Annotated in this window: 63 protein-coding genes (2 of these 63 cut by a window edge); 27 read left to right on the top strand and 36 right to left on the bottom strand. The window is 59.7% G+C overall.

Annotated features, from left to right (window positions below; translation table 11 throughout):
* A protein-coding gene (locus DHV10_RS11425) for an NAD(P)H-binding protein (protein WP_109486440.1) crosses the window boundary here: on the top strand, positions 1-7 show its 3' end. Its footprint begins 545 nt before the window's first position; only the last 7 of its 552 coding nucleotides appear in the window; its start codon lies beyond the left edge, outside the window; it ends in the stop codon at positions 5-7.
* 54 nt (positions 8-61) lie between these two features.
* Positions 62-319, top strand: a complete 258-nt coding sequence (locus DHV10_RS11420) for a Rossmann-fold NAD(P)-binding domain-containing protein (protein WP_162601442.1) — start codon at positions 62-64, stop codon at positions 317-319.
* On the opposite strand, the gene DHV10_RS11415 is transcribed toward DHV10_RS11420, so the two are convergent.
* Both DHV10_RS11415 and cysK read right to left on the bottom strand, forming a co-directional pair.
* The gene (locus DHV10_RS11415; protein WP_109486438.1) at positions 320-1,048 is read right to left on the bottom strand and encodes a YfbM family protein; all 729 of its coding nucleotides are present in this window, start codon (positions 1,046-1,048) and stop codon (positions 320-322) included.
* Positions 1,049-1,081: 33 nt separating this feature from the next.
* Complete coding sequence (gene cysK, locus DHV10_RS11410) at positions 1,082-2,134, bottom strand: cysteine synthase A (RefSeq protein ID WP_109486437.1); 1,053 nt, start codon at positions 2,132-2,134, stop codon at positions 1,082-1,084.
* A 149-nt stretch (positions 2,135-2,283) separates the two neighbouring features.
* Between cysK and DHV10_RS11405 the strand changes: the two genes are divergently transcribed.
* Positions 2,284-3,738 (top strand): pyridoxal phosphate-dependent decarboxylase family protein, encoded by a 1,455-nt coding sequence (locus DHV10_RS11405; RefSeq protein ID WP_204101389.1) that lies wholly within the window; start codon positions 2,284-2,286, stop codon positions 3,736-3,738.
* 58 nt (positions 3,739-3,796) lie between these two features.
* Here the strand turns inward: DHV10_RS11405 and DHV10_RS11400 are convergent, their stop codons facing one another.
* The gene (locus tag DHV10_RS11400; RefSeq protein ID WP_109486435.1) at positions 3,797-4,333 is read right to left on the bottom strand and encodes a DinB family protein; all 537 of its coding nucleotides are present in this window, start codon (positions 4,331-4,333) and stop codon (positions 3,797-3,799) included.
* 238 nt (positions 4,334-4,571) lie between these two features.
* On the opposite strand from DHV10_RS11400, the gene DHV10_RS11395 reads away from it, so the two are divergent.
* Positions 4,572-5,351: a DoxX family membrane protein gene (locus DHV10_RS11395; RefSeq protein WP_239461511.1), complete on the top strand. Its 780-nt coding sequence runs from the start codon at positions 4,572-4,574 to the stop codon at positions 5,349-5,351.
* Positions 5,352-5,396: 45 nt separating this feature from the next.
* On the opposite strand, the gene DHV10_RS11390 is transcribed toward DHV10_RS11395, so the two are convergent.
* Both DHV10_RS11390 and DHV10_RS11385 read right to left on the bottom strand, forming a co-directional pair.
* The gene (locus DHV10_RS11390; protein WP_109486433.1) at positions 5,397-6,035 is read right to left on the bottom strand and encodes an RNA polymerase sigma factor; all 639 of its coding nucleotides are present in this window, start codon (positions 6,033-6,035) and stop codon (positions 5,397-5,399) included.
* 111 nt (positions 6,036-6,146) lie between these two features.
* A complete protein-coding gene (locus DHV10_RS11385) occupies positions 6,147-6,581 on the bottom strand; it encodes a hypothetical protein (RefSeq protein ID WP_109486432.1) in 435 nt (144 codons plus the stop codon).
* 65 nt (positions 6,582-6,646) lie between these two features.
* On the opposite strand from DHV10_RS11385, the gene DHV10_RS11380 reads away from it, so the two are divergent.
* The gene (locus DHV10_RS11380) at positions 6,647-7,351 is read left to right on the top strand and encodes a DUF4126 domain-containing protein (protein ID WP_239461508.1); all 705 of its coding nucleotides are present in this window, start codon (positions 6,647-6,649) and stop codon (positions 7,349-7,351) included.
* 71 nt (positions 7,352-7,422) lie between these two features.
* Here DHV10_RS11380 and DHV10_RS11375 read toward each other — a convergent pair whose 3' ends face one another.
* Both DHV10_RS11375 and DHV10_RS11370 read right to left on the bottom strand, forming a co-directional pair.
* On the bottom strand, positions 7,423-7,836 hold the full coding sequence (locus DHV10_RS11375) for a DUF302 domain-containing protein (RefSeq protein ID WP_109486563.1): 414 nt from the start codon (positions 7,834-7,836) through the stop codon (positions 7,423-7,425).
* Between the two features lie 153 nt (positions 7,837-7,989).
* Positions 7,990-8,442 carry a DUF1569 domain-containing protein gene (locus DHV10_RS11370; RefSeq protein WP_109486431.1) on the bottom strand — a complete coding sequence of 151 codons (453 nt, stop codon included), beginning with the start codon at positions 8,440-8,442 and terminating at the stop codon, positions 7,990-7,992.
* A 520-nt stretch (positions 8,443-8,962) separates the two neighbouring features.
* Here DHV10_RS11370 and DHV10_RS27750 point away from each other — a divergent pair.
* Positions 8,963-9,151, top strand: a complete 189-nt coding sequence (locus DHV10_RS27750) for a hypothetical protein (RefSeq protein WP_239461559.1) — start codon at positions 8,963-8,965, stop codon at positions 9,149-9,151.
* Here DHV10_RS27750 and DHV10_RS27745 read toward each other — a convergent pair.
* On the bottom strand, positions 9,092-9,238 hold the full coding sequence (locus DHV10_RS27745) for a type II toxin-antitoxin system RelE/ParE family toxin (protein WP_239461505.1): 147 nt from the start codon (positions 9,236-9,238) through the stop codon (positions 9,092-9,094). The genes DHV10_RS27750 and DHV10_RS27745 overlap by 60 nt on opposite strands.
* Positions 9,229-9,525, bottom strand: coding sequence for a ribbon-helix-helix domain-containing protein (locus DHV10_RS11355; RefSeq protein WP_109486562.1), 297 nt, complete (start codon positions 9,523-9,525; stop codon positions 9,229-9,231). Before DHV10_RS11355 ends, DHV10_RS27745 begins: the two co-directional genes overlap by 10 nt.
* Before the next feature lie 234 nt (positions 9,526-9,759).
* Between DHV10_RS11355 and DHV10_RS11350 the strand changes: the two genes are divergently transcribed.
* Entirely contained in the window at positions 9,760-10,419 is a 660-nt protein-coding gene (locus DHV10_RS11350; protein WP_109486429.1) for a hypothetical protein, read from the top strand.
* A gap of 83 nt (positions 10,420-10,502) precedes the next feature.
* On the opposite strand, the gene DHV10_RS11345 is transcribed toward DHV10_RS11350, so the two are convergent.
* The 5 genes from DHV10_RS11345 to DHV10_RS11325 all read right to left on the bottom strand — a co-directional run bounded on the left by DHV10_RS11345 (position 10,503) and on the right by DHV10_RS11325 (position 14,574).
* Entirely contained in the window at positions 10,503-10,979 is a 477-nt protein-coding gene (locus DHV10_RS11345; RefSeq protein ID WP_109486428.1) for a hypothetical protein, read from the bottom strand.
* Positions 10,980-11,249: 270 nt separating this feature from the next.
* The gene (locus tag DHV10_RS11340; RefSeq protein WP_162601441.1) at positions 11,250-11,774 is read right to left on the bottom strand and encodes a lipocalin-like domain-containing protein; all 525 of its coding nucleotides are present in this window, start codon (positions 11,772-11,774) and stop codon (positions 11,250-11,252) included.
* 64 nt (positions 11,775-11,838) lie between these two features.
* Positions 11,839-12,336 carry a hypothetical protein gene (locus DHV10_RS11335; protein WP_109486426.1) on the bottom strand — a complete coding sequence of 166 codons (498 nt, stop codon included), beginning with the start codon at positions 12,334-12,336 and terminating at the stop codon, positions 11,839-11,841.
* A gap of 367 nt (positions 12,337-12,703) precedes the next feature.
* Positions 12,704-13,606, bottom strand: coding sequence for a DUF4238 domain-containing protein (locus DHV10_RS11330; protein WP_109486425.1), 903 nt, complete (start codon positions 13,604-13,606; stop codon positions 12,704-12,706).
* Between the two features lie 101 nt (positions 13,607-13,707).
* Entirely contained in the window at positions 13,708-14,574 is an 867-nt protein-coding gene (locus DHV10_RS11325) for a DUF2806 domain-containing protein (protein WP_109486424.1), read from the bottom strand.
* 106 nt (positions 14,575-14,680) lie between these two features.
* Between DHV10_RS11325 and DHV10_RS11320 the strand changes: the two genes are divergently transcribed.
* The gene (locus DHV10_RS11320; protein ID WP_109486423.1) at positions 14,681-15,709 is read left to right on the top strand and encodes a radical SAM protein; all 1,029 of its coding nucleotides are present in this window, start codon (positions 14,681-14,683) and stop codon (positions 15,707-15,709) included.
* Positions 15,710-15,921: 212 nt separating this feature from the next.
* On the opposite strand, the gene DHV10_RS11315 is transcribed toward DHV10_RS11320, so the two are convergent.
* The 4 genes from DHV10_RS11315 to DHV10_RS11305 all read right to left on the bottom strand — a co-directional run bounded on the left by DHV10_RS11315 (position 15,922) and on the right by DHV10_RS11305 (position 17,960).
* The gene (locus DHV10_RS11315; protein ID WP_109486422.1) at positions 15,922-16,416 is read right to left on the bottom strand and encodes an SRPBCC family protein; all 495 of its coding nucleotides are present in this window, start codon (positions 16,414-16,416) and stop codon (positions 15,922-15,924) included.
* A gap of 32 nt (positions 16,417-16,448) precedes the next feature.
* Positions 16,449-17,138 (bottom strand): DsbA family protein, encoded by a 690-nt coding sequence (locus DHV10_RS11310; RefSeq protein WP_109486421.1) that lies wholly within the window; start codon positions 17,136-17,138, stop codon positions 16,449-16,451.
* A 106-nt stretch (positions 17,139-17,244) separates the two neighbouring features.
* Positions 17,245-17,385, bottom strand: a complete 141-nt coding sequence (locus DHV10_RS27090) for a hypothetical protein (protein WP_162601440.1) — start codon at positions 17,383-17,385, stop codon at positions 17,245-17,247.
* A gap of 95 nt (positions 17,386-17,480) precedes the next feature.
* On the bottom strand, positions 17,481-17,960 hold the full coding sequence (locus DHV10_RS11305) for a hypothetical protein (RefSeq protein WP_162601439.1): 480 nt from the start codon (positions 17,958-17,960) through the stop codon (positions 17,481-17,483).
* On the opposite strand from DHV10_RS11305, the gene DHV10_RS11300 reads away from it, so the two are divergent.
* Positions 17,947-19,035 carry a 3-deoxy-7-phosphoheptulonate synthase gene (locus tag DHV10_RS11300; protein ID WP_109486561.1) on the top strand — a complete coding sequence of 363 codons (1,089 nt, stop codon included), beginning with the start codon at positions 17,947-17,949 and terminating at the stop codon, positions 19,033-19,035. The two genes, DHV10_RS11305 and DHV10_RS11300, sit on opposite strands and share 14 nt — an antisense overlap.
* A 58-nt stretch (positions 19,036-19,093) precedes the next feature.
* Here the strand turns inward: DHV10_RS11300 and DHV10_RS11295 are convergent, their stop codons facing one another.
* The 3 genes from DHV10_RS11295 to DHV10_RS11285 form a co-directional block, all read right to left on the bottom strand.
* Positions 19,094-19,819, bottom strand: coding sequence for a DUF6348 family protein (locus tag DHV10_RS11295; RefSeq protein ID WP_109486419.1), 726 nt, complete (start codon positions 19,817-19,819; stop codon positions 19,094-19,096).
* Between the two features lie 101 nt (positions 19,820-19,920).
* Entirely contained in the window at positions 19,921-20,460 is a 540-nt protein-coding gene (locus DHV10_RS11290; RefSeq protein WP_109486418.1) for a macro domain-containing protein, read from the bottom strand.
* Between the two features lie 237 nt (positions 20,461-20,697).
* Positions 20,698-21,165 (bottom strand): hypothetical protein, encoded by a 468-nt coding sequence (locus tag DHV10_RS11285; RefSeq protein WP_109486417.1) that lies wholly within the window; start codon positions 21,163-21,165, stop codon positions 20,698-20,700.
* Positions 21,166-21,476: 311 nt separating this feature from the next.
* On the opposite strand from DHV10_RS11285, the gene DHV10_RS11280 reads away from it, so the two are divergent.
* A complete protein-coding gene (locus DHV10_RS11280; RefSeq protein ID WP_162601438.1) occupies positions 21,477-22,586 on the top strand; it encodes a toxin-antitoxin system YwqK family antitoxin in 1,110 nt (369 codons plus the stop codon).
* A 175-nt stretch (positions 22,587-22,761) separates the two neighbouring features.
* On the opposite strand, the gene DHV10_RS11275 is transcribed toward DHV10_RS11280, so the two are convergent.
* Positions 22,762-23,286 (bottom strand): dihydrofolate reductase family protein, encoded by a 525-nt coding sequence (locus DHV10_RS11275; RefSeq protein WP_109486560.1) that lies wholly within the window; start codon positions 23,284-23,286, stop codon positions 22,762-22,764.
* Between the two features lie 163 nt (positions 23,287-23,449).
* On the opposite strand from DHV10_RS11275, the gene DHV10_RS11270 reads away from it, so the two are divergent.
* The 5 genes from DHV10_RS11270 (at position 23,450) to DHV10_RS11250 (ending at position 30,223) form a co-directional block, all read left to right on the top strand.
* Complete coding sequence (locus tag DHV10_RS11270) at positions 23,450-24,769, top strand: alginate export family protein (RefSeq protein WP_109486415.1); 1,320 nt, start codon at positions 23,450-23,452, stop codon at positions 24,767-24,769.
* A 98-nt stretch (positions 24,770-24,867) separates the two neighbouring features.
* Positions 24,868-25,305 carry an ester cyclase gene (locus tag DHV10_RS11265; protein ID WP_109486414.1) on the top strand — a complete coding sequence of 146 codons (438 nt, stop codon included), beginning with the start codon at positions 24,868-24,870 and terminating at the stop codon, positions 25,303-25,305.
* Between the two features lie 248 nt (positions 25,306-25,553).
* Positions 25,554-26,789: a lipid-A-disaccharide synthase gene (gene lpxB, locus DHV10_RS11260; protein WP_109486413.1), complete on the top strand. Its 1,236-nt coding sequence runs from the start codon at positions 25,554-25,556 to the stop codon at positions 26,787-26,789.
* Positions 26,790-26,853: 64 nt separating this feature from the next.
* Positions 26,854-28,857, top strand: coding sequence for a M1 family aminopeptidase (locus DHV10_RS11255; RefSeq protein ID WP_109486559.1), 2,004 nt, complete (start codon positions 26,854-26,856; stop codon positions 28,855-28,857).
* Positions 28,858-29,056: 199 nt separating this feature from the next.
* Entirely contained in the window at positions 29,057-30,223 is a 1,167-nt protein-coding gene (locus tag DHV10_RS11250; RefSeq protein ID WP_162601437.1) for a hypothetical protein, read from the top strand.
* Positions 30,224-30,279: 56 nt separating this feature from the next.
* Here DHV10_RS11250 and DHV10_RS11245 read toward each other — a convergent pair whose 3' ends face one another.
* Positions 30,280-31,194 carry a PilZ domain-containing protein gene (locus DHV10_RS11245; protein WP_109486411.1) on the bottom strand — a complete coding sequence of 305 codons (915 nt, stop codon included), beginning with the start codon at positions 31,192-31,194 and terminating at the stop codon, positions 30,280-30,282.
* Positions 31,195-31,527: 333 nt separating this feature from the next.
* On the opposite strand from DHV10_RS11245, the gene DHV10_RS11240 reads away from it, so the two are divergent.
* The gene (locus DHV10_RS11240) at positions 31,528-31,959 is read left to right on the top strand and encodes a hypothetical protein (protein ID WP_109486410.1); all 432 of its coding nucleotides are present in this window, start codon (positions 31,528-31,530) and stop codon (positions 31,957-31,959) included.
* 20 nt (positions 31,960-31,979) lie between these two features.
* On the opposite strand, the gene DHV10_RS11235 is transcribed toward DHV10_RS11240, so the two are convergent.
* Both DHV10_RS11235 and DHV10_RS11230 read right to left on the bottom strand, forming a co-directional pair.
* Positions 31,980-32,699 carry a DUF2306 domain-containing protein gene (locus DHV10_RS11235; protein ID WP_239461502.1) on the bottom strand — a complete coding sequence of 240 codons (720 nt, stop codon included), beginning with the start codon at positions 32,697-32,699 and terminating at the stop codon, positions 31,980-31,982.
* Between the two features lie 115 nt (positions 32,700-32,814).
* Positions 32,815-33,141, bottom strand: coding sequence for an ArsR/SmtB family transcription factor (locus tag DHV10_RS11230; RefSeq protein WP_109486409.1), 327 nt, complete (start codon positions 33,139-33,141; stop codon positions 32,815-32,817).
* A gap of 56 nt (positions 33,142-33,197) precedes the next feature.
* On the opposite strand from DHV10_RS11230, the gene DHV10_RS11225 reads away from it, so the two are divergent.
* Complete coding sequence (locus DHV10_RS11225; RefSeq protein ID WP_109486408.1) at positions 33,198-33,602, top strand: response regulator; 405 nt, start codon at positions 33,198-33,200, stop codon at positions 33,600-33,602.
* Between the two features lie 58 nt (positions 33,603-33,660).
* Here the strand turns inward: DHV10_RS11225 and DHV10_RS11220 are convergent, their stop codons facing one another.
* Entirely contained in the window at positions 33,661-34,167 is a 507-nt protein-coding gene (locus DHV10_RS11220) for a septal ring lytic transglycosylase RlpA family protein (RefSeq protein WP_204101388.1), read from the bottom strand.
* A gap of 167 nt (positions 34,168-34,334) precedes the next feature.
* Positions 34,335-34,583: a hypothetical protein gene (locus tag DHV10_RS11215; protein ID WP_109486406.1), complete on the bottom strand. Its 249-nt coding sequence runs from the start codon at positions 34,581-34,583 to the stop codon at positions 34,335-34,337.
* Between DHV10_RS11215 and DHV10_RS11210 the strand changes: the two genes are divergently transcribed.
* The 3 genes from DHV10_RS11210 to DHV10_RS11200 all read left to right on the top strand — a co-directional run bounded on the left by DHV10_RS11210 (position 34,567) and on the right by DHV10_RS11200 (position 37,009).
* On the top strand, positions 34,567-35,112 hold the full coding sequence (locus tag DHV10_RS11210; RefSeq protein ID WP_239461499.1) for a hypothetical protein: 546 nt from the start codon (positions 34,567-34,569) through the stop codon (positions 35,110-35,112). The two genes, DHV10_RS11215 and DHV10_RS11210, sit on opposite strands and share 17 nt — an antisense overlap.
* A gap of 114 nt (positions 35,113-35,226) precedes the next feature.
* Positions 35,227-35,682 (top strand): lysozyme, encoded by a 456-nt coding sequence (locus DHV10_RS11205; RefSeq protein ID WP_109486404.1) that lies wholly within the window; start codon positions 35,227-35,229, stop codon positions 35,680-35,682.
* 340 nt (positions 35,683-36,022) lie between these two features.
* Positions 36,023-37,009, top strand: a complete 987-nt coding sequence (locus tag DHV10_RS11200) for an acyltransferase family protein (RefSeq protein ID WP_109486403.1) — start codon at positions 36,023-36,025, stop codon at positions 37,007-37,009.
* A gap of 134 nt (positions 37,010-37,143) precedes the next feature.
* On the opposite strand, the gene DHV10_RS11195 is transcribed toward DHV10_RS11200, so the two are convergent.
* Positions 37,144-37,428: a hypothetical protein gene (locus tag DHV10_RS11195; protein WP_109486402.1), complete on the bottom strand. Its 285-nt coding sequence runs from the start codon at positions 37,426-37,428 to the stop codon at positions 37,144-37,146.
* Positions 37,428-38,276, bottom strand: coding sequence for a hypothetical protein (locus DHV10_RS11190; RefSeq protein ID WP_109486401.1), 849 nt, complete (start codon positions 38,274-38,276; stop codon positions 37,428-37,430). The genes DHV10_RS11195 and DHV10_RS11190 overlap by 1 nt, the downstream gene beginning before the upstream one ends.
* Before the next feature lie 186 nt (positions 38,277-38,462).
* On the opposite strand from DHV10_RS11190, the gene DHV10_RS11185 reads away from it, so the two are divergent.
* Positions 38,463-38,807, top strand: a complete 345-nt coding sequence (locus DHV10_RS11185) for a phage holin family protein (RefSeq protein ID WP_109486400.1) — start codon at positions 38,463-38,465, stop codon at positions 38,805-38,807.
* 18 nt (positions 38,808-38,825) lie between these two features.
* On the opposite strand, the gene DHV10_RS11180 is transcribed toward DHV10_RS11185, so the two are convergent.
* From DHV10_RS11180 to DHV10_RS11170, 3 genes are all read right to left on the bottom strand, one after another.
* On the bottom strand, positions 38,826-39,320 hold the full coding sequence (locus tag DHV10_RS11180; RefSeq protein ID WP_109486399.1) for a hypothetical protein: 495 nt from the start codon (positions 39,318-39,320) through the stop codon (positions 38,826-38,828).
* Complete coding sequence (locus DHV10_RS11175) at positions 39,317-39,877, bottom strand: RNA polymerase sigma factor (RefSeq protein WP_162601436.1); 561 nt, start codon at positions 39,875-39,877, stop codon at positions 39,317-39,319. Before DHV10_RS11175 ends, DHV10_RS11180 begins: the two co-directional genes overlap by 4 nt.
* A gap of 143 nt (positions 39,878-40,020) precedes the next feature.
* Positions 40,021-40,728 (bottom strand): tetratricopeptide repeat protein, encoded by a 708-nt coding sequence (locus DHV10_RS11170; RefSeq protein ID WP_109486397.1) that lies wholly within the window; start codon positions 40,726-40,728, stop codon positions 40,021-40,023.
* A gap of 173 nt (positions 40,729-40,901) precedes the next feature.
* Between DHV10_RS11170 and DHV10_RS11165 the strand changes: the two genes are divergently transcribed.
* A complete protein-coding gene (locus tag DHV10_RS11165; RefSeq protein ID WP_109486396.1) occupies positions 40,902-41,291 on the top strand; it encodes a hypothetical protein in 390 nt (129 codons plus the stop codon).
* A gap of 41 nt (positions 41,292-41,332) precedes the next feature.
* Here DHV10_RS11165 and DHV10_RS11160 read toward each other — a convergent pair whose 3' ends face one another.
* Both DHV10_RS11160 and DHV10_RS11155 read right to left on the bottom strand, forming a co-directional pair.
* Entirely contained in the window at positions 41,333-41,650 is a 318-nt protein-coding gene (locus DHV10_RS11160) for a hypothetical protein (RefSeq protein ID WP_162601435.1), read from the bottom strand.
* Positions 41,651-41,695: 45 nt separating this feature from the next.
* A complete protein-coding gene (locus tag DHV10_RS11155) occupies positions 41,696-42,052 on the bottom strand; it encodes a hypothetical protein (RefSeq protein WP_109486394.1) in 357 nt (118 codons plus the stop codon).
* 162 nt (positions 42,053-42,214) lie between these two features.
* On the opposite strand from DHV10_RS11155, the gene DHV10_RS11150 reads away from it, so the two are divergent.
* The 5 genes from DHV10_RS11150 to DHV10_RS11130 all read left to right on the top strand — a co-directional run bounded on the left by DHV10_RS11150 (position 42,215) and on the right by DHV10_RS11130 (position 50,661).
* Positions 42,215-44,167, top strand: coding sequence for a SpoIIE family protein phosphatase (locus DHV10_RS11150; protein ID WP_109486393.1), 1,953 nt, complete (start codon positions 42,215-42,217; stop codon positions 44,165-44,167).
* 168 nt (positions 44,168-44,335) lie between these two features.
* Positions 44,336-45,409, top strand: a complete 1,074-nt coding sequence (locus DHV10_RS11145) for a sensor histidine kinase (protein ID WP_109486392.1) — start codon at positions 44,336-44,338, stop codon at positions 45,407-45,409.
* Between the two features lie 141 nt (positions 45,410-45,550).
* Entirely contained in the window at positions 45,551-45,901 is a 351-nt protein-coding gene (locus DHV10_RS11140) for a PadR family transcriptional regulator (RefSeq protein ID WP_109486391.1), read from the top strand.
* Positions 45,902-45,963: 62 nt separating this feature from the next.
* Complete coding sequence (locus DHV10_RS11135; RefSeq protein WP_239461496.1) at positions 45,964-48,621, top strand: ABC transporter permease; 2,658 nt, start codon at positions 45,964-45,966, stop codon at positions 48,619-48,621.
* A 228-nt stretch (positions 48,622-48,849) separates the two neighbouring features.
* Positions 48,850-50,661, top strand: a complete 1,812-nt coding sequence (locus DHV10_RS11130) for an FG-GAP repeat domain-containing protein (protein WP_109486389.1) — start codon at positions 48,850-48,852, stop codon at positions 50,659-50,661.
* Positions 50,662-50,724: 63 nt separating this feature from the next.
* Here the strand turns inward: DHV10_RS11130 and DHV10_RS11125 are convergent, their stop codons facing one another.
* Together DHV10_RS11125 and DHV10_RS11120 are read right to left on the bottom strand one after the other, a co-directional pair.
* Positions 50,725-51,861: an endo-1,4-beta-xylanase gene (locus tag DHV10_RS11125; protein WP_109486388.1), complete on the bottom strand. Its 1,137-nt coding sequence runs from the start codon at positions 51,859-51,861 to the stop codon at positions 50,725-50,727.
* Between the two features lie 180 nt (positions 51,862-52,041).
* Positions 52,042-52,797, bottom strand: partial view of an ABC transporter permease gene (locus DHV10_RS11120; protein ID WP_239461493.1) — the 3' end only. 1,968 nt of this gene lie beyond the right edge of the window; the window shows 756 of its 2,724 coding nt (coding positions 1,969-2,724); its start codon lies off the right edge, out of view; its stop codon occupies positions 52,042-52,044.

The raw sequence follows: 52,797 nt of genomic DNA, 5'->3' as shown, positions 1-52,797 counted from the left end.
AGGGTAAACCTATACGCTCACCGGCCCTGAAGCTCTGAGCAATTCGGAAGTGGCCGGAAAGATGTCTGAGGTCCTGGGGCGGAAGATTGAGTTTGTAAACCTGGAGCCTGAAGATCTGAAAGCTGCACTCGCAACTGCCGGCGTCCCCGAGTGGAACGCAGACGCTCTTATCGACCTTCAGACGCTCTATCGTGAAGGGAAGGCTTCCGCGACAAGCTCCGATGTGAAGAACATCCTCGGACGTGATCCGCGCAGCCTCCGCGAATTCCTTGTCGATCACCGTGAGGCGTTCGAGCCCGAGCCCGTGAACTCTCGCTGATTAGACCAGGCACGTAACAATCGCATTTCCGTTTTGCGCCGCATCGGCGTAGAAATCGCGGAGCCTGCGCACCGATGCGACAAGCCCCTCAATGTCTTCCGCACGGAAGCCGGGATATATCTGCAAGCTGTTCATCTTTTCAGCGTCGAACCGCGCCCTTGCTTCCGATTCGAGCCCAGGTGCGCCCAGTTCCGCGCTGAGCCGCGCCACTTCAGCTGCGGCAAAGTAGCGCGCGGGCCCGTAGCCTGAGAAGCCCTCATCGTCATCGCCGAGAGGCGTGCCGCCAAGGACCGCTTGGCTGAGAAACGATCCGTCGGGCTCTACCTTGCCGCAAAGCAGGTAGTGAACGCCGTGCCACTCCTTGTCTAAAGAGAGCTTCGGAGAGTCTTTCTTTGCTGCGACAGACATGGCCATTGCGCGCTCGCGACGTTCCTTCATCACCTGGAGCAGGCGATCTCCGCCCTGGCCTGACGAGAACTGCGCGGCGGTTGCGCCCATCCGCTGCTCCAGTTGCTCGCGGATGCGCGGATCGAGGTTCGCGAGTGCCTGCCCCAGCAGCTGCGGCCCGGCAGCGCGAATGCGATCTTCCATCTTTTTGCTGAGATCGCCAAACGCAGCAAGAGACGATGTCACTCCGGGCGTAAACAGTGATTCCGCAAGTGCAGGAACCTTCTCGATGCGCGCGAGCTCATCGGGCGTCACCTGGATGAACACCGCATTCATCGACATCGAAGGTTCCCCTCCTCGCTTAGAACTGCACTCCTACTTTGGCGGCTCCAGAATGCAGCCGGGCGTGGAGCGCGCGATCTCCCACTCCTCGTCATTCATGTCCGGCAAGACATCTCCAAACAGCGGAGTGCTGAGGTAACGCTCGCCTGTGTCGGGTAACATGCACAGGATTGTGGAGCCTTTTGGCGCCTGCGAAGCTACCTGGAGCGCTCCGGTAAAGGTTCCGCCTGAAGTGATGCCCACAAAGATCCCTTCCTTCTTCGCAAGTTCCTTGCTGGAGCGCATCGCGTCCGCGTTGGGAATGCGGATGATCTGGCTGATCGCCTTCGACGACACGGCATCGCCGGTGAGCTTGGCGATGAAATCGGGGCTCCAGCCCTGCATGGGATGCGGCTTCCAACTCGGATGCGGAGCAGCGGCCGATCCGTCTGCCTTTCGTTCCTGCTCGATACCGCTGGAGAGCATCGGGGCCTCATCCGGTTCGCAAACAACGATCTTCGTGTCGGGGCGCTCCTTGGCAAGAATGCGCGCCACGCCCTTGAGCGTACCGCCGGTGCCAAAACCGGTGACCCAATAGTCCAGCCGCTCGCCTGCAAAGTCCTTCAGGATCTCCTGCGCAGTGGTTCGGCTGTGCATGTCCGCGTTGGCCTCATTTTCAAACTGGCGCGTGTAGAACCAGCCATGCTTCTCGGCAAGTTCCTCTGTCTTCTTCACCATGCCCACAGCGCGCGCAGCAGCAGGCGTAATGATGACCTTCGCACCCAGAAAGCGCATGAGCTTGCGGCGTTCGATAGAGAACGTCTCCGCCATCGTCACAACCAGCGGATAGCCTTTTGCGGCGCATACCATTGCGAGGCCGATGCCTGTGTTGCCACTCGTCGCCTCTACGACGGTCTGCCCCGGCTTGAGCTTGCCGGTGCGCTCGGCTTCTTCGATGACACCGAGGGCGAGCCGGTCTTTGACAGAACCGAGGGGGTTGAAAGCCTCTACTTTCACATAGAGGTTTACGTCTGGCGGTGCCAGCCGGTTGATTTTGACGACCGGAGTGTTGCCGACGGTCTCCGTGATGTTTGCGTGCTTCGCCATACGTGCCCTCCGCGGTGAAGGTGATTGTACAGAAGCAACTTACAGAAGATCATCAACAGATTTCGACCTTGGGCAAGGCGATAAAATGCGGGCGAGGTCACAAGAAAATGCAGCAGGCAGAGAAAGAGCAGCGGAGATCGCCGGTTTCCATGTCCGCGGAGGAGTTCAGGACTGCGGGCCATCGGCTCGTGGACCGCATCGCCGAGTTCCTCGGCTCAGTGGCCGATATGTCCGTGACTCCCGGGCAGTCACCCTCCGCGGTGCGCCAGGCTCTGAACGCCGAACAGGGTCTGCCTGAATCCGGTGCGGATGCGGCCACTTTGCTCGACCGGGCAGCGCAACTGGTTTTCGATCACTCGCTCTTCAATGCCCATCCGCGCTTCTGGGGATATGTGACCGCGGGCGCTGCGCCGATCGGCATGCTTGGCGAACTGCTCGCTTCGGCTGCAAATCCGAACTGCGGCGCATGGCTTCTTTCGCCTATGGCGAGCGAGATCGAGGGCCAGACGATCCGCTGGATAGCCGAGATGCTCAAGTACCCGACTGATTGCGGCGGCCTGTTCGTAAGCGGCGGCAACATGGCCAACATCGTCGGCTTTCTCGCAGGGCGTGCAGCCAAAGGTGGCCCAGAGATCCGCAGCAAAGGAGTCGACGGCAGGCGGCTGCGGGCTTATTGCTCGGCCGAAACGCATACCTGGATTCAGAAAGCGGCGGATATAGCCGGCCTGGGAACGGAGTCGGTGCGGTGGATCGCTGCTGATGACGGATTTCGAATCGACGTAGAAGCCCTGCGATCGCGCATTCGCCAGGACATTGCGAGCGGTGACAAGCCGTTTCTGGTGATCGGAAACGCAGGAACGGTCAGCACCGGAGCCGTAGATGACCTCAAAGCTCTGGCTGAACTCTGCCGCGAGTTTGGCCTGTGGTTCCACGTGGACGGTGCGTATGGGGCAATGGCCGCTGGAGCCCCGGAAGCTTCACAACTCTTCGAAGGCCTGGAGCTGGCCGATTCGCTCGCAGTCGATCCGCACAAGTGGCTGTACGCGCCGATTGAGGCAGGCTGTACGCTGGTGCGGGATGTGGCTAGCTTGCGCGATGCATTCTCGTATCACCCGGCGTACTATCACTTTGGCGTCGAGGCGACGAATTACTTCGACCTCGGCCCGCAGAACTCCCGGGGATTTCGCGCGCTGAAAGTGTGGCTGGCTCTGCAGCATGCCGGCCGTGAGGGATACGCGCAGATGATCTCGGACGACATCCGCCTGTCCCGGGCCATGTACGACGCCGTGTCGCGGCATCCCGAACTCCAGGCCTTGACGCAGGGATTGAGTATCGCGACCTTTCGCTACGTGCCCACTGAAGTGGACCGCAGTGATCAAGCTGGAGACGAGTACCTGAACAAATTGAATCAGGAACTGCTCACGCGCTTGCAGCAGGGCGGCGAAGCATATCTCTCGAACGCGGTCATCGGAGGCAAGTACGCACTACGCGCCTGCATCGTGAACTTCAGGACCACGCTGGAAGATGTGGAGTCCGTCCCGGATCTGGTCGTGCGGATCGGGAGAGATGTGCACGCTGAGCTAAGACAACGAACCGCTGTTTAAGAGCCCGTAGATCGGCTGACCGATCTGCACAAACTCGGTCAGCCGACAAACTACACAGTTATTTCACGCCTTTATCTGGATTCCAGACGCCCTGCTGCTTGCGCACGTACAGAATCTGGCCCACATGGTACGCATTGTGTGCGCCTACGTGCGCGATCAGCGAAGCGTTCGCGGCGAGTTTCTCGTCGTTGGCTTCGTTCACGGCCTTTTCCCAGTCGGCGAGCACCTGGTTGAGCTTCTTGACAAGGTCGGTCCACTGATCGGCAGTGAACTTGTCGAAGGTGTCGTTGTTGTTTCCGTCGAACTTGGGATTCTTTTCGCCCTTGAAGTCGTTCAGTGCCCGCTGATCCCAGTACCAGATGTGATATGCGAGTTGGCCGACGGAGTGATTCCCTTTCCCTGGAGTCCACATCGCCTGCTCGGCAGTCAGGCCGTCTACAGCGGTGCTGACCGGCACGAACCAGTCTTCCTGGTCGTGCGTTGTTCGCAACTGCTCCAGGAGAACGCCCCGAAGCGTGGTCGGCGGTTGTTTCTTCTCAGGCGTCTGCGCGGCAAGAGGAACAGCCAGCAGGAGGAGGAATGCAAGCTTTCTCATCGGATGTGACCTCGTAGTGCGCTGAGTATAACGCTCCCGCCGCACACTGGGAATCCGGCAGATTGCACCCGCAGTCCGGTTCGTCACCTGAGCGCGGTGGAACAGCACAGCCGTCTGGAAAACCAGTCAACGGTCGGGTAGGGTCGTAGCTCTCATGATCAACGCGCCGCAATTGATTCAACCTGCACCACGCACCTTAGCTGCACCCGCAACGTCGAGAACCTCGCAGCAACCTGCCTTGGCCCTGTTTGCCATTGGCCTCATCGGAATGGGCGTCCTGGGGTCGGTCTACGGCGACTTCGCCATGGGCTGGCAGCCCGTCGCTCCGTGGTTCCCTGCGCGGACCGCGTTGGCCTACGTATCAGCCGTGCTGATGATCGGCTGCGGTGCAGCCCTATTTTTCCCCTCCACAACAAAATGGGCGCTCAGAACCCTGCTGCCTTACCTGGTTCTCTGGCAGATGCTCAAGTTCCCTGCCCTGGTGGTTGCCCCGAAGATGGAGGCCGTCTATCTCGGCTTCGGAGAACTCGCCGTCCTGCTCGCCGGCGGCTGGACGCTGTTTGCCCGGCTGGGCGATGCGGAAGAAACAAGATTCGCCTGGGCGGGCGGGGAGCGCGCTGTTCGCTGGTCGCGCTACTACCTTGCAGTCTGGATCGTTCCGATCGGGCTATCGCACATGCTTTACACCAAGCCCACCATGGATTTGATTCCGGCGTACTTCCCGGACAAGATCTTCTGGGCTTACCTGACCGGGCTCGGCCAGATCGCTTCGGGACTAGGTCTGCTGTTCGGGGTCTTTCCGCGCATTGCCGCCTGGGCCGAAGCCATTCAGATTTCTCTCTATGCGCTCCTGATCTGGCTGCCTGCCATTCTGCTCAACGGCAAGAATCTAGGTCCGACCTTTGTCCACGCGGATCGGCGCCTGAGCTTCACCGCGTTTCTCATCTCATGGATCATTGCGGCCGGCGCTTGGGCAGTCGCGCAGAACACTCCATCGAAATACCCGGGAAAAAAATGAGCGCCGGAGGCGGCGCTCGAAGCGATTCAGGTACCACATGAGAACTCACATCCGGTAAGCACTCCTGTGCTCAGCGGGGTTGAGCATGCCGTCATTGCGGGAGCCCATCCGCCGGGAGAGGGCCGTTCCGAGAAGCCTCTTACCGCGAAAGACACGAGACTTCATGGTCGCCACGCTCAGGTTCAGTGCACGCGCCGCTTCGGCCTGAGGCGTCTCCTCCAGAGCACAGACCTCGATGGCGCGCCGGCAGACGAAGCTCAGCTTGCCGACCTCTTCCCGCAGTACGGTTTCGATCTCGCGTGTCTCCCACATCTCTTCGGGGTTCTTGCGCGGATCGGGCAGGTTGATCTCGACAACGTCGCCGTCATCCTTGCTGAGGTACTCGAGCGAAAGGAACACTCGGCCGCGTCGGCTGCGCAGATGCTCGTGCGCGGTATTCTGCACAATGGCTCCTAACCAGCTGGACATCTGAGACTCTCCGCGGAACCGTGCGAGCGCTTTGTACGCCTTCAGAAAAGCTTCCTGAACGACGTCTTCCGCGTCCTCGTTGCTTTGCGTCAGGCGGCGCGCCATCCGGAGCAGCTGCGGGCGGCGCCGTTCCGCAGTTTGCAAAAACTCCTGGAGACGCGGCTCGTGTGAAGATGTGGCTGATTCAGGCTCGATCGCACTCAAGGCAATAGGCATATGCACCCGCTCCAATCGGGTGGACCATCCAGATTCAAATGAGGCTTGAATGTGGTTTTGAGCAGAACCCGTCTTACTCGAGGGAATCGGATCAGCGGGTCCGCTGCAGCATCAGGCCAGCGAGAGGGCGACGGGAGGAGCGCGGAGAGGATGGAGCGGTGAAACGAATTCGGCTGCGTTCGCCGGAGCCGGCTCAGCAAGAAGCTGCTGCCATGAACCGGAAGGCACGGCGCGGACGTCCAATGCATTCAATTGCGGAGTGTGGAACTTGTCCTGGACCTGCGTGCGGGCAACGGGGGTGATGGCGTCGTTGCGATGGTCCAGCCACATGCGCGTGCTGGCGGCCTTGGTGATGTCGCTATGCGGGAGATAATGCGAAAGCTTGAGGCCGTAGCTCCAGCCTGCCGCCATGAGCGCCAGAGCCAGAACCGGTAGAACCCGAGGCTGCAAGAGATGGCGAATGGCGAGCCTGAAGGCGGAGACCCACGCGGTCGATTGCGATCGACTGTGGCTTTCGGGTTCCGCGATGGGGAAAGATCCGGTCAACTTCCCTCAGCTCCTGGTGCCATGCAGCGAAGGTTTCACCAGTATAGACTCAGACCGCAAGCAAATTGTTTCAAAACGACAGCGTCCGGCGACAGATCGATTTCGCAGAGATCGGTTTCGCCGCGAAGGCGCCGGCAGAGCGTACACTGACGGCGATGAGGTTGCCGATTCCGGGACAGGAGCTTGTGGCGCTGATCGTCGCCGTGTCGTTTGCGGCAGGGCTGAATGTCTATGCCACAGTGGCGACGCTGGGGCTGCTGGGACATACGGGCGTTGTCGACCTGCCTTCGGGGCTGCAGTTGCTCGGCAGCTGGTGGGTGATCGGGGTCAGCGCTGCTCTCTTCGGCGTGGAGTTTTTTGCGGACAAGATTCCGGCTTTTGATTTGATCTGGAATGCGTTGCATACGTTCATCCGCATCCCGGTTGCGGGGGTGCTTGCGTGGCGCGCGACGGAACATCTCAGTCCGCGAGACCAGATGATCGCTACGCTGCTGGGCGGTTTGGTGGCGTTTGCAGCGCACGGCGGCAAGACGGCGGTGCGCGCGGTCGTAACTCCGTCTCCGGAGCCACTGTCGAATTTGGGTTTGTCGCTGGGCGAAGACGTGGTCTCGATCTCGCTGACTTGGCTGGCGACAAAACATCCGTACACTGCGGGCGCAATTGCGACGGTGCTCGTGGTGATCATCGTGCTCGCAGTGCGCTGGGTCTGGCGGGCGCTGAAGAGACTGTTCAGCGGAGCCGCGGGCGAGATGCGTGCGGAAGGCACGTAGTCGCAGCTGTCAGATCTCAGCTCTCCGCTCTCAGCTGACAGCTAACGGCTGTCAACGAGACCGCGCGCCGCTCACGCGACGGGCAGGGGAACCTTCTCCTCGGCCGATTCGTTGACGATGGCGAGGAGCGCAAACTCCACCTGTTCGGCTGTGAACTCGAGGCTGCGGCCAGGCAGCAGCTCAGCGATGACGCTGGGAAGTACAGTGCTGATTTTGGTCGAGCCGTTTTCCTGGTAGACGGCGATGGGGCACGGCATCATGAGCGCGGCGGTCAGGTCTCTCTCCAGCATCTTCGAGGCATATCTTGCGTTGCAGACCTCGACGATTTTGATTGGATCGCGAGGAAAGCCCTTCTCTGCAAGCGCAGCCGCAAGGTCGTGAATGTGAAGGACGCGGAAGCCGTGAGCGCCGCAATTCTCTTCGATCGCAGCGACGGCTTCGTCCAGCGATTTGAACGTAGAGACCGTGTAGGCAAGATTCTTCATGGGAATTCCTCCCAGGCGCGAGAGCATAGCGCGAGCGCTGAGGAATGTCTGTGATGACGAGATCCCAATCATCGCACGATGAAGCTGTGCGATGAATGGGGCACAGCTCATGGATTCCCAAAATGGGAATCCGAGAAAGGACGTCCCGAAAAGCTATACGCCGAATTGCTGGAGGTGATGGTCGATGTGCTTGTACATCCACATCGACCATTCGTCGGGGGTGAGGGGGCCGAAGAAGCTGTGGGGGTGGGTGGTACACCCGGGGGGGCCGGCGGCGGCGAAGCGCTCGATGATGGCGCTGAGCCTGGCGCACTCGGCGGAGAGGTCGCGGTCGTCGGCGACCTGGAAGCCGGGGATTGTGGGGGAATTGCGCCGCATGGGCTCGCTGGGCTGGAAGGCTTTCTTCTTGATGGCGCTGCCGATGAGGCGGCCGATGAGCATGCGCGGCGGACGGCGGTCGCCGCAGGCCAGTTCCATGCCGATGGTGCAGTGGGCCATGGCCTGGGCCGGGGTCATCTTGCCCCAGAGCGGGCGGGTGTCAGGCCGCAGGCGGGAGATGCGGTCTTTGAGTTCCTGGACGGAGTCCGGCTGCCAGAGGGTCTTCATGGGGTGCTCGTCGACGATGATAGCCTACGGGCGGCTGCGCGGGGTGTTTGCCATACCCTATCCCCACTTCCGGATTTGTTTCAGGCGTGGTTTTCTTCTAAATTCCAGACAACAATAGGTTTAATGGTCGACCGGTTCCGGTTTTCCGGCAGAATATAGATTCAATTGCACTTAGGTGCTCCCTATCCTGTTAATCAAGCCGTTTTGGCGCGATGCACCGGACTCAATCTGGTTCTTGAGAGGCCGTGATTTCGGACCTGGCCGCCTCGATCCGGCGCCGGTCACTGACAGCAAGGCGAACGACGAGCTTCTGGCCCTGGCGCTTGTGCGGTTTGCAGAGCAGGCATCCGGCCCGGGTCGATTTCGGTCCTTTGCGTTTGAAGTTGGCCATCGATACAGCGCCGCCCATGCAGATGAGTCACTGTATCCATTATGACGATTTCGTCGAAATAGACTGCAAAACGGACAGAAGAATTTTTGGCGCCCAGCATCGAGCGTTAAGTCGAGCCTACGGTTCGAGATGCGAGAGATCCCGGCCGCCGTAGACGACCCGTTCTATTCGAACCGAATTGCCGAAAAGACGAAAGAGAATGACGTACTGGCCATGGACGGCAAGCCGAGCCTCTTCGTCGATTTCCGGGCGAAGCTGTTACACGAGCGGATTCTGTGCGATGAAGTAGAACTTTGCGCGAATTTCGCGGATGAATGAGATCGCACGCGGTGGATTGTCTTCAGCTATGAACGAGGCGATAGCATCGAGATCGCTTTCTACGAAGCGCGATAGCTCTAGGCGCATTCCTTTTTGTCTCCCGCTGAATCAGCAAGAGACTGGTACTTCCGCTCGAGCCGGTCGAAGACCTCTTCAGGGGAAACGGTTGGGGAACGATCGTCCATGGCTTCCTTCCAAACGCGGCGCAGTTCATCAAGCCCGTGCTCACGAAGGGTGCGCTTATAGGACCAGTCGCGGAGTGCCTCGCGGATGACCTCGCTTGAGGAGGCATACTCGCCGGATTCGACAGCTTCGCGGACGGTGCTGACCATCTCTTTGGGGAGCGCGACGCTGATCTTCTCAACGGGAGGCATGGTAGGAAGAATTCCTACTCTTAACTTAACACGATTATAACCGTATATCACTTCGGCATGTCCACCCTGCCAGCCTCTGAACGACAAGAATTTGGTCTGCGCGAGTTTGAGCGAATTTGCGAGCCAACGAGGCTCAAACGGGTGTAATGTAGCGGGCATTCCTCTCTCCCCCGCGAGCAACGCGTTCCGTTGCCTACCGGCCAGGGGCCGCATTTCATCCCCGGAGGTCTTCCAGTGCATCGACATGGTTTCTCTGTTGCGATCGCTCTCGCAGCATCGATCGCATTTGCTTCTACAACGATGAACGCCTATGGACAGGTGAGCGGCCAGCGCACCTTTGCCAAGGCATCTGTCGAACCCGCAACCGACTACGCCAACGGCAGTACGATCTTTCTGCTGACGCCGGTCAAGGCCCCGTTCCCGTCGAAGGCGAATCCGGTGGCAACGGCGCCGCTGTATCTGCCCCTCTACCCAATGTCGTCGACGGTGGTGGCCGGCGAGCTGAACTGCCAGCCGACGAACTGCGATCACGCGAACGTGCTGCCCTTCCCTGATCCTGGCTTCTACGGCGCGCTAGCGGGAAACAACGCCGCGTGCGCCGACTTCAACGGCGGCCAGCCGTGCGCGCTGGTGAAGGGACACGATCACCTGGTGGGAAAGGCAAGCACGCACGGCGACTTCAACGTGGCGTGGACGGTGTACCCGGTGATCTTTACGCACAAGGCGTTCGGAGACGGCATGATCAACGTGCGGATCAGAACGCTGACGCAGCTGATGGCCGAGCGGGACAGCGGCGACGTGGTGATCGCGCCGCAACTGGTCACATTCAATTGCTCCATCACGTCGGCGCAGACGTACGCGCTGGGAACACCCGTGGTGATTCCGTTCCCGTAGGCGTTAGGGATCACGGATCGGGAAGCGGGCTCGATGGGAGGGGAGCGGGACGACACCGCGCCCCTCTCCCGATCAGCCGGCAATCATTGCTTTTCGTAGACGAGGGTGACGGTGATGGGCTTGCCGTCGGCGTCGGTGCCTCTGGCCCGGGTGGTCATGGTCTTGCCACCGGCGGCGACGGTGATGCGGCCATGGACGTGGTACTTCGTCTTGCCGCTTTTGGCGTCGTAGGTGAAGGCGTTGTCGCTGATCTTTTTGATCGAGACGGTATCGTAGGGCGCTCCGGTGCCGGAGACCGTGGCGGCAGAACCGTCGTACTTGGCGGTGTAGGTGGCGTTGATGGCGGTGCCGTCGGAGCGCTCGCCGCTGTTCGACACTTTGACTCCATCGCCTGCGGCCTCGCGGACCGAGGTGACGTTCTTCACGGGGAGCGGGCCGGGCGTGTATTTGCTCTTCTCGACATTCATCTTCCAGGTGCCGAGCGAGTTGTCGGCCGCGAAGGCGGCGGCGGTTGAGGTGAGGACCAGAGTAGCGAGAGCAAGTTTGAGGAAGCGTTGCATCCGAGTTCTCCTTGATTGGGTCATGGAATGAAACCGGTTATGACTCAGGAGCGTTTCGAATGGCGGTTGGGGGAGAAGGGCCCGTTTCGAAAGCGGAGCCAATGTAAGGCGGGGGTTGCGGGGGAGTCAAGGCGAAACTGAGGTGGGGTGGCAAGGTGGGATTCGGGCAAAAAGAGAAGCAGATCCTTCGCTTACCACCCCCACGCTGAAGACTGCGCGTGGGCCCCGTGCACTCAGGATGACAGCTTTCAATTTTAGGTTCAGAAGCGCTTATTGCGAATTGGTGACGCGCTCCCATACGAGGCGGCGCTGATGATCCTCGCCCATTTCGTGGGCTTTGGCAGTGAGGGTGAGGCGATTGCCCTGGAGCGATGCGCCGCGAACGCCGTCCTGATCGCGTTCGCCGGGCATAAGCGATTGGCGGATGTGATGGGTGACGGTTGAGGCGGAGTCGTCGATGGTCCACGTGCCGTAGTAGGCGTAGTAGCCGTCGGCGGCGGCGGATTTATCGGAGGGCGAGGCTTTGAGGAATTCTTCGCGTGAGGTGGTGCGGGGGACGGTGGGTTCGGGGTCGGCGACGATCTGGACGCTCATCCATCCGCTGCGGTCGTAGACGAGGAGTCCTTCGGGATGCTCGCCGTAGAAGGGATGGATGATTTCACCGCCGGGCCGCAGGGTTTCGATGCTGACGAGACGCCACGCGCCGGGGAGCTGGTCTTTAAGGGCAGGTGACTTCTGGGCGAGAGTGAACGTTGCGTTGCAGAGCAGGAGAAGCATGCAGAGGCGCTGACGCAAACCGACCTCCTTCGAAAGCGAGGCAAGTCTAGCATGGATGCGGAACGGGCAAGAGGGATGGAATTTACCGCCCGAACTTTCCTCTACGGAAGCTCTTCAGGAACCTGGAGGGGCGCGAAGTCGAGGCAGCCTGTTCCGCTGCAGATGGAGACGAGGCGGCCGCTATGTCCCGGTTCTTGTTGATCAGATGCGTGACGATCATAAGATAGCTTTCCGCCACGCTCAGGGCATCGGGCGAGCCGACATCGTTGCTGGGGATATCATAGAACCTGCCGTTGAGGCCCTCAGGGATGCGGTAGAACCAGTGAAGCATCGCCGTGGTTCCGTCGGGGAGACTTCTCTCAACGAATTCGAGGACGTCGGCGCGGTCGGGCTTTCCGAGAGGGTGCTCACCGTGACTCAACATCCACGCCACCGAGGCACCCATCATGGCTTCGTAGGCAACTAGCACCGCGAGATCCGGATCATCTTTGAGGAGTTTGCGTGCGATGGCGTGTTGCTTCTTCGCGCGATCGAGCATCCAGAGCACCTGTCGGGGATCGATCTCGGGTTCCTGGGACATGGGCACCGGCTTTCTGCGCTGCCGAGGAGTGCTTGGAGTGTAATCGATCAGCGTGGTGGGGCGAGCGGGGCTTGAAGGAACGGTCTACCTCAGCCTTTCAGCAGAAACACAAAAAGCAGATCCTTCGCTTACCACCCCACGCTGAAGACAACGTGTGGTGCCTCGTGCGCTCCAGGATGACAGCCTCGTTGTTTAGGAGAGTTGATCAGAGGTACTGGAGTGGCGGCGGTCGAAGGGCGAGGGTCACCTGACGCGGATCAACGATATCCAGACGAACCTGATGGAGGCGGAGCGGCGGATGGGGAGCGGGAAGTAGTCGCTCTGTGCGCGGAGTTTGCCGGGGGCCGATATTGGGCGCCCGAGTTGATCAATAGTCAGCTTTCTCAATACTTGGGCCACCCGCCTGATTCTCCCATGCGTCTGGGGGAGCTTCGCGAACGACAAACCAAGCCTCGTTGAGATTGCCTTTCCAAGAAATGAACTCCTGATCGGCAAAGAAATATGTTGTGCGATTGACTTCATCCAGCAGCGATTTAGGTATCTCAGTGTAGAGATAGCGCATGGGCTTCCATGTGTATAGAGCCAACTCTTGAGGTGAGAGAGGAAGCGCAACTTCGATCTCCTTCTGAAGCAGGCCAGGAGATCGGTAAAGTGGAGGTAGCTTGTGCGCGCCAGGGTTGTACATCGCTGCGGGTGCATCAGAAGTGATAAAGCCATCCGGATCTTTGGTCGTAAGGATGGTGAGTGACATCGTCGATAAGACCGGTGCCGCCGATTTGATCGTATTGATTGCCAGATCTGGATGCGAGTTTGCCAGGGATTCTTCGAGCTTCTGGGAGAGAGAAGGCTCTGCCGCGCCAACCTTTTTCTCCATTCGTCTTAACTTCTCGACCTGTTGCTTCCATTGCTCGAGCCAATAGTCACCTTGCTTCTTCGAACGGCCCAACATTGCCGCACAGAAGATTGCGGTTTTCGCTCGTTGGAGGGGAGTGAGAGTTTGGCGACGACGGATCGTCTTCAGAATCAACTGGAAATCATTTTCAGTCTGAGCAAGCGTGTTTTCGACGGATAGATCCCGTCCGCCGTCATTCAGTTTGATTGTGTAACGGTCCGTTTCAAGAAAGGTCTTCTCCGGTGATCTCCGCCATTTCTTTGAGCGATCTTTCGATATCCTCCATATCGCTCCGGTCTGTCCAGCAGGAGTGACAGGATCGACCCAGGCAGCTAGATATGATCGAGGGATCGTGTGCTGTCTGCTATGTGATGCCATACATTCCCAAATGCAATACTTATCTGCGGTCTGATGAATTGGTAAGTCATTAAAGAGGCTTATCCTGCTCCGGGGTTAGCTCGTAAGCTGAGATTCAAAGTCTAGTCGGCATTTGGACTTGAAAGGAGGGTCGGTGAGAACCCCTTTTTAGTCCATTCCTCCAGAACATAGTTGAAGAACTCGTCAATTCTCTTGGCAGCGCAGACGCGTGATAACTCAGTGCCTGCCTTTGTGAAGAGCGTCGTTCCACATGGAAATTGGTTGTCTCGGTCGTTCTGCAAGGTAAGACCTACTTCGGTACCGAAGTATGCAACTCGGAGTCGTTGACTTACACCGATTCGGGAGAAGCCCACAGAGTGGTCGAATCGAATGAGGCCAAGAGTTTCCAAATGGGACAATGCTCTGAAGTCGATTCCATAGTTCTCGTAGACTTGGACCGGAAGGCGAAGAACGAGTGGGATTGCTTCTCCGATTGTCCAAACGAACCCGCATAATGCTGTGAATAGCTCCGCGTCAGGCTTCTCTAAATCCGCGATAAGATTCACGGTCTTACGTGAGAAAGACCGTGGCGAATTTGCTTCACTCGCGAGTATTGCACCCCAGATTTGCTGCATGTCTGAATCGGAGACTATTCGAGATTTGTCGAAGAAGTTCGTGATCCAGTCATCATCGATCTCTCGTGGCTCTGCTTCGTCCTTCAGTAGAGGGAGTGCTTTGGCAGTGATCTCCTCAATGTTCCCTTGCTTTTTGCCCTCCTCTGTGAGAAATCGAAGCAATGCCCGCTGTTGAATGTCGGACACTTGAATTCGCGATTCCGCTCGAATCCTCTCTGCTTCTGCATCTGCTTTAGCAACTCGTACGATCTGCCACGGTTTGCATATTCCACCAACTGCATCGGACACCTTTTCTATCAAAGCGGTGGCTGGTTTCGAGAGGTCACCTAGATTGATCAGCGAGTTGCTGCTCATGCTTTGGCCCACTTTCTAGAAGTCGCGTGCTAAATGAATTGAACCATAGGCCGAGACGGCACGCCGTGACCACGTGACAAGTCAGCCAATATGTTTCAATAAAGGGATGGGTGTTCGGAGGCGGGAGACGGCGCGGGGGAAATGGATTGCGGCTACGCGCAAGGCGCGGGAGTACGCGATGGTGGCGAAAGCGCTGGCTTCGACGTCGCATCCTGTTCTGGCACAGATAGTTCCGGCGCGGTTCTGCAATCTGTCGTGCGCCTACTGCAACGAGTACGACAAGGTGTCCGCACCTGTGCCGCTCGAAGAGATGTACCGGCGGATCGATCACCTGGGCCGTCTGGGGACGGCGATGATCGGGATCTCGGGCGGCGAGCCGCTGACGCACCCCGACCTGGACGACATCATCCGGCGCATGCGGCGGACGGGCGCGATTGCCGGAATGATCACGAACGGGTATCTGCTCAACGTCGAAAGAATCGAGCGGCTGAACCGGGCGGGCCTCGACCACATGCAGATCTCAATCGACAACGTTGAGCCGGACGAGGTTTCCAAAAAAAGTCTCAAGGTTCTGGACAAGAAGCTGCAGATGCTCGCGGACCATGCCGAGTTCCACGTGAACATCAACTCGGTGGTGGGCGGGGGCTTCAAAGACCCCAACGACGCGCTGGTGATCGGCAAACGGGCGCTGGAGCTGGGGTTCGAGTCGACGATCGGAATTATTCACGATGGCGACGGGCAGCTGAAGCCGCTGGGCGAGGAAGAGTCGAAGATCTACTTTGCGATGCGCGACCGGAAGAAGACGAACTACGCGCAGTTCGATGCGTTTCAGAACGCGATTGCGAAGGGCGAGACGAACGACTGGCGGTGCCGGGCGGGGTCGCGGTACCTGTATATCTGCGAGGACGGGCTGGTGCACTACTGCAGCCAGCAGCGGGGGTACCCGGGGGTTCCGATTGCTGAATATACAACCGCCGACGTGAAGCGCGAATTCCTGACTGCGAAGTCTTGCGCGCCGCATTGCACGATTGGGTGCGTGCACCGGATCAGCTATATCGACCACTGGCGGGCGCCGCAGACGAGTGAGGTGAGCCCGGGCGGTGGGGCGAGCGAGCTGGTGAACATCAGGACATAGGCGATTGAGGGAGCTATCAGCCTTCAGCTATCAGCTTTCAGTAGAAACGGACGGGGCGATTGCCCCGTTTTTTTATGGTTCGCAGGGGCTGAGGCCCAGCAGTCTTGTTGGGCTTTTACGGCAGGACTGAAGTCGTGCCCTGATTACAAGGCGAGAACTGAGAGCTGAAGGCTGAGAGCTGAACACTGACAACTGGGAACTGACGACTCTCTTTACGATGTTTGGGCGGTGGGGTGGATTTCGTCGGCGAGGCGGGCGGGGACGGAGACGACGTAGTTGGCGGGGAGGTTTTCGCAGAACTGCTTGAGGCCGTCGCCTTCGCGGGTGAGGTAGTCCCAGATGAGGCTGCGGTAGACGCGGGCGACGACTGCGCTGAGCGGACCGGTGTAGTGGAGCGAGAGGGAGACGCGGGAGTGGTTCTTGAAGGTCTCGACCTGGTGGCGGCCGACGATTTTGACGCCGAAGGCGCGGGTGGTCCAGCCGAAGACGCGGCGGCGGTCGTCGAGCGAGGTGACGCACCAGACGGCGGGCATGAGGCGGGGCTGCCAGATGCGAGTTCGGCTGCCGAGGGTGAGCGGGCCGACTTCCATGCGCTGGATGCGGGAGACGGAGGTGGTCCACTCGGGCCAGCGTTCTACGTCGAGAAGAACCGACCAGACGCGTGCCGGAGAGACGTGAATTTCGACCTCGTAACGAAAATCAGACATAGCAAAGACAGAGGGCCCGGACCTGCCGTGCGCTACTTATGCGCTGTTTTAACTGATGCAGATTTAGTGTCGGCAATCGCCTGATCGATCAGTTGAAAAAGCTTGGTGCGGTCGACGACTTCGACGAAGGGGGCGCCTTTGCTGTTGGAAGTAGAGACCCAGATGGTGGGTGTGTGCTCGATGCCGATGCGCTGCCCAAGAGCATAGTCGGCCTTGACTTCGGCGGCGAGCTTGCCCTGGGGGTCGATAGCGAACGGGAGCTGGACGTTGTGGGTTTTCGCGAAGTTCTCAGTGAACTGGCGGAGGACGTCGAGCGAGGTGATGGAGGGCTGGCTGGCAAAGACGGCGTCGCGGTAGTCGTCGCCGAGCTTCTTGCTCTTGGTGTCGAACCAGCGGGCGTTGACGGCAGCCTGGAAGCTCCAGGGGTGGAACGGGAGCGGGAAGTCGTGGCGCACCCAGGGGATGTTGTACTTGGCCGCGGCGTCTTTGAGGACGGGATTGGCGTTGGCGCAGTCGGGGCACTCCATGTCTTCGAATTCGATGATGGCGACGCGGGCGCCGGCGGGGGGCTTGAGCGCGGCGGGGTCGTGGACGGGAGTGGTGGGAGGCGCGTTGAACTGGGCGCGGGCAGCCGGGGCGGCGGACAGGGCAAGAACAGCGGCAATGGCGGTGAGCAGGGTTGCGCGGCGCGGGAAGCTAGCCTGGGCAAAAGTGCTGTGCATGATTTCTTGGACGACTCCCTACCTCCGATTGTAACGGGTTGGGGAGAGGAAAGTTGCGGCGAGACAGAGTACCAGGGGACAAGGGGACGAGGGGGTGGGGAGTTGGTCAGGGGCGGGAGGTGGGGTCGTTGTGGGGCTGGTCGGGGTGGGAGCGTTGGCGGGTCTTCATCCACTGGCGCCATTTGTGGTCGGCCCAGAAGGAGAGGGCGAAGACGACCAGGACGAGGATGGGGAGGAGAAGCTTCATAAAGACAGTTGCCAGTTGTCAGTGGTCAGTGGTCAGTGGTCAGAGATCAGGGATCAGGGAGTTGTGAGTAACAAATTCCCCGGTTCGGCTCCGATTCAGGCGAGTTGGCTACGGGGGGAGGATAGCTTGCGGAGGGTGCGGCGTGCCAGTCCGGCGAGCCAAAAGAGGAGCAGCAGCAGGAGGGCGGTATCGATGAAGCCGGCGAAGAAGAAGACGGCGGACTCGATCGCGTGGTGCTCGCGAATGTAGATAATGCGGTCGCCGATGATGATGCCGGGCAGGTGAATGAGGTACCACTGGAGCGCGAAGGCGGGGATCTCTGCCAGGCGCGAGAGCGGATGCGGACCGGCGGGATAGCCAATGACCCAGAAGTTGATGACTTCGAGGGGCAGGGATATCAGCAGGGCGCGCCGGAGCCTGGGATGACTGGTTCTCACATTAGAACGGACGGACAAAGGGCTGTGCAGGTTGGCTGAAAAGAGCGCGGAGAGGCAAAGAGTCGCCGAGATGGCGTCCGGCCCTCGTGCGGGCGAGTCATCAACTGTTAATCTGGAGTTTCCCATGAATCCAGGCATTGAAGATCTTCGCATTCAGTGGACCAAGGTGGTCCTCCCTCCGGTGTTTCTGGAGGAGGAGAGGCCGGTTTCCGATGAGGCTATCGCGACCATCTTCAACGCCCGGCTGGCCATCTCGCGCATCCTGGCGCATCGCGATCCGCGGCTGCTGGTTCTGGTTGGGCCATGCTCTATTCACGATACGAAGGCTGCGGTGGAGTATGCGGCGCTGCTGAAAAAGGCGAGAGAGGAGTTTGCCGGCGAGCTCGAGATCGTGATGCGGGTCTACTTTGAAAAGCCGCGCACGACGGTGGGCTGGAAGGGCCTGATCAACGATCCGCATCTCGACGGGTCATACAAGATCAATGACGGGCTGCGGCTGGCGCGCAATCTGCTGCTCGATCTGGCCGACATGGCCGTGCCGTCGGGAACTGAGTTTCTCGACATGATTTCGCCGCAGTACATTGCGGGGCTGGTGAGCTGGGGAGCGATCGGCGCGCGCACCACGGAGAGCCAGGTGCACCGGCAGCTGGTGTCGGGTGTCTCGTGCCCGGTGGGGTTCAAGAACGGGACGTCGGGTGATATCCAGGTGGCCATTGACGCGATCCTGTCGGCGGCGAATTCGCATACGTTTCTGGGCCACACCAAGCACGGCCAGTCGGCCATCTTTGTCACGCGCGGCAACAACGAGACGCACATTATTTTGCGCGGCGGACGCAAGATGGTGAACTACACCGCCGAGGCCGTCGCGCAAACCTCCGAATCCATGCAGAAGGCGGGCCTGCAGCCGCGCATCATGATCGACTGCAGCCACGCCAACAGCAGCAAGGACCACAACCGACAGCCGGTTGTTTGCCGCGATGTGGCTGCGCAGATCGCGGGAGGCAATGCGGACATTATCGGTGTGATGCTCGAGAGCAATCTGGTTGCGGGAGCGCAGAAGCTGGTTTCCGGAAAGCCGCTCACTTACGGCCAGAGCATCACCGATGCCTGCATCGACTGGGACCAGACGTATCCGCTGCTGAAGGAGCTGGCAGAGGCCACGCGCGCAAGGCGCGAGTCGCTGGATCGCGTTGGGGCGGCTGCGGTTCGCTGACCGGTTTGCGAGCCTGCTCCTCTGCTTCTCGAGAAATTTCGCTTGCCCTGCGAGTCGCCTATCGTCGACGGAGAACGTAGAACTGTTTCAACAGGTACTCAGCCGGGGTCTTCGGCCACGGAAAATCCTGAACTGCCGTAAGGGCCTCCGACGAAATGAGGCCATCCACGCGGCATTCACCACCCGTAATCGCGCCCTGCTGCACGGTGACCATGATCGATATTGAATGGAATTCACTTTCGGAGGACATGAGCAGCGGCGCCACTGTCTTCAATGGTCCGAGGAGGTCTCTAGTCATATGCTCGGGCAAAGAGACTTCGGCACCGCGGACGCCAGTCAGCCCAGCGAAAGCAGCGAAGCCATCCAATGGCAGACCTGCATCACGATCTGAGGCGAGTGCCTCGAATAGCGCAATGCCGACGTACTGCGCCCATTCTTCAATCGCGGTGTCCTCTGCATCCTGATCTGTATTCGCCACTCCAACTGCTCCCAAAGTAAGCGGCTGTAGTACGCCGTCTACAAACAGGTCGACTGCCAGGGCCACAAAGAATTTCTCCCTGCTCCGCTTCCGGTTCTCGATTCGGGCGCGCACATGGACCTGCCTGCCCGCAACAGAGAGATCGGCGCCAGAATTGGATACGGTGGTCTTTGTGGGCGAGAGTTTTGCCGTAGCAGCCAGCACGCGGGCGCATCGTTCCGAAAGGTCTGTTCGTTGCCGCCTTTGAAAGATAATGGCGAGCAATCCCACAACTAGAATTACGCCTACAGCTATCGCGAATCTCATGACCGCTCATTCACCCCCGATTCTGGCCCGCTTGCCGCATTCAAAAACTCGCGGTGGCTGCTGGATTCTGCGTCCAAGTCAGCCGCCGATGAAGTTGTGCTCTACCGCTCGACTGAGCGGAAGTAGGCCTGGCACATCTTTCGTGCCGCTACATCCGCATCGAGTCCAGCGACTCCCGTTCCGAAGCCGGGGATAAGCACCCTGCGCGTGAGACCTGGAAAACCATGCTGTTGGACAAGCCGGAACACGGCGAGGCTTGCCTTGTAGACACGATTCGGTGTTGCAGGATCGGAAGGAGAGTTCAGCAGAGCCGAGAAGATGACCGCTGGATGTTCGATATTTCCAGTCTCGATCCAGACCGGCCTTTCGATGTGAAGACGTCCTGCCGGCTCAATGCGGATGTGCTGTTCCAGCTTTGCTTCAAGCTCCGGGAATAGCATCTTCAATTGAAAGTCAACTCCGGCGCTGAGCTCGCCTTCTGAGTTACTCGGTGTGACGATAACGCCGGGACCACTATGAAACAGATTTCCGAGCATGAACTTGAGGTGCTCCGGCCGCCGGCGTCCGAAGGCACTGGCCCACGAGTTCACCACGTCTGGACTTTCGTCCACAAACACGAGTTCGACGCGTTGTTCGTCCATCGCTTTCCCTATAAACGGTTGGCTGGCGCTGCTCGGTGATGGGGATCGCAGGTCCGTGTGATCATTCGCGATTTCTCGGGGGAATCGTCACGCCCATTGGAGCCGCTGATTTCTGTGTGGACTACGCATCTCTGTGGTTGTGGCAAAGGGTGTTCAGGCACGACTCCAAGCAGGCGCGAACTCACCAGAGCGCTAAAACGGGGTAAAGGTAGGGCTGTAGGGAGCGAGACGCGCGAGTTAGTTCTTCACGGTCATGGCGTGCGAGTCGACTGCCTTCTTTCCGGTGATTCCTTCGAGGCCGGTCAGGATTCCTCGGTAGTCGCGCTTGTCGGCACGGAAGGCGAAACCACCCTTCTGGCCGGAATCGTCCCAAGTCAGCCCGATGAAGTGCTTCTTCGATTTCGACAGCGCGAGCAGGCCGCCCACTCCCCAGGTCACGACCCCGAGGGCGATCGCCTCACCCACGCGCCGGTGAACGTCCTGCCCGTAGGTGATCTCAGTGACTGCGGATGCAGGGATGAGCGCCAGGTCTTTTCCGTCTTTGACGAGGCGAACGGCGGAGGCGCCGATGTGCAGTTCGACCGGGTCTCCAGCCTTCACGTTCTGAAGCGATCCACCGTCGTATCCGATTTTGAATCCGCTGTCCAGCCCCCACGCGGAGACAGGAATCATCACGCACATAAGAACAGCGACCAGCTTGATCATCTATCGCTCGGGTCTGTGTGCAACGGACAGCACCAGAAAGGGTATGGGAACTGATGCGGATAGTATGCCTTTGCAACGCGGCCGTCTATGGCCCAAAGTGAGCAGCCGGGCCGGTGAGTTTCCGTAAAGCGCGCGGGATCGATGACCGGAGCGGCTCGATAACGGCAGCTGGTGTTTCGACGCCGCGGATAGTCGGAGTTCGGGAAATAGGCTCCGTATCGGGACCAATCTCTCGCAATTCATCTGCAGGTTGTTGGCCCTTGTTCGATCTACGATATGAACGATAGGGATGATGCGGGTGGTGACGTGCGGTGAAAAGTGCGGATCTTATCGGTTTTATTGCTGTAACCTGTGTGGCTTGCGCTTCTCACATGCTTGCCCAGGAAGCCGTCACCGTACGGGCCGTGCCCGGAAATTCGTGGTCGTACAACTCAGAATTGATATTCAAGCAGGGGGCCAAAGAGATTGCGAGACAACATACGGATACATGGGGCAACATTGCACCGGTCTCCGGTACTGTTCCGGACGGTCTCGCAACAGGCTACTACCCCGATGGCAAGCCCATGATGAAAATCCCCTTCGAGCACAATCATGCGGAGGGCGTCGAACATTCCTTTTATGAGAGTGGCGCGATCGAGGGAGATTCGACGTACCGGGGCGGTATCTTAGATGGGATACGAACGGGCTATTACCTGAACGGTAGGATTAAAACGCAGGGCGAATGGCGCCACGGAAAGCCGGTACACCATAAGGTCTTCGACGAGCAGGGTCACCTGGAAATGACCACTGAAGTGAGAAGAAACACTTCGACGGAAACCCGCTTTTATCCTGACGGACGTAAGAGATCAGTTTGGACCCGCAAGGGCGATAGGGTGTCCGAAGCCAGCGAATATGGCGATGACGGCCAAGTGCGCATTCATGCCACCAAGTTTGCGACGCTGAACGAATGCCGCGTAAGTTCGGACAAGCCACTCTATGCGTCCGGTGACGCCATCGGATTCTCACTGACCTGCCGATGCAAAGGAGCCAGGGGTTGCTTTTCGCCTGGCGTGAATGCTCAGGGAGCCGTCGAGAATTCTAGCTGGACAAAGCACCTAGTGATTGAACAGGACGGAACGCAATACCTGCGAATCTCTTGCCCGATTAGCGCGATGATGAGGCTAGACCTTTACTCGAAATGGCTATTCAAAGACGGCGAACAAATCGCGCACGCACAGTACACGAGTCAGGAATCCGTGAACGATTGCGACACACGCTGGGTCAATCGAGCAGCCTATTCCGCGTGCTCTGGACACATCGACTGCATTAGAAAGCTATATGATCGGAGCGCATGTTCGCTGCCGCCTGGACATTACACGGCATGGCTTGATACGGCAGCCAAGCCCGCACAAATCTCCTTCAAAATCGAAGCTAGGAGATAAAAGCACCCCTGCGGATCAACCCGTTTTAGCGCGTTCTAGGTATCGCTGATGGAGAACCGCGTATGCGGAAATAACAAGATTTCGGAACTGGTAGGCCCTGCTGGGCTGGCATATTCCTGCATTCTTGGTCGTTGCCGTGTGCGGGATCTGGCTCTACTCCAGACCAAGCGACATTTTATGCGGGAACGCAGGTCAGCCGGATTACACCAGCGACCTGATCGGTGGCCGTTACGCGGAGCGGAGGCCGGGCAGCGGCGAAGAAGGGCTGGCCGGAGCCGAGCACGACGGGATGAACGTAGAGGCGGTACTCGTCGATGAGATCGGTGAGGGTCGCTGCGAGGTTTGGTCCGGCAACGAGAAGCTCGCCTTCGAGCTGAGACTTCAATGCGCGTATGGCTGAAGCGAAGTCGCGGTCGAGAAGCGTGGCGTTGGGGCCTGCGAAATGCAGCGTGCGCGACACAACCCACTTGGGCTTGCTGCGCCATGCTGCGGCGAATGCGTGTTCGTCCGCGTTCCAATCGGGAAGATCGGTTTGCCAGTAGCTCATGATCTCGTAGGTGCGGCGGCCGTAGAGCAGGCCCGATGAGGCGCGCGTGAGCTCGATGAAGTGGCGAAAGAGCTCGGGATGAGGCGGCCCCATGCGGGTGTGGTCGACGTATCCATCGAGGGACTGGTTGAGGGCATACACGAGTCGGGCCATCGAGCGCATCGCCTCCGGGAAACTCAGGATAGCGCCGCATGGCAGCGGGAGCAATGCGGCAGGGGCGCAGTGTGCCGCGCGCATAGGGCCCTCATTCTCTAAGGATCGGCGCCGATGAAACCAGAGTCGGGCTCTTCTCGGGACCGCGCGAAGGTTTGTCGGCATGATGAGAAAGATCGTGGTGTGCTGTTGCTGTCTGGTGATTGCGTTGAGCTCGTCTCTTGAAACCCGGTGTGCGGATAAGCGGGGGAATACGAGCACGAGTCCGGCAGGTTATCTGAATGCGGAACTGCCGTCATGGCTGAAGTTCAGCGCGGAAGAACGGATGCGCGTGGAGACGCTGGCGGGGGTTCAGTTCAGAGCGAAAGACAACACGTATCTGCTGCATCGGATGCGGCTGAGTCTCGATGCCACGCCGCTCGACTCGCTGCGGTTCTTCCTGCAGGCGCAGGATGCGCGCGTGTTCTTCACCAATGTGACGCCGCCGCCCTCGACGCAGAAGGATCCGATCGATCTGCGTCTTGGGTATGTGGAGCTTGGTAATCGCGAGACGCGCGCGCTCACACTGCGTGCGGGCAGGCAGGGGCTGGAGTTCGGCGAAGGAAGACTGCTGTCGGATGGAAACTGGTCGAATGTGGGGCGCACGTTTGATGCAGCGCGGCTCACGGTGCGGTCGAAGCGCATGCAGCTCGACGCGTTTTCGGGAGTGTCGGACAAGATCGCGATTGATGGCTTCGCCATGCCGACTCCGGGGGAGCATTTTCATGGGCTGTATGCCTCGTTTGCCAAGCTGGCGCCGGCGGCGGTCGTCGAGCCGTACGCCTTCTGGAAGCTGGAGCACGGGGTGAAGGGCGAGATTGGCCGGTCGGGCAATCTCGACGAAAAGACTGCGGGAGTGCGGTGGGCGGGAAGTCTGCCGGATCGCTTCGATTACGGCATGGAAGCGGCGATTCAACGCGGATCATATGCGGGGGAGCCGCTGTCGGCATGGGCTGCGCACACCATGCTGCGCTATAGCGGGCGCAATGCCCGGCACGCGCCGAAGGCGTGGGTTGAGCTGAATCGGGGCAGCGGAGACAGCGATGCGAAAGACGGACGTCACGAGGCGTTTGACACGCTGTTCCCCGGCAACCACGACAAAGTTGGTGCTGCCGATCAGTTCTGCTGGACCAACCTGACACATGCGCGGGCGGCTTTTCAGCAGAAGGCGGGGGCGGGGGTTTCGTTCGGTGCAGCCGAAAACTGGCTCTGGCTTACGAATCGAAGGGACGGGATCTACGGCAGCGGCAAGGTGACGATCGCCTCGAACGGATTGGAAGGGAACTTTATCGGGCATGAGCCGGATGTTCAGGCCAAGTGGAAGGTGAGCCGTCTGACGCAGCTCGAGTTCACGGCGGGGCATGTTTTCGCCGGGCACTTCCTGCGCGCAACCAATCACACGGGGATGAACAGCGTTGTGGTGAGCGTGAGCCAGGGCTTCTGAGAGTGAGGCACCGGCGTCGGGGCTTGGCAGGGCAGCATCAACATTCCTCTGTTTTCGGTGCGGAGTCTTTGCTATCCTTCGGCGCACGGGGGTCTCTCATGTCCACAGCCAATCGTGAACTTGTCCACCGCTGGTTCGAAGAGGTCTGGAACAAACAGCGCGAGGAAGCCATCGACGAGATGTTCGCCCCGGGCGGCAAGGCCTACGGGTTTCCGCAAGCGGACGCGGTGCTGGTGGGCCCGGAGAAGTTCAAGGAGATCCACCGCTCGTTCATCGCGGCGTTTCCCGATCTGCATGTCACGGTGCACGATATCGTGTGCGAGGACGACCGCGTCGCCGTAACCTGGGTGGCCCACATGACGCATCTGGGCGACGCGCTTGGCTTTGCGCCTACCCTGCAGAAGGTCGCGCTCGAGGGCTGCTCTTACCTGGTGGTGCGTGACGGGCAGATCCAGGACGGCAGGAACTACATGGAGCTGGAAGGGCTGGTTCACCGGCTGAAGGCGAGCGCGGAGTTACAGGTGGGAGCGGCGTAGGGGCCAGGATTAGCTGTTGGCTCCTGGCTCTTGGCTCTTGGCTCTTAGCTCTTAGCTCTTAGCTCTTAGCTCTTAGCTGAGAGGATCAGCCTGTCTCATCGTTGGTGATGAGTATCTCCCTCTGTCCCTTTGTCCCTCGGTCCCTTTGTCCCTTGTCCCCTCGTCGCCTTGTCCCTGCCGTCCTGTTGCCTGCTCTGCCGTTTTCCGCCCTATATCATTGAAGTCAAAGAGCGCGGACCGGGGCATGAATGTCTGATCCCTCCATCTTTATCTCCGCCGGCGAGGCCAGTGGCGAGCACTATGGCGCACTCCTGATCGACGAGCTGCGCAACCAGCTTGCGCTGTCAGGACGCGATGCCACGTTCCTCGGCATGGGCGGGCCGCGCATGGTGCAGGCCGGACTGAAGCGGATCGTCCGGTCAGAAGATGTGGCGGTCATGGGCATCACCGAGGTGGTTCGGCACCTGCCGCGGATTTACCGGGAGTTCCGCAAGCTGAAGGCCTCCATCCGCCAGCACCGGCCGGATATCGCCATTCTGATCGACTTTCCCGATATCCATTTCAAGCTAGCGGAGGAGTTTCACCGGCTTGGAATTCCGGTGATCTTCTTTGTGAGCCCGCAGCTCTGGGCTTGGAAAAAACACCGCATCAAGCTGGTGCAGAAGTACGTCAGCAAGATGCTGGTGATCTTTCCGTTCGAGGAGCCGTTTTACCGCGAGCACGGGGTGGAAGTGACGTTTGTCGGGCATCCGCTGGCGGACCTGTCGACGCCGGAGATTACGCGCGAACGCTTTGCGCGCGAAGCCGGCCTGAATCCTGAGCGCTCGTGGATCGCCCTGCTGCCGGGCAGCCGCCCCAAGGAGATCGGCGATAACCTGCCGCAGATGCTGGCGGCGGCGCGGATTCTGTCGCTGCGCGGACCGCGGGCGGCGGGTTCGCGGAAGGAATTCGAGTTCGTCATCCCTCTTGCACCTACTCTGAATGCATCCCAGCGAAAGATGCTTGCGGCGCTGGTGAGGCACCACGGCGAGGGTTTGCCCGTCCACACGGTGGACGACGCACGTGGCGCGCTGTATCACGCGCGGGCTTCGGTGGTGGCCAGCGGAACGGCGACGGTGGAAGCTGCCCTGCTGGGCAATCCGTTCATTGCCGTGTACCGGGTTTCGAAGCTGACCTACGAGATCGCGCGGCGTATCGTGAAGGTGCCTTTCGTGGCCATGCCCAACCTGATCGCCGGGAAGATGGTGGTTCCGGAGCTGATTCAAAACGCATTTACGGCCGGCAACATCGTCCGGCAGATCGAGCCGCTGCTACCGGAAGGAGCAGTTCGGGAGTCCATGAAGATGGAGCTGGCCAGGATTCGCGACCTGCTCACGATCGCCCCAGTCGGGTTCGGGGTCGAAACGGAAACTGCGATCAGCCGGGTGGCCGCCATCACTCTCAAGCAGCTCGGTTCCCCGGTGCCGGCGCCTGTGGAATCATGATGAAGCTGCATTTGCCATCTAAAGCTATGTCGCGACGGGAATAGCCATGCGTCTAATGATTGAAATGAATCGGAAATGTTCGCTCCGCAGGCTGGCCTTTTCGGCCATCCTGCCCATTCTTGCGGCGGCCTCTTTAGCCGCGCAGCCAACGGCTCGGCCCGAGCGGCCCACCCTCAACATCAGCGCCTACGTGATCGACGCCGAGATCGACACGGCTACCCACAAGCTGACGGCCAAGGCCGCCCTTACCCTGACTGCGCCTGAAAACGCGGAGATGGTGAGCTTCGGCTTCCACCCCGCGCTGAAGGTGAACAAAATCACCGACGACAAGGGCAAGGTCCTCACCGGCGAGCGCTCCGCGGATGGAACCATCCGGGTGACCCCGGCGACCCCGCCCGTGGCCGACCAGCCGATGCACTGGACCTTCGACTATGAGGGAGTGATCACCGGCAACGAAGACGGCCCGGTGGAAGGGCTGAAGCTGGCGGCGATCCAGGAGCCGATCACGTACTTGCTCTATCCGGCGCGCTGGTTCCCGACGACGGGCTTCATGACCGACCGCTTCACGGCCGAGATTCACATGCGCGTGCCGCAGGGGATGAAGGTCTTCGGGAGCGGTGCTCAAGGCCAGCCGAAGACGGTGAAGCTCGCCGACGGCAAGCCGGGCGACGAGTACGACTTCAACTGGAACAAGCCGGGCTTCCCGGGAACCATTATCGCGGGACGGTTCGTTGGTCCGGTCTCCGCCGGGATGGGCAGCCCCAACGTCTACCTGACGGTGAGCCACCAGGCTGCGGGAAACCAGCTGGCGCAGACTGCGAGCCGCCAGTTTGCGTTTTTCACCGATAAGTTCGGAGCGCTGGAGAGCGGCCGGGTGAACGTCGTCGAGCTTCCAGACGATACGCTGCCGGCGATGTACGCGCCGGAGCTCACTGCGATCATGGGCTCGCGGACTGGAGATAAATCCGGCGTCCGCCTGCTGGCGAACACCATGGCCCATCTCTGGTGGGGTAGCGAGGTCAGCCCCAAGACGCTGAATGATGCGTGGATCACCAACGGCATGTCGCGCTACGGCGAGCTGATGTATATCGAGGACGAGAACGGAAAGACCGCGCTGAAGACCGCGCTGCAGGATGTCTCGGCCGGAGCTCTGGCCTACGACACCATTCCGCTGTCGAGCGTGTCGCGCCTGAGCCCCTTCTCGCCGGAATTTCAATCGATGACTCTGGAGAAGGGCGCGGAGATCTTCCACATGCTGCGCGGCGAGATCGGCGACAAGGCTTTCAGCACCGTTCTGAAAGCTGCATTGAGCCAGTACACGGACAAGGGCATTCGCGCGACGGACTTCTACAAGGTGGCCGAAGCGCAGAGCCAGCAGCAGCTCACTCCATTCTTCTCGCAATGGGTCGACGGCACTGGGGCGCCTACCTTCACGAACAAGTACTCGGTATACCGGCTGGGGAATAACAAGGGATTCCGGACGATCGGGCAGATCAATCAGGATCTCGATCTCTTCAACATGCCGGTCAATCTGCGGGTAGAGACGGACGGCAAGACCGTGGACCAGAAGGTCGACGTCGTCGGCACCGACTCGCAGTACACGGTGGACACCTTCGGAAGGCCGCGCCGCATCTCCATCGATCCCGGCGACTGGGTTCTGAAGTCTTCGCCCGATCTGCAGGTGCGCATCGCCATCCTGAAGGGACAGCAGTTGGTCGCGCAGAACGATCTGGTCGGTGCGCTGGCCGAGTACCAGAAGGCGCTGCAGGCCAACTCGCAGAGTTCGCTGGCCAGCTACCGCATCGGCGAGGTGCTCTTCACGCAGCGCAACTACCAGGCTGCCGTAAATGCGTATCGCGATGCGTTGCGCGGCGATGGCGAGCCGCGGTGGACGGAAGTGTGGAGCCACATCGCCATCGGCAAGATTTTTGACCTCACCGGCCAGCGCGATCGCGCGGTGCAGGAGTATCGCCTGGCAGTGCAGACCAACGACAACACACAAGGGGCGGTGAACGAAGCGCGCCAATGGCTGTCGAAGCCTTACAAGATTCCTGAAGCCGGACAATAACCTCGAAGCGGAACTTCTACGATTCAAAAACAGCCCAGGGCGCGAGCTCTGGGCTTCTGCTTTTGGGAAGCAGTCCATTCCGTCCCCGTAATTGCGCGGTTGGCAACATTCCTCCTCTTTCTATCTGCTGCGATTCAAACCCGAACAGCCATGAGCGGCATCTTCATTGGTCAGGAAAGTTGATCAAAAGGAGTTCCTCATGCTGCGTAACACCTTGCTCGCCTGCGCAACCGTTCTGGCTGCAGGCGTTGTCGTTTCGCCCTTGCCCGCAATCGCACAGACCACTCACGTGGCGTATGTCTACGTCTCCAATCTCGTCAGTCCGAACACCAGCACCAAACACGATCTTTACGCCTACGGCGCACGCGCCGACGGCAGCCTGTATCGCGTGACCGGAGCTCCGTTCAACTACGACATCAACGACCTGTGGGATAACAGCCACTATCTCTTCGGGCTGAGCGGAACGCAGATCGACAGCTACTGGATCAGCTCAACCGGTGCGCCGCAGCTTGTGGGTACTGTGGATGCTGCGTCTCACGCCAGCAACTTCTGCGGCGGCATTGGACCGCTCAAGGTCGACCACTCCGGACGCAATCTCTATAACCCGATCGCCGACGGCGATTGCATGGGCTTCAGCTTACAGACCTACGCGATCGGCAGCACCACGGGCAAGCTCACCTACAAGGCGACCTCCGACGAAGTCTTCCTCGGAGGGCAGGAACTGGACTTCCTCGGCAATAACCTCTTTGCTTACTCGCCGGTTTGCACAGGATTCGACCATGAATCAGTCGGGTTCATCAGCGATTTCAGCCGCGCCTCGGACGGCACGTTGCACGTCATCCATTCCAGCAACGCGGCGATCACACCCAAGAACTCGTCAGATGAATACTGCCCTCTGACAATCGCCACAGATCCCACTAATCATCTCGCCGTTCTTGAGCAGGAACTGGATATCTTCGGAGACCCCTACGGTCCGCCTGCTATTGCCACGTACAGCGCGACCACAACCGGCAACCTGACCACCACGAGCACCTACAGCAACATGCCGCACACTCGTTCGGGAGCCCGCGTCATGCGTATGGACCCATCGGGCAAGCTGCTGGCGGTGGCCGGCTCCAATGGGCTTGATATCTTCCACTACCACGGCGCCAACCCGGTGACCTTCGCGAAGACACTGCTGACAGGCGTGCCGGTTGATGCGCTCTATTGGGATCACAGCAACCACCTGTACGCGGTGACGCGATCCAACATCGGCAAGGGCAAGCTTTATGTATTTACGGTGACGACGAGCGGAGTATCGCAGGCGCCGGGATCGCCTCACTCAATTCCGAATGCTGACTCGCTGATCGTTCGAGCCACAAACTAATGACTGCCCGGGTGCCCCATGTCTCCTGTCGTTGGAGACATGGGAGCCCATCTGTATCACCCTCGTTGAATTCTCTGCATGAATTTTTGCAGCTGCACGAGCTGTTCCGGATTTTTTACCCCGAGCATTGGGTTGCGATGCGCCGGCTCGTCGTCGTAGACGAATCCAACACCGTCCGGCCCCGTTCGCACCACCTTCGACTGCACGGAGATCATCGCCTCCACCTCGTGGCTCACCGGATTGGTGATTTGTAACCCGACCAGCAGGCTCGTTCCCTCTGTCCATCGATCCTCGGTACGCACATAGAAGCCATCGGTGCTGATGTTGCTTACCTCCTGTGCACGAGGACTGCCGATGGAAAAGTAGGCCACCGATCCGGGGATGACGTGACGCTTTCCGCTGCGGCGATCGGACGATGGGGATCTTGGCTCTTGCTTTTTGCTCCCGAATAGCCCTCCGAAGAGATTTCGGAGACCGCCGGCGAGCTCATCCCGGAGGTGGCCGTGTTCGCCGCTTGCGCTCTTCTGGTCGGAGTCCCCGGAATCGGCAGCCTTCCAGCGCTTGCGCACGCCGGTGACGACGTCGCGTATCTCGAGCTTGTCCTCAAACTGAATGCGCGCCGCGCTCAGGCGACCGGCCGGAAGTACGATGGCGCTTTTCGCGAAGATCTCCGGCAAGTCCATCGTCGCCTGCCGGTAGCCCTCGATGCAGCGCAGCACTTCGAAGTGCTCGTCGAGATAGACGATGTCGAGCTCAGGCATGAAGCTGACGCGGGGAATGCCGCGGTAGGGGTTCAGCCAGATGCCGCCGCTTGCGATGTCTTTGAGCCTCTGGGCGACGACGGCGAAGGTCTCGCGGGAGGTGTCGATCTCCACGACCTCGGGCGTGACCACGGTGCCCTCTGTCTGATTCCAAATCCGCAGCCTGGCTTTCGCAGACCCCGGCTTAGTCGAATTGGATTCGACACTCATGGCCCAGATTTCCCTTCCGACGGGGACACCTTAACACGCCCGCTGCGCATTCTCTAGTGACGACTTCGGGGCGGGGGTGAATAAGTGCGGCGGATTCAAAGACTCGTGCATCAAGGATGGCCGAAATTCCTTGCGGCACTTTGCTCCGCCGCAACCACTGTCCGGGAATGCGTCACAAGCAGGTGATTACGATCACTACCAGGCCGGGGCGCATTTCGATTACCTCATTTGCATCGAGTGATCCTGCTCGCACCTCCTGTGTTTTCAGGATTCGCGGCGATTACGTTGCTATACTTGCGAGCGTCGAATGATCGGCCATAGGAGCGGCAACCCATGAGACGCATCGTTCTCTCCGCTTTCTCGCAATGCATCGCGTTGACCGCATTCTGCCAGTCGCCTGCCATTACGACCGCAGCCGCGCAAAACGAGTCCGGCCTCCCATCAACCCTCGTTGAGCCGCTATTCAGCCTGGAGAGCGGCCTGAACACCCGAAGCGTTCCCTTTCAGGCGCAGCCCTGTAGTGCTGATCGGAAGGAGGCCGCCAAGCCAGATGCAAGCTGGCATTTCAAGCCTCCATGCCTGGACCCGCGGGTATTCGCCATGAGTGCGCGGAACAACATGCAGGCTCTACTGCCCAGCGGAATGGCGAGACCGATTCCGATTCCTACCGAGTGGCCGAACGCCAGGTTTGAACCCATCCCGACCGAGTGGCCGAATCTGAAGATGCTGCCGATTGCGCAGCTGGCCGCTAAACCCGCGAAGTAGCCGGGCCCGCCTCAGCGGGATTATGACAGCACATTTGACCGCTTGATTACGGATCGCAGCCACAGTTCGATGACGATGGTGTTGATCGAGAAGCCGATCCAGAATGCGATGCCGAAGAACTGGCTCGTCGTGAGGTGCGTGAGGCGCTCCGTTGCAAAGAAGACGGCCATTACCGGACGCGTGGAAGCGATTCCCAGCAGAACGGCTACGGCTCGGGTCATCCATATGCGGCGGCCGATTGCGTCGCCTTCGCGCCATCGCTGATAGGCTTTGGCCAGCGAGAGCAGGAAGAGCGTGTCGAAGACCAGCACCGCGGAGCGCTCGAGCCATCCTCCCACGGCGTAGCGGCTCATGCCGTAGGCAGTCGCGCCGGTGATCGCGCCGAGAACGAAGAAGGCACTCTGCAGAGTGCCGGCCTTCTCCGGCCTCAGCCTGAAGATGATAGGAAGTAGGAGTACGAACGCCAGCGCGGCCGTGATGTGAACCCAGGTAAGGACGGCGTGGGACTTGAACCAAGCGTCGAGATTGCTCATCTCGGGCGGTCCGCCGACGGAAGAAACACTTGAGAGCACGATCATCCGCCGGATCACGACTGCCACCGCGATCACAACACAAACGCAGAAGCCAGCCTTCAACCAGCCCGGATACGCAGCGAAGGTGCGCGCAGGACGGCTCTCAGCAGTGCTCCTTGTCTGCTCTGGCGTTTGAACATCCGACGAGTATTCTGCTGCGGCCTTCATAGCGTTGACAGTAGGTCCCGCCGAAGTCGCTGTCCACCGGATTTACAAATCTTTGCACTGCGCGAAGGGAAGAGCGGGCGAGTAAGAAGGTAGTTGGAGGAAAGGCGGGCCTCGACTACTTCGCAGCCTGCTTTTCGAGGATGCGAACCGACTCGCCCACCTGCTTCTCGAAGTAACTGCGCATGACGTCGAGCATCTTCCAGAGCAGCGGATCCCGCACCGAGTAGAACACCTGATTTGCGACCTTCCGCGTGGTCACGATCTGCCGCGCGCGCAAGACCGCCAGGTGCTGCGAGATGTTTGATTGCTCAGCGTCAAGCCGCTCGGCCAGGACTCCCACGGTCAACTCGCCATCCCGCAACTCGTCCACCAGGGCGATGCGCGTGGGATTTCCCAGAGCTTGAAACACCTCGGCTTTGAACTGGCGCAGGGAGTCAGGCATGTGCGTTAGTATATTCGAAGATTCGCATATTCCTTCCCCCAGGTCCTGCTGTCGAAATGTGCGCCTTCCGTTCCGGTGAAAAACCACGCGTCCTGGTTGCGGACGATGAAAAAACCATTGCTGACACGCTCAAGCTGATTCTAACCGGGGCCGGCTACGATGTGAGGGTCGTCTACAACGGGATCGCTGCGGTAGAAAAAGCCGTCGAGTGGTCTCCGGACCTTCTGCTCAGCGATGTCTACATGCCGGGGCTCTCCGGAATCGATGCTGCGATCCAGGTCTGCGAGCATCTGCCCCATTGCAGGGTCCTGCTCATCTCTGGCCAGGCCGACCTGCAGGAACTTCGCCGCGAGATTCAGTCGAAGTGCCGGAGGTTCGATGTGTTCCCAAAGCCGGTCCACCCGACGGAGCTGCTCGAGCGCATGCAGGCGATGCTGTCGCAAGCGGACGGTCAGCCCTAAACGCCGAGGGCCGACCCAACCGGGCCGGCCCTCGTTCCACCCCTCTGATTTGGTGTTTCTAAACGCCCGGATGGCCGATCGACAGTACTTCGATCGAAACGCGTGCTACGCCGGCCTTGGTCATGCTCAGCTTTTCGGCCGCGGCGTGCGACAGGTCGATGACCCGCCCTTTGACCAGCTCAGCGCGATCGGTGATACGGACCACAACCGACTTGTGGTTGCGCAGGTTGACAACGCGCACCTCGCTGCCGAAGGGAAGCGTGGGATGGCATGCGGTCATCTCGTCCTGACTGAACTCTTCGCCGCTGGCCGTCTTCTTGCCGTCGAACTGATCGCCGTACCAGGAGGCGATTCCCTTGAGGAGTTTCGAATGCGGCTTCGGAGCGGGGGCGCTCATCTGCGGCGTCGCGTTGGCGACCACCGCGGGGGAAGTTGCTGCTGCGGGCCGTGGCACTCCAGCATCCGCCTGCACTGTCCGGGCGGGAAGCGTACACAACATCCCGGCCAATGCCACGCAAGAGGTCCCAATCAGCAGCCATAACGGCAGCGGCTTTTTGGGGATCATGTTGGTTGCTTCTGGTCGTTTGAGCATTGTTTAAGTTTACCAGCCGGGGTAGCAGAAACCGGGGCTTCCGGCGGCTGCTGCGGGGGCGGTATCCTCCAATGAAGTCAACGAGATCCAGGCAAAAACGAGGTCAAAGAACCCGTAATACGGTACGGAAGTCCAAGCCTCTAGGAACGCAATTCAGGGTTGCGGCGATCTCTGCCCAAATCCTGGTGCAGAATCGTCTTCTTGCCTTCTTCCGACCACTCGATGGCCAGTGTCAATCGCGCCCTGGCAATGCGCCGGGTACGCGCGGGAATCCCCGTAGCGGCAAAGAGTACCACGACAAACTCCAGGTCGGAAAGGAACTTTTGCCCGGTACGCGCCGTCATTGCAGTGCAGCAAATCGGGAAGGCTTGTATGTCATTGAAATCCATTGGCTTCGTCCTCCTGGCGGCGCTCGGCCCGGTGGCCCTGTCGAACAACGTTGCCAAGGCGCAGGATCCGGCTGGAGTGCCTCCAGCGATCCGTTCGGCCACTAAGCTCTTTCTTTCCAACGCAGGTGCGGAGAGAGGACTGTTTCCAAAACCCTTCAGCGGCAATCCCGACCGGGCGTATACCCAGTTCTATTCAGCTCTGAAAGCCGCCGGACAAGCGGGACGATACGAGGTGGTTTCCGATCCGTCTGATGCGGAACTGGTACTGGAACTGCGGTTGATAGCCCCGGCTGGCCCGACCAATGCCGATAAGCAGAAGGGAGCGTCAGACCCGCTGCCGGAGTTTCGCCTTACGATTTACGACGAAAAAACCCACTACATTCTTTGGACGCTGAACGAGTCAATCGGAGTTGCCGCTCTGCAAAGAACTCACGACCGCAATTTCGATGAGGCTCTGACCAAACTGCTCGTTGATTTTGAGCAACTTACAGGCAAAACTGCGGCGGCTGCGGGTTCCAGAAAAAATTAGCCGGCGTTTTGCAGTCTAATTCGCCCAAGCTGCTAACTTGGAACTATAGGCCGTTCGCCAGGCGTTTCCAACCGGAAATGCGGGCGAGCGGCCGTTCTGTTTGGGAGAAAGACTATGCACCTCAGCGCTGCAGGACTGGAACTGCTCAAGAAGTCCGAGGGATTCCGGGATCGGGTTTACTCGGACGTTGCCGGCTTCAGGACCATCGGCTATGGCCACCGGCTCACCGGGGCCGAGTCGTACCCGGCGGGCATCACGATGGCTCAGGCGGAGTCGATCCTGGCTGCCGACGTTGCAATCGCCGAAGGGGCCGTAAGCCGACTCGTCCGGGTGCCCCTGAGCCAGGGGCAGTTCGATGCGCTGGTGGATTTCGTGTTCAATCTTGGAGCCGGGCGCCTGGCATCGTCGACGCTGCTCCGGTATCTGAACTCTGGCAGATACGACGATGCGGCGTGGCAGTTGCTGGTCTGGGATCACGCGGGCTCGCGTGAACTGGCGGCGCTGAAGCTGCGGCGGGAAGCGGAGTTTCGGCGGTGGTGCCCGGGTGGCGCGGCAACCAAAGCCGCTTGAGGGTGACGCGCAGGTGACGAGTTGAAACGCAGGGGGAAAGCATCCTCGGGGACTCGACGATTTTGAGCTGTTGCACGTGCGCCCGCTGATTCAGAATGTCATTCCGTCGACCGAAGGTCGCCACCGGCGAACGCAAAGAACCGTGGGTCCAGGAGCTTAAAATCTGCGCCGTATACATCTGAGCAGCAAGTCCAAACGGCGATCTACTGGCGAGATCCTCATTTCGAGTTACCGGATGAGGTCTAACTCAGCACGCCACAAACCCAGTCATGAGCCTTTTGGGGGATACTGAGCTTTCGCTTCGGCAGCTTAATTTTGAGATTCTGTCTGCGGGTCGCCGATGATAGATCAGGATCAGAGAATCATCTCGCTAGATGGCTGGCGCGGGATCGCCATACTGATGGTCCTTATTGACCATTATCAAACTTTTTACCTGCGAATCCCCGCGTTGCCGTGGCTGGATTTGGGACAACATGGGGTGCAGGGATTCTTCGTGCTTTCCGGATACTTGATCACCTCACATTTGCTCGCGGAGGAGCACATTGATCTCAAAACGTTCTACGTGCGACGTCTCTTCCGTATCATGCCAGCGGCCACCACTTTTCTTCTGATAGTCTGCCTCCTGCGACTGACCAATGGAGACTTCCGAGACTTTGATATCTTCGGCTGCCTGCTTGTGTTCCGGAATTATCTAGGTCAAACAAGCGTCAATACCTACACAGCGCATTTTTGGTCGCTATCGATCGAAGAGCAGTTCTATCTCTTTTGGCCTGCTATTCTGGCGACGGCTGGCCGATGCCGCGCCTCCATTATCGCCGTGTCGTTGATAATCTCTATCGCGATCTTTCGGATACTCAACTGGAACTACTACTCAAACTTCTATACCGGCTACATGCATACAGAGATACGCGCCGATGGGTTGTTGATCGGATGCGTACTAGCAATCGTTGTTGCTGACAAGGCTTTTTATGCGCGGATGGAGCGGTGGGCACGCCCGGCATTCTGGCTCGCACTGATAGTCTTCGCGCTTGATACGCTCTGTTTTCATGAAATCATTCCGCTACACGAATCGGTTGCCATAGCGGTTATGCTTGGTGCGACATCTATCAAGCCGCAACTGCTGGTCAGTCGTGCACTTGAGTGTGCTCCCTTGAAAATCATGGGAGCGTGGTCTTATTCGATATACCTGTGGCAGGGTCTTTTTCTCCGCTCGACCGCTGGCCCCGCTTGGCCTGTGCTTCTCGTCGGTTCAGCGCTGGTCTCCTACTACCTGATTGAGCAGCCATTTCGGCAGGCAGGTCGCAGATTCATCGCACGCCGTTCCTAGGTAAGCGAGCTAATTCCGCCGCCGGTTAATCTGATCCTTATTCCTCCAGCAAATTCAGGAGCAGAAACCGAAATCGTCACGCTAGCTCAACACAGCCTACGAGAGGCAGTTCTGGCAGCAACGTTCTGACGACCTCAACGCGCACAACGAGGCCAAGCGGATTCTTCGATGATCTGCATCTTCTCTTCAGGCTTGATATACCCCTTGCGCCGGAACCAGTCTTCCATGGCGGGCTGAAGGCGGTCGAGGGGAACGCGGTGACCGGCCTCCATGAGGCCATCGGCCACAGGAAGTGTGTCGTCGAAGATTGCGTCGTTGGTGAAGTTGCGCATGGCGAAGTTGTCGATCCACTTCAGGAGACAAGGGTGACTAACCCCCCCCGCATCGACTCGCATGACGGTGAGCTTTCGCGCGAACATTACTTCTTTTCTACTCCGATCTTCGTGTCCTTTTGCGGCTGAGCCTCGACTTTGAAGCGCTTGTAGTCGTAGCAGCGCTCGCGAAAGCGCTGGCGGAGACTCTTGAGCAGCAGCACGCGGGCCTGCACCGTTCCTTCGGCTCCGGTCGGCAGCCATATCTCGCCGTTGACCTTGTTCTGGTCGAAGCGGAAATTCGAGCCCTTCTGCACCGTGGCGACGAGTCCGCCGATCATGCGGAAGTTGTCAGTAAAGCTGACCTCGAGATGCGCCACCTGCCGGTCTGCTTCGTTGACCCAGAGCGTGCCCTGCAGCTTCTTCGAGGCGTCCTCGGCGAAACCGTGAGTCTTTGCGTCTTTGCGGCCGACGAAGTCGAAGACGATGGTGGGATCGCCGCGGTAGAGCTCGCGCCGCGCGTTGCGCACGTCCATGATTTCGAGCAAGCGGCCTACGGTGATGCTGGGCCCGTCGAGGGGCTTGTCGCGCGGGGTCTTCTCGGCTTTTTCGACCAGCTTGGTCACGCGTTCGGTCTCCTTGCGCTGGGCGTTCTCATCAAGCGGCTTGTCGTTGCTCTTCACTTTGCGCTCGATCACGTGGCCATTCACGAAGAAGTCCTCGAACTCCGACGACTCGGTCTTCTTCACCTGGCCGTTGGCATCCACGTCCTGCACAACCTGGTAGGAGGTGTAGGTGTAGTTTTCGCGGATCTGGTCGAGCTTTCTCTGGTGCTCCTGCACTTCGCGCATCAGGTCGCGGATGTCCGGCAGGGGCTGCTGGCATGCCGCGTTCTTGAGCGACAGCGCGCAGGCGAGGCTGACGACGATCCGGAGGAGACGATTACAACCGTGCATGAACGAGATTGGCCCTTGGTGACACTGAGTCGCGAAGTTACACGTACTAAAGAAGGTACCCTGTTGTTACTTACTAGAATGGTCGCATAAAAACGCGACCGGGACATTGCGGGGCGGGTTATGATGGCTTACCAATAAGGGTAGAGACCACCCACTCCAACCGCCGCATCGGGAGAAGAACCCAGGATGTTTCGAGCGCTCATCCACTGGCTGCTGAGTGCCATCGCACTGATGATCACGGCCAACTTCGTGCCCGGCTTCTATGTGAACGATGTTCACTCGGCCCTGATTGCGGCGCTGGCCATCGGCATTTTGAACGCGACGCTTGGGTTCCTGATGAAGGTGATCACATTCCCATTCGCGATCCTGACCTTTGGACTTTTCCTGATTGTCATCAACGCGTCGATGATTCTGCTGGCGTCGAAGATGGTGACCGGACTGACGGTCTATGGATGGGTGCCGGCGTTCTGGGCCGCCGTCGTGCTGGCAATTCTGGGAATGCTGATCCGGTCGATTATGAAGGACGAATAAGCAGAGATCCGCCGGGAGTCACCTGGACTGATCTGCAGATGCAGGCTCGCTCGTGTGCGCCTTTGCCTTCTTCTTCGCTACGGGCTGCTGCTTCGCGGGTTCCTGAACATGCTTCTCCACTACCGGAGCGGCGATGACCGGTCCCTCGACCGTCTGTGGAACGTGCATGGCTCCTGCGGTGCTGAACCTTCCGGCGCTGTTCGGCAGTTCCGGCTGAACGAAAGCGGCAGGCACTGGCGCGATCTGGATATGCGAGTAGACGCCCCATCCTCCGCCCGCTATCGCCAGCACGATTGCGGCAGCAGCGGCAGCGCGCGCTCCCGCACTGCGCATCCAGCCATCGGCCGGCGCAAACGGCCAGGCGATAACGGTGGCCTTATTTGGCGCGGAGCGCAGTCCGGCCTTGACGCGATCTTCCAGTCCGGCGGGCGCCGGCAGGGCGGCAATCATCCGCAAGGTGTCATCTGCTGAAAGAGCGCCGGCACTTCGGTCAAAGTGAGATTCTGAACTCATGGTGTACTCCTCTTGTGCTGGAGCAGCTCGGCCATCTGATTTCTGGCGCGAAAGAGCCGCGAGCGCACGCTGGACTCCGTAACGCCGAGCACTGCGGCGATCTCCACGCTGGAGAGTTCCTCGAAGGCCGAGAGCAGCATGACCTCGCGCTCGCGCGACGGGAGCTGTTCAACGCACGCGAGCACCCTTGCATGGTGTTGCAATGCGGCGGCTCTCTGTTCCGCGGTCAAACCCGTAGCGGGCAGCACGCGCGCCAGGTCGGCGATGTCGTCGGTTTCGGGGCGTGTCTTGGCGCGGCGCTTGCGGTCGAGCACGATGTTCCAGACGATGCGCACCAGCCACACGCGGTGGTCGCGGATTTCGCCCAGCGTCTCGCGATGGCGCAAGACGCGCAGAAACGCCTCCTGCACGGCATCTTCCGCATCCTGCTGGTTGCGTGAGACAGAGAAGGCTACGCGATAGAGCGTGCTGGCATACTGGTCGACCAGCGCCGCCAGTGCTGCTTCGTCCGCGTGCTGGCGAGCTGCGTCATGCACAGAGCTCTCGACGATCTCCATCCAACCTGGAACTAGTGTCTGGCTGGCGCTCATACAAACACCAGACGCAGACAGGCAAGAAAATGCTCACATCAGCAAAACGGCGATCTGGACTCCCAGACCGCCGCTCTGAACCAAACCGCCGTAGACGGCAACCGGGCTAACTACTTGTTGCCCGCCAGCTTCTGCGCGGCGATGGATCCGGCGGCGCCTTCCTTGTCCGAATCCTTGATCTTGGCCCACAAGGCTTTTGCCTGCCCCTGCTTGCCGGTGGCGTCATAGAGATCGGCAAGGTCGAGCTGCGCCACTCCAGCGCTCACGGTCTGCGAGGGCTTGGCGATAATTTCGTTATAGAGGTCGATGGCCTGCTGATCGCGGCCCGTCTGACGGTAGATAGAGGCCAGCGCCACCTTGGCAAGATTCGCGAGGTTCCGGTTCCACGAGTCGGCCACCTTCTTCAGGTCGCCCTCTGCCGCCGAGGTCTGCCCCAGTTCCTGCTCGGTGACGCCCTGGAAGTAGCGGGCCTTGGAGCCTTCCGTCAGCCAGCCATACTTGTCCGCAACTGCCTTGAACTGCGCATTCGCCGCCTTGGCGCGATCGGCAACCGTGGCGTAGGTTCCCGGCTCGGCGGGACCGCCCGGCAAGGCCAGGGGCGCCGTGTAGATGTCGAGTGCCTGACCAAGGGCCTGCTCCGCCCCGCCCTGCTGCACGTTCCAGAAAACCAAAAATCCAATTCCTACAACCAAGACCACGGCGGCGCCGATGGCCCAACGCACCACGTTGCTGCGATGTCCGCTGAGCCAGGTGACGCTGGTTTTGGTGGCCTGGGCAAATTTATCGCCCTTCAAGGCATGACGCGTTTGTGTATCCACTTGTTTGTTTGTCCTTCTCTACGATCAACTTGCAGGCGAGTCCGACCAGGGCGGGGCACAGCCAATGCAACCCTACTAGTCTAACAGTGGGCGAAGAATGCAGTCCACCGAATGCGGGCCCGGTGTGACCCTCATCCTTGCCCCTTAAACCGCAGAGACGATAGGCTAAATCCATGTACGAAGACTTCCACGTGACCGACCGCTGGACCGGCGAGGACCTCCACTGCCAGTGGAGAGCAAACATTGTGGCCATCGCCACCCGCCACGCCGACGCCGTCGACATCCGCTTCGATGTGAACGGCCGGCCTATGTGGATCGCTCTGCCCTGCACCGCTTGGGTGGAGCAGAAGAAGCGCTCCGGCAAGGTCATCACGGACCGCATCGCCGTCCAGATCGCCGGCCGCCACCTCAAGCAGCTCATCGAAGAGGGCTACGACGCGGCCCGCGAAATGTACACCGTCTCAGTGGAGGAAACGGTGGCGCATCTCGATGCGATCGTTGCTGAAGGGAAGCAGCTGGGCGGATTGCCTGCACTGCCGGTCGGGGTTGAGGCGACGGGCTGAAGGGAGCGGAGAGGCTCTCGCAATAGATGTTGCCAATGCTCCTATTCAAATTCCAGATTCGCCGGATCAAGTGCACTCATTGCCATCCCTCTTTTTCCGTTCTCGATGACGCTCGCTTTCACCTCTGGCGGGAGTTTCGCGAACTCCGCATCGATACCCTGCCTGATCGCTGATTGATCGGCGGACTCGGGTACGTCCTTGCCCACTTCTTCGAACGTTGCATCGTCAATCCAGACCTGGCCGCGGCTGAGCAGCAATGCTCCGTAGGAAAGTGTCTGCGCATCTACCGGCACATCAAGGACTAGGCTGTACTGTTTCCAGCCAGTTGTGCCGCGGACCATTCGATCAGGTTCAGACATGTTGTCGAAGGCCACCGGATGAAAGTCCGGACCGTCAACGCGAAATTATAATCCTGCTCCTCCGCCTCCCACATCGTCCGTCTTGAGATACGCAGCAAAGCGAATCCGCTTTCCACGATAGTGATCTGCCTTGATCTGCTGGATGATCGAGCCAAAGGAGATCTGGGTCTCACTCGCGTCACTGGGCGGCTTCTCGGCGCTGCATGTCTCGCACTTGATGCTCAGGCTTGACGTACCTCCGTGTTTGGTGGAGGTGTCGCGCGAGAGCTGGTACACCTGTTTTGGGTCGTTACCGGTCCGATACCATCCCGTCAGAATCGGTTTTGGCACGGAAGGATGGTCAGATTGCCCCAGCAGAGATAAGGTGCTGAGCGCAAAGACAGCGCCTGCAAAGATCCTCATAGTGACCTCTCTGGTTTATTCAGAAACTTCTAGGGATTGCGATGAATATCACTCGCCCTGATTGAATATGTCAATCGATTTTCGAAGCGTCGTGTCTGCTCACATCAAGGCGATAGCAGATCTGTTGTCTCTCCAGCGCCGACTGTGACACCATTCCTCACAATGCTTCCCCGCAAGGCCCTGATCCACTTTCTGCTTTTGCTCGCCATGCTGTGCGTGAGTGGTGCAGAAGCTGTCCGTGCGCAGGCTTTTGACCTCGCGAAGGACCGCCTGCCGATCGCGGAGCTGGACGGACTGTGGCGCTTTCATCCCGGCGACGATCCGCACTGGGCCGACCCTGCATTCGACGACTCCTCATGGCCGCTGCTTCGGTCAGATCGTGGCTGGAGTTCGCAGGGCTATCCCAAGATGAGCGGCTTCGGCTGGTATCGCTTCAGAGTGAAGATCCCAGCCGGGTCAGCTCCCCTGGCTCTTTACTTCCCGAGATTCCTGACCAGCTATGAAGTCTATGCCGATGGCCGCTTGCTGGGCGGCTTTGGCGGAATGCCGCCACGGCGCAACCTGCAGACGGGGCGACCTCCCGTTTATCGGCTGCCCGCGACCGCTCAATCTCAGGCAAGCACGATACTGATTGCGATCCGCGTGTGGCACTGGCCGTACTGGGCGCATTACTACGGAGGAGGGCCGCAGAGTGCGGGCTACATCGGAGGCGCAGCAGCCATCGACCGCATGCGCGTTGCGGATTTCCCGGGCGATCCCTGGAGCTGGGCTCCGCCGCTGTTTTCCGCGCTGCTTTGTTTTCTCGGGGCCATCTTTGCGCTGGGATTTGCGTGGCAGCATCGGCGCGAGCGCGAGTACTTGTGGTTCGGAGTCTGGCTGCTCTTCAAGACGTATATCGAGGCCCTGGCCTGCGCCGGGAATTTTGGAACGATCAATATCGACTTCCGCGAGATCTCGCGGGCTGCAGCGGAGGGCGCCGGAACGCTCGCCTTTCTCGCGTTCTATATTCACCTTCTGCACGGCCGCAAGAACTGGTTGTTCTGGGTTTCCGCCTTCGTCTCCTTGACGAGGCCCCTGCCATTCCTGCTCGCCATGATGGGGATCTTCACGCAGACACAGGTGAGTGCCTGCAACTTCTCTACCCTGGTGCCTCCAATCATTTGGGTCCTCATCCTCGTTACTGTCAAAGCTTTCGAGGGAGTTCCTGACGCGCGTCTTCTGCTCGGTCCCACGCTGCTGGTGGAAGGCGTAAACCTCGCCGGAATCGTGACCTTCGAGATGTTTGCTCTTGGCCTGACACACGGCTCGATGAGTGCGACCCGATTCTTCAATCTCAGCGCGCGCCCGTTCATCGATGTCATCTTTCTTTCGGCGATGCTCGCGATCCTTGTCGGCCGATTCACGCGGACGCGACGGCACGAAGAACATCTTGCCGGTGAACTTCAGGCTGCACGAATCGTGCAGCAGATCCTCATTCCGGAACAAGCACCTCGGATTCCCGGCTTTGCAATCCAGAGCTGCTACATCCCTGCAGGCGAGGTCGGTGGAGACTTTTTCCAGATCCTGCCTGCAAACAATGGCGGAGTGCTGGCCGTAATCGGCGATGTGAGCGGAAAGGGACTGCCGGCTGCGATGACAGTTTCGCTGCTGGTGGGAACGGTGCGAACTCTGGTGCAGTACACGCAGAGCCCGGGCGAGATATTGGCCGCCATGAATGGCTGCGTGCTCGGCCGCAGCGGTGGGGGATTCACTACCTGCCTCGCACTGCGCGTGGATGCCGACGGAACCCTCACGGTGGCGAACGCCGGCCATCTCGCTCCATATCTCGACGGCCGCGAGCTCGCGACAGACAACGGGCTGCCTCTTGGGCTCTCCGCGGAGTCGAAGTATCCCGAGCTGACCGTCACCCTGCATGCCGACCAGCGGCTCACTCTGTTGACGGACGGCGTAGTCGAGGCTCGCGATGCCAGCGGCGAACTCATGGGATTTGAACGCGCATGCGCGCTGTCAACCGAAGCAGCGGAACGAATCGCCGAGGCGGCCCGGCGGTTTGGGCAGGAAGACGACATCACGGTGCTGACGCTCGATCTGCAGCCTGTCGCTGTTCCGGCCTGATGCTTAGCGATCAAGCACGTTCTGAACGCCGCATTGCGCCCCTCCCGTCAGAGATACCTGATTTGATACTTGCAATCCTTTTGCCTCCGAGATCATTATTTGTTCGCCCCTTCCGGAAAACTTCATAGAACCTGTTGGGAAACTGGGCCGCTACGGAGCTCGCAACGTATGTGGAATTTCTTCGTGCATCTGTTCTCACAGGACTTCATGCCTCACGGCTTCTGCTACAGGTGGGCGCCCGAGGTGCTCTGGCTGAATGCGATTGCCGACTCGGCAATTACGATCTCCTACTACATGATTCCGCTTGCGCTGGCGATCTTTGTGAAGAAGCGGCCGGACGTTCCGTTCCACTGGATCTTTTTCATGTTCGGGGTATTCATTTTCGGTTGCGGCACCACGCACCTGATGGAGGTGTGGACCATCTGGCACCCGGCGTACCGGCTGGCAGGCATTATCAAGGCGATTACGGCTGTGGCTTCGGCGGCAACGGCGGTTCTGTTGATCTGGCTCATACCCAAGGCCGTGGCCATACCCAGCCCGGCGCAGTTGCGCCTGGCCAACGCTAAACTCGCCGAGGAGGTTCAGGAGCGGCAGCGCCTGGAGCGGGCGATGCTCGACATCAGCGCGCGGGAACAACGCCGCATCGGACAGGATCTGCACGACGACCTGGGGCAGCGCCTAACCGGCATCGGCCTGATGTCGAAGTACCTTGAGGGCAGATTGGACAAAGAACACCGGCCCGAAACCGCGGAGGCGCGCAAGATTGTCTCGCTGATCAGCGAAGCAATTCAGCGAACCCGGGAGTTGGCTCGCGGCATGGCTCCCGTGCTTACGGAGGATGACGGCCTGCAGATTGCTCTTTCTCGTGCAGCCGAGGACATCTCGATGATGGCGCAGCTGGAGTGCCGGTTTGAGTGCCGGACGCCGGTGTCGATCAAGGATCAGGAAGTGGCGTACCACCTCTACTACATCGCACAGGAAGCGCTGAACAACGCGCTGCGGCATGCCAGGCCTTCTGCGATCTCCATCAGCCTCAGTTCGAACGATGGCTGCGGGATGCTCGTCGTCAGCGATGACGGTGTGGGCTTCGAGCCCCAGGGCGTTGTGGACGGCTTCGGGCGCTACACGATGGAGAACCGGGCGAGAATCATCGGCGGGACTCTGGAGATCAAATCCGGCAAGCGACAGGGCACGGCGGTGACGTGCACGTTTCCCATGCCGCAGAAGCCGCCCCAAATCTGAAGCGAGGAAGAAGGGCACTTCCCTCCCTTGTTCTCTTGTCCCCTCGTCGCCTTGTTCTCTTGTTCCCTGCTTTTCCCTCTTCCCATAGCCATTCGAGTGGAGTAGACTCTTTTCCCATAGTCATTCGAGTGGAGAGCACTCATGATTTCGAAACGACCGCCGGAAGCTGGAGACGTGCTGCAGGGCACGCTGGACATGCTGATCCTGCGCACGCTGATCTTGGGACCGGCTCACGGACACACCATCGCGCAGACCATTGAAAGCACCTCAGAAAATGCGCTCGATGTTGAACAGGGATCGCTCTATCCGGCGCTGCATCGCCTCGAGGACCGCGGCTGGGTTTCGTCGGAGTGGGGCGTGAGCGAGAACAACCGCAAGGCGAAGTTCTACCGCCTGACGAATAGAGGCCGGAAGGAACTGAACGCCGCGACCGACCGCTGGCGGAAGATGACGCGGGCGATCGGGCTCATCCTGGGTGAATTGCCGGAGTAGCTGAGTCGACCGCTGAAGAGAACGGCCCGCTGAAAACAAGCAGAGAGGAAACGCCGATGAACATGAAGCGCTTTTCAGATCGCAAGCGGAGAGATGACGACTTCGCCGAGGAGATCGAAGCACACATCCGGCATGAAGAAGACGCGAACCTCGCGCGCGGTCTCTCACCGGAAGAGGCGCGGCGTCAAGCGAATCTGCGGTTCGGCAATCGGCGCACGGTGCGCGAGCGCGAATGGAGCTATCACACGTTTCCGTTCGTCGAAGGGCTGCGGCAGGACTTCTCTTTCGCGCTGCGGTCTCTGCGGAAGACTCCGGCGTTCACTTTCATCGCCGTGCTCGTAATTGCGGTCGGCATCGGCGTGAACACGGCGGTGTTCTCTGTGATCGATGCGGTGCTGCTGAAGCCGCTGACGTATCCCGATCCGCAGCAACTGGTTTCACTGGTTAACACGGGGCCGCGCGGCGCGTTTCCGGGAGCGAGCATTCCGCGATTCAATCTGTGGCGCCAGCAGAGCAGCATCTTCCAGCAGGTGGCCGCGCTTGATTTCGGCGGCGCGGGGCTCAACATCACCGGCGGCGATCATCCAGAGCAGGTGCAGGGGCTGCACGTTTCTTCGCAGTACTTTGCGATGTTCGGAGCGCCTGTCGCGCTCGGCCGAACCTTCACTCAGGAAGAAGACAGCCCCAACGGCGGACACGTGGTGGTACTGAGCAACGCCTTGTGGAAGAGCCGGTACGGCGCAAACCCGAACATCGTGGGAACCGCAATTCAACTCGACGGTCAGCCGTATACCGTTATCGGCGTCATCGGCCCTAACTTTGTCACCGATACGCCGGCAGACCTCTGGGTGCCGTATCAGTTCGACCTGAACTCGAAAGACATGGTGTTCTTCTTCACCGCTGTGGGACGGCTCAAGCCTGGCGTGACGATCCCGCAGGCGAATGCGCAGATGCAACTCGTTGCAGAGCAGTTTCGCAGAATGTATGGCAATGAAACGCTTCCGCCGGGCGGCTCGTTCGGTGTTCGTTCGCTGCAGGCTGAGATGATTGGCGATACGCGCTCGCGTCTGCTGGTGCTGTGGGGAGCGGTGGCGTTCGTCCTGTTGATCGCATGCGCGAATGTCGCCAACCTTCTGCTTGCGCGAGCCGCGGCGCGCAAGCGCGAGTTTGCAACACGCGCCGCGCTGGGCGCAGGACGCGGGCAGATCATCCGTCAGCTTCTTGTTGAGAGCCTGGCGCTTTCGCTTACCGGTGGCCTGATCGGACTCGGCCTCGGATTCGCGGGTGTCCGCATGCTGCTGCGCATCAACCCCGGCGATATTCCACGCATCGGGGAAGACGGCGCGGCGATCAAGCCCGACCTCAACATCCTGCTCTTCACGCTTGGGATTTCGATTCTGACGGGGCTGATCTTCGGGCTGATTCCCGCCATCACGGCATCGCGCGCGAACCTGGCCGGTGCGCTGAACGAGAACAGCAATCACGCGAGCTTTGGCGTGCGCAACGGCAAGCTGCGCATGGCGCTGGTGATTGCCGAGGTGGCGCTCACGGTTGTGCTCGCAACCGGTGCCGCGCTACTGATCCGCACGTTTATGAATCTGCAGGGTGTCGACCCCGGCTTTGCCATGCACAACGTGATGAGCATGTCGATGTCGATCAGTGGCGAACGATTCCAGACGACCGCGCCGGTTGCGCAGGTCGTTCAACAGGGCGCGGACCGGCTCCATGCTGTGCCCGGCGTGATTGACGCGGGCGTGAGCAATTGCCTGCCGATGGCCGGCGGCTTTGGGATGAGCTTCGATGTGGTGGGCCGGCCAAAAGGAGGATCGACCTCTTCGGGCGGCGCGGGGTTCTGCTCCATCTCCTATGGCTACTTCAACACGCTGAAGATTCCGTTGATGGGCGGCCGCACATTTACCCGGCAGGACACGGCCGCTGCTCCACTCGTCGTAGTGATCAATGATGCGTTCGCGAAACACTTCTGGCCGGGCGGCGATCCGCTGAAGGATCGTATCCTGATCGGCGCAGGTGCGGGTCCGGCCTTCGCTGAAGGTCCGCGACAGGTCATTGGCATTGTGGGCAACACGCATGACAATGGCCCCAACCAAGATCCAACACCGATGATGTATATCCCGCTCGCGCAGATGCCGGATGCTGAAACGGCGCTGAATTCGCGCGTGGCCCCTCTGTATTGGTTCGTGCGCAGTGAGCCGGATCCGCGCACACTGACGACCGCGATCAGTACGGCACTGCGTGAGGCAAGCGGAGGACTGCCGATCGCTCACATCCGCACCATGGAGGAATTGGAAGCGACAAACATTGCGCAGCAGCGGTTGAATATGCTGCTGCTCTCGGTGTTCGGCTTTGCCGGGTTGCTGATGGCGGCCATCGGAGTCTACGGCGTCATGTCCTACTCCGTGCAACAGCGGACGCAGGAACTCGGCGTACGCATGGCTCTCGGAGCGCAGACATCGAACCTGCGCAACATGGTGATCCGGCAAGGCATGACGCTCACGCTGATTGGACTCGTGATCGGCGGTGCGGGAGCATTCTGGCTGACGCGCTTCCTCGCCGGTTTCTTGTTCGGCGTGAAGCCGCTCGACCCGCTGTCGTTCATTGCGACGCCGGTGGTGCTGGCGATTGCAGCGTTGATGGCGGTGTGGGTTCCGGCGCTTCGGGCGACGCGTGTGAATCCCATGGCCGCGTTGCGCGTGGAGTGATTCGCGCGGCATCAGTCCGGCTCTCAGATCGCTGACGAGATTGATCTTACGTTCGGAAGCGGCGCAAAGCGATTTACCTTTGCGCTCCGGACATCTTTCAATGCGGGATTACGATTCGTTCATCAGCCACCAAACCCACCTGGGGTGAGCAACCTCCTCCGAAGACGGTTCATTCCAACTTCCTATGCAGGATTCCCCAGATCTTCGCCTGCATGCCCAGGAGTTGTTATGTGTAAACGCACCGCGAGTGCAATGCTCGTGTGCGCGGCTTCGCTAGCTCTGCCGTGCTTTGCCCAGAACCAAGCCACATTCAATCTGAAGTCCACGTCCACCTCTGCGACTTACTTCTACAACGCCTATTCGGTGGATCTGAACAACGACGGCATCCCCGACCTCATCGGCGAAACAGGTTCAGCCGGATTCAACACCTATATCTCAAACGGAGACGGGACGTTCAAGCCTGGCTACTCTTTTCACTTTTCGTCGCCGTACAACCAGGCCAACACTCCCGTCGCTTATGGTGACTTCAACGGTGACGGGAAGATCGACCTGATTGCAGAACTCTCCGGAACCAGCCAGATCGCGTACTTTGCTGGAAATGGGGATGGCAGCTTCCAATCGCCTGTGTTTGAAAGTATCAACCTCGCAGGCGCGCACTTCGAGGCCGAGGAGTTGTTAGTTGCCGACTTCAACCGGGATGGCAAGCTGGACCTTATCACCGCTGTGAACGGCCCAACTGCCGGCGTGAACTATATCGTGTTGATCCCCGGTGCAGGCAGCGGTCAGTTTGGCACGGCAAAGAACATCTATAACGCACCCGCGGATCATGGCCCAGGCTGGTCGCTGCGGCTCGGCGACTTCGACGCAGACGGTAAAGCGGACTATGCCTTTAGCGAAAGCACCGTGTGCAACCAGGGTGGGTGCACGGCAGGCACGCTGCACGTGGAGTATGGCGACGGAGCTGGAAACTTCGCCGACAGCACGCCGTATAGCTCTTCAGGGTACGTGTTCGTTTTCAATACCGGCGATTTGAACAATGACGGAAAGACAGACATCTTTGGTCTCAGCCAGAGCGGAGGCACCCCGCAGCTCATTACCTTGTATGGAAGCAGCAGCCGGACATTCGCTCTGCACACCATGAGCTCCGGATTGCCGCCGACATCTTCGGGGCTGGGCATTCCCGTGATCGCTGACTTCAACGGCGACGGCGCAGCTGATCTCGCGGCGCTCGGCCTGGATAATGGGCAGAACGCGATGGTGTTGTTCCTTGGCAATAACTCGCCGGGAACGTTCTCGGTGGAAACACTGCTGCCCCCGGTTGGTGCTGGAGCCGATCAAGTTGCCTTCCTGGCGGGCGACTTCAATCGCGACACCAAGCCCGATGTCGCCTGGATCTCCCAGAACAACTCGGGGACGCCGATCTCGCTTGTGACTGATCTGAATGGCACTTCCGGAACCTTCACGAACGGCTGTTCCTACCCGGCCAAGGGCCAGGGCATCAACGCATGCACCATCACCGGCTCGTCTACATCCGTGGCTTTCCACGCGACCGCAGCCTCGTTCGGCAAAATCCGCAAGCTCGAACTCTGGGTCGATGGCAAGAAGATCGGGGAGCAGCGGAACGACTGGGGCGATCACTACGCCTTCTTCAACCTCAGCACCACCCTTCCTACTGGACACCACACAGGAACCTACTACGCAGCCGACATTGACAACCGTCTGCAGCGCACTGACTTCGGCTTCTCTGTCGGGACCAGCTCAACCTGCTCGGCTCCTTCATCGGCAGGAGTTCACGTTTGCAAGCCGGCAAATGGATCGACAGTGGGATCGCCGGTTGCGGTGCAGGCTGCCGCAACCATCACGGGTACGCTGGCGCGCATGGAAGTGTGGGTGGATGGCGTGAAGAAGTACAGCGAGACGACGAGCAAGTCTTTCAGCACGTCGATCGCACTTGGCACGGGCAAGCATCGCTTCGATGTCTACGCTGTGAATACGGCAGGCACGAAGTGGGAAAGCACAGTGTACGCGAGTGTTAACTAGAACCCTCTTGGTGCGAAAGAGGGCCCGTAGAGGCGGATCAGATCCGGCCTCTACGGGCTCATTTCATTGCTGCGCAGCCTTCAGAACGGCATAGAACGCCGGCTTCGGCTTGCCATCGCGATCGAAGAGCAGCGGGTAGGATGTCCTGCCGCGGACGGGCCAGTTGTTGAGCCACGAGCCCTTGTCGGTTGTGCCCCAGAAAGTGACGCGATTGACTACGTCGCGGTGCTTCCAGAACACGGCGAAGAGGTCGGCATAGCGCTTCGTCAGTTGCTGCTGAACATCATCGGGCAAGCCGTTCGCGTACGGATTCAGGTTGGGCTTCTCCTCAACCTTGGCGCCTACGTCGGCGGTGTGGTTCCAGGTCGAGGGCAGCACGTCGATATCGAGCTCGGTGATCGCAACCTTCACTCCCGCGGCCGAAAACTCCTCAATGGCAGCTTCTTCATCCGCTGCACTGCCGGAGAGATGCAGATGCGCCTGGCTGCCGACGACGGCAACTGGCACTCCTGCGGCCTTGATCTTCTTCACCAACTCGATTGCGCCTTTGCGCTTGGCAGCGCTCTCCATGTTGTAGTCGTTGTAGTTCAACTGCGCATCCGGATCAGCTTCGTGGGCCCACTGGAACGCCTTGATCACGTAGTCGTCGCCGATGATTTTCTCCCACGGTGACTGGCGCATCGTGCCGTCTTCGTTGAGAGCTTCGTTCACCACATCCCAGCTCTGGACTTTGCCCTTGTAGCGGCCGACGACCGTTTTGATGTGATCGTGCAGCCGATCGAGCAGCGCGTCGCGCGTCATTGGATTTCCTTTTTCATCCTTGAACACCCAAGCCGGCGTCTGCGAATGCCAGCAGAGATTGTGACCCACGATGAACATGTGGTGCTGCTGGCCGAACTCGACGTACTTGTCAGCTAGCGTGAAGTCGTACGCATCGGGCCGGGGATGAATCAGCGCCCACTTCATTACGTTCTCAGGCGTGATGGAGTCGAACTGCTGCACGATCAGTTCGTCGCCCTGCGCGTCCGCTCCCGTGATCTGGGCGGAATTGACGGCGACGCCCACATAGAATGCGCCGTGAAAAGCGTCCTTCAGCGTGGCGGGAACTTGAGTTGCCGGGGAAGCCGGCGCCTGAGCAAGTGTTGAAAGTGCCGGTAAAGCCAGCCCGAAAGCAAGGGCAATCAGAGGTCGCGCACGCATGGTTCTCTCCGGAAGTTCAGTGGTGGATATTGAGGCGGTCACGATGCGTAGCGTTCAGCTCGCACCTTGTCTGCCCCACCCGCCACGATAAGAACATCCGGAGAAACTTGCAACTGGCCTCGGCGGCCCCGCATCCGTCGCTGATTTCTAGTCCCTGGTCCCTAGTCCCTGTTCCCTGCTCTACTCGTGTCTCAACGCATCCATCGGCTGCACGCCCGCCGCGCGTCGTGCGGGAATCCACGTGGCAACGATGGCTACCGCAAGGAGCACGGCGGCTCCGACAACGATCGTCGTCGGATCGTCTGGGCTTACGCCATAGAGCATCGATCGCACCAGCTTTGTGCAGGCCAGCGCTCCGGCCAGCCCCACAGCAACGCCGGCCACCGTCAGGCCGGTGCTCTCGCGCAGCACCATCGAGCGCACCTGCGAGGGCTGCGCACCGAGGGCAAGGCGGATGCCGATCTCATTTCTCCGCTGCGCCACCGAGTAGGCCATGATGCCATAGATGCCCACGCATGCCAGCGACAGCGCCAGCACTCCAAATCCGGATGTGAGCGCGGCGAGCGCGCGCTCGATCGACAGCGTTGCCGCGATCTGCTCACGCTGCGTGCGAAGATCGGTCACGGGCAGATCGCGATCGACTGCCTGAACCACGTTTCGCAGAACTGGCGCCAGGGCAGCAGTGCTCAGCGACGTGCGCATCTGGTACGTCATCCCGTGCACTTCCTTCTGCTGCACATAGGGGACGAAGAACTGCGCGGGCGGGCTGTCGCGCAGCGTGTAGTAGTAGGTGTCCGAACAGATGCCGACGATTCTGATCAGCTGTGTGTCGTCGCGGTCTGCGCGGAACATCCGGCCGATCGGATTTACGCCCGGAAATCGCTTCTTCGCCAGCGCCTGATTGATAATGGCAACCTTGGGCGATGTCGCCGTGTC

This window comes from Occallatibacter savannae (assembly GCF_003131205.1).
GTDB lineage: Bacteria > Acidobacteriota > Terriglobia > Terriglobales > Acidobacteriaceae > Telmatobacter > Telmatobacter savannae.
This window is presented reverse-complemented; position numbering and strand designations above follow the sequence as displayed.

What these genes read in the sequence shown, in the direction of transcription:
- DHV10_RS11420 (WP_162601442.1), top strand. Translation starts at nt 62, where the DNA reads ATGTCTGAGGTCCTGGGGCGGAAGATTGAGTTTGTAAACCTGGAGCCT.
- DHV10_RS11415 (WP_109486438.1), bottom strand. Translation starts at nt 1,048, where the DNA reads ATGTCGATGAATGCGGTGTTCATCCAGGTGACGCCCGATGAGCTCGCG.
- cysK (WP_109486437.1), bottom strand. Translation starts at nt 2,134, where the DNA reads ATGGCGAAGCACGCAAACATCACGGAGACCGTCGGCAACACTCCGGTC.
- DHV10_RS11405 (WP_204101389.1), top strand. Translation starts at nt 2,284, where the DNA reads ATGTCCGCGGAGGAGTTCAGGACTGCGGGCCATCGGCTCGTGGACCGC.
- DHV10_RS11400 (WP_109486435.1), bottom strand. Translation starts at nt 4,333, where the DNA reads ATGAGAAAGCTTGCATTCCTCCTCCTGCTGGCTGTTCCTCTTGCCGCG.
- DHV10_RS11390 (WP_109486433.1), bottom strand. Translation starts at nt 6,035, where the DNA reads ATGCCTATTGCCTTGAGTGCGATCGAGCCTGAATCAGCCACATCTTCA.
- DHV10_RS11375 (WP_109486563.1), bottom strand. Translation starts at nt 7,836, where the DNA reads ATGAAGAATCTTGCCTACACGGTCTCTACGTTCAAATCGCTGGACGAA.
- DHV10_RS11370 (WP_109486431.1), bottom strand. Translation starts at nt 8,442, where the DNA reads ATGAAGACCCTCTGGCAGCCGGACTCCGTCCAGGAACTCAAAGACCGC.
- DHV10_RS27750 (WP_239461559.1), top strand. Translation starts at nt 8,963, where the DNA reads ATGCGAGAGATCCCGGCCGCCGTAGACGACCCGTTCTATTCGAACCGA.
- DHV10_RS27745 (WP_239461505.1), bottom strand. Translation starts at nt 9,238, where the DNA reads ATGCGCCTAGAGCTATCGCGCTTCGTAGAAAGCGATCTCGATGCTATC.
- DHV10_RS11355 (WP_109486562.1), bottom strand. Translation starts at nt 9,525, where the DNA reads ATGCCTCCCGTTGAGAAGATCAGCGTCGCGCTCCCCAAAGAGATGGTC.
- DHV10_RS11345 (WP_109486428.1), bottom strand. Translation starts at nt 10,979, where the DNA reads ATGCAACGCTTCCTCAAACTTGCTCTCGCTACTCTGGTCCTCACCTCA.
- DHV10_RS11335 (WP_109486426.1), bottom strand. Translation starts at nt 12,336, where the DNA reads ATGTCCCAGGAACCCGAGATCGATCCCCGACAGGTGCTCTGGATGCTC.
- DHV10_RS11330 (WP_109486425.1), bottom strand. Translation starts at nt 13,606, where the DNA reads ATGGCATCACATAGCAGACAGCACACGATCCCTCGATCATATCTAGCT.
- DHV10_RS11325 (WP_109486424.1), bottom strand. Translation starts at nt 14,574, where the DNA reads ATGAGCAGCAACTCGCTGATCAATCTAGGTGACCTCTCGAAACCAGCC.
- DHV10_RS11320 (WP_109486423.1), top strand. Translation starts at nt 14,681, where the DNA reads ATGGGTGTTCGGAGGCGGGAGACGGCGCGGGGGAAATGGATTGCGGCT.
- DHV10_RS11315 (WP_109486422.1), bottom strand. Translation starts at nt 16,416, where the DNA reads ATGTCTGATTTTCGTTACGAGGTCGAAATTCACGTCTCTCCGGCACGC.
- DHV10_RS11310 (WP_109486421.1), bottom strand. Translation starts at nt 17,138, where the DNA reads ATGCACAGCACTTTTGCCCAGGCTAGCTTCCCGCGCCGCGCAACCCTG.
- DHV10_RS27090 (WP_162601440.1), bottom strand. Translation starts at nt 17,385, where the DNA reads ATGAAGCTTCTCCTCCCCATCCTCGTCCTGGTCGTCTTCGCCCTCTCC.
- DHV10_RS11300 (WP_109486561.1), top strand. Translation starts at nt 17,947, where the DNA reads ATGAATCCAGGCATTGAAGATCTTCGCATTCAGTGGACCAAGGTGGTC.
- DHV10_RS11305 (WP_162601439.1), bottom strand. Translation starts at nt 17,960, where the DNA reads ATGCCTGGATTCATGGGAAACTCCAGATTAACAGTTGATGACTCGCCC.
- DHV10_RS11295 (WP_109486419.1), bottom strand. Translation starts at nt 19,819, where the DNA reads ATGAGATTCGCGATAGCTGTAGGCGTAATTCTAGTTGTGGGATTGCTC.
- DHV10_RS11290 (WP_109486418.1), bottom strand. Translation starts at nt 20,460, where the DNA reads ATGGACGAACAACGCGTCGAACTCGTGTTTGTGGACGAAAGTCCAGAC.
- DHV10_RS11285 (WP_109486417.1), bottom strand. Translation starts at nt 21,165, where the DNA reads ATGATCAAGCTGGTCGCTGTTCTTATGTGCGTGATGATTCCTGTCTCC.
- DHV10_RS11275 (WP_109486560.1), bottom strand. Translation starts at nt 23,286, where the DNA reads ATGGCCCGACTCGTGTATGCCCTCAACCAGTCCCTCGATGGATACGTC.
- DHV10_RS11270 (WP_109486415.1), top strand. Translation starts at nt 23,450, where the DNA reads ATGATGAGAAAGATCGTGGTGTGCTGTTGCTGTCTGGTGATTGCGTTG.
- DHV10_RS11265 (WP_109486414.1), top strand. Translation starts at nt 24,868, where the DNA reads ATGTCCACAGCCAATCGTGAACTTGTCCACCGCTGGTTCGAAGAGGTC.
- lpxB (WP_109486413.1), top strand. Translation starts at nt 25,554, where the DNA reads ATGTCTGATCCCTCCATCTTTATCTCCGCCGGCGAGGCCAGTGGCGAG.
- DHV10_RS11255 (WP_109486559.1), top strand. Translation starts at nt 26,854, where the DNA reads ATGAATCGGAAATGTTCGCTCCGCAGGCTGGCCTTTTCGGCCATCCTG.
- DHV10_RS11250 (WP_162601437.1), top strand. Translation starts at nt 29,057, where the DNA reads ATGCTGCGTAACACCTTGCTCGCCTGCGCAACCGTTCTGGCTGCAGGC.
- DHV10_RS11245 (WP_109486411.1), bottom strand. Translation starts at nt 31,194, where the DNA reads ATGAGTGTCGAATCCAATTCGACTAAGCCGGGGTCTGCGAAAGCCAGG.
- DHV10_RS11240 (WP_109486410.1), top strand. Translation starts at nt 31,528, where the DNA reads ATGAGACGCATCGTTCTCTCCGCTTTCTCGCAATGCATCGCGTTGACC.
- DHV10_RS11235 (WP_239461502.1), bottom strand. Translation starts at nt 32,699, where the DNA reads ATGAAGGCCGCAGCAGAATACTCGTCGGATGTTCAAACGCCAGAGCAG.
- DHV10_RS11230 (WP_109486409.1), bottom strand. Translation starts at nt 33,141, where the DNA reads ATGCCTGACTCCCTGCGCCAGTTCAAAGCCGAGGTGTTTCAAGCTCTG.
- DHV10_RS11225 (WP_109486408.1), top strand. Translation starts at nt 33,198, where the DNA reads ATGTGCGCCTTCCGTTCCGGTGAAAAACCACGCGTCCTGGTTGCGGAC.
- DHV10_RS11220 (WP_204101388.1), bottom strand. Translation starts at nt 34,167, where the DNA reads ATGATCCCCAAAAAGCCGCTGCCGTTATGGCTGCTGATTGGGACCTCT.
- DHV10_RS11210 (WP_239461499.1), top strand. Translation starts at nt 34,567, where the DNA reads ATGTCATTGAAATCCATTGGCTTCGTCCTCCTGGCGGCGCTCGGCCCG.
- DHV10_RS11215 (WP_109486406.1), bottom strand. Translation starts at nt 34,583, where the DNA reads ATGGATTTCAATGACATACAAGCCTTCCCGATTTGCTGCACTGCAATG.
- DHV10_RS11205 (WP_109486404.1), top strand. Translation starts at nt 35,227, where the DNA reads ATGCACCTCAGCGCTGCAGGACTGGAACTGCTCAAGAAGTCCGAGGGA.
- DHV10_RS11200 (WP_109486403.1), top strand. Translation starts at nt 36,023, where the DNA reads ATGATAGATCAGGATCAGAGAATCATCTCGCTAGATGGCTGGCGCGGG.
- DHV10_RS11195 (WP_109486402.1), bottom strand. Translation starts at nt 37,428, where the DNA reads ATGTTCGCGCGAAAGCTCACCGTCATGCGAGTCGATGCGGGGGGGGTT.
- DHV10_RS11190 (WP_109486401.1), bottom strand. Translation starts at nt 38,276, where the DNA reads ATGCACGGTTGTAATCGTCTCCTCCGGATCGTCGTCAGCCTCGCCTGC.
- DHV10_RS11185 (WP_109486400.1), top strand. Translation starts at nt 38,463, where the DNA reads ATGTTTCGAGCGCTCATCCACTGGCTGCTGAGTGCCATCGCACTGATG.
- DHV10_RS11180 (WP_109486399.1), bottom strand. Translation starts at nt 39,320, where the DNA reads ATGAGTTCAGAATCTCACTTTGACCGAAGTGCCGGCGCTCTTTCAGCA.
- DHV10_RS11175 (WP_162601436.1), bottom strand. Translation starts at nt 39,877, where the DNA reads ATGGAGATCGTCGAGAGCTCTGTGCATGACGCAGCTCGCCAGCACGCG.
- DHV10_RS11165 (WP_109486396.1), top strand. Translation starts at nt 40,902, where the DNA reads ATGTACGAAGACTTCCACGTGACCGACCGCTGGACCGGCGAGGACCTC.
- DHV10_RS11160 (WP_162601435.1), bottom strand. Translation starts at nt 41,650, where the DNA reads ATGTCTGAACCTGATCGAATGGTCCGCGGCACAACTGGCTGGAAACAG.
- DHV10_RS11155 (WP_109486394.1), bottom strand. Translation starts at nt 42,052, where the DNA reads ATGAGGATCTTTGCAGGCGCTGTCTTTGCGCTCAGCACCTTATCTCTG.
- DHV10_RS11150 (WP_109486393.1), top strand. Translation starts at nt 42,215, where the DNA reads ATGCTTCCCCGCAAGGCCCTGATCCACTTTCTGCTTTTGCTCGCCATG.
- DHV10_RS11145 (WP_109486392.1), top strand. Translation starts at nt 44,336, where the DNA reads ATGTGGAATTTCTTCGTGCATCTGTTCTCACAGGACTTCATGCCTCAC.
- DHV10_RS11140 (WP_109486391.1), top strand. Translation starts at nt 45,551, where the DNA reads ATGATTTCGAAACGACCGCCGGAAGCTGGAGACGTGCTGCAGGGCACG.
- DHV10_RS11135 (WP_239461496.1), top strand. Translation starts at nt 45,964, where the DNA reads ATGAAGCGCTTTTCAGATCGCAAGCGGAGAGATGACGACTTCGCCGAG.
- DHV10_RS11130 (WP_109486389.1), top strand. Translation starts at nt 48,850, where the DNA reads ATGTGTAAACGCACCGCGAGTGCAATGCTCGTGTGCGCGGCTTCGCTA.
- DHV10_RS11125 (WP_109486388.1), bottom strand. Translation starts at nt 51,861, where the DNA reads ATGCGTGCGCGACCTCTGATTGCCCTTGCTTTCGGGCTGGCTTTACCG.